The organism is Pseudomonas sp. MBLB4136 (assembly GCF_051904765.1).
In the GTDB taxonomy this organism is placed as follows: domain Bacteria; phylum Pseudomonadota; class Gammaproteobacteria; order Pseudomonadales; family Pseudomonadaceae; genus Aquipseudomonas.
In genome coordinates, this window is the sequence record NZ_CP196713.1 from 3,723,754 (window position 1) to 3,780,005 (window position 56,252).

Here is a 56,252-nt window from a genome sequence, read left to right on the forward strand (position 1 = left end):
TCCAACAGTTCCCCGATTGGGTCGGCCTGCCGCGCCAGGACGTGCAGCTGCGCCAGGCCCCCCTCTACAAACGCCTGCAACAGGGCCCGGTGTCCTACGCCGATGCGGTGAGCCAGGCGTCGCCGGCGGTGGCCAACCTCTACACCACCAAGTTCGCCAACAAGCCGAGCCACCCGCTGTTCGAGGACCCACAGTTCCGCCGCTTCTTCGGCGACAACCTGCCCAAGCAGCGGCGCATGGAGTCGAGCCTGGGCTCGGCGGTGATCATGAGCCCGGAAGGTTACCTGCTGACCAACAACCACGTGGTCAGTGGCGCCGACCAGATCGTGGTGGCCCTGAAGGACGGCCGCGAGACCCTGGCACGGATCATCGGCAGCGACCCGGAGACCGACCTGGCGGTACTGAAGATCGACCTGGGCGGCCTGCCAGCCATCACCCTGGGCCGTTCGGACGACATCAAGATCGGCGACGTCAGCCTGGCCATCGGCAACCCCTTCGGCGTCGGCCAGACGGTGACCATGGGCATCATCAGCGCCACCGGGCGCAACCAGCTGGGCCTCAACACCTACGAGGACTTCATCCAGACCGACGCGGCGATCAACCCCGGCAACTCCGGCGGCGCGCTGATCGACGCCCAGGGCAACCTGGTCGGCATCAATACCGCGATCTTCTCCAAATCCGGCGGTTCCCAGGGCATCGGCTTCGCCATTCCGGTCAAGCTGGCCCTGGAGGTGATGCAGGCGATCATCGAGCACGGCCAGGTGATTCGCGGCTGGCTGGGCATCGAAGTGCAGCCGCTGACCCCCGAACTGGCCGAGTCCTTCGGCCTGGCCGGCCACCCCGGCATCGTCGTCGCCGGCATCTACCGCGGCGGCCCGGCGCAGAAGGCCGGGCTGCAGCCGGGCGACCTGATCCTCAGCATCGACGGCGAGCCGGCCAGCGACGGCCGCCGCTCGATGAACCAGGTGGCCCGCGCCAAGCCCGGCGAGTCCGTGCACATCGAGGTCATCCGCAACGCCGAGCTGTTGCGCCTGACCGCGCAGATCGGCGTTCGCCCGCCAGCCAACGGCAACTGAGGGTCGGCGTAGCGCGGCCATGAAAAAGCCGGAGCCGCCTGCGCGGTTCCGGCTTTTTCCATTCCAGCGGCGCTAGAGCGCGCCGAGCGCCTCCAGCAGCGCCTGATTCTGTTCCGGTGCGCCGATGGTGATGCGCAGGAACTGGGCGATCCGCGCCTGCTTGAAATGCCGCACGATCACCCCCTGCTCGCGCAGCCGCGCCGCCAGCTCGGCGGCATCGCGCTGCGGGTGGCGGGCGAAGACGAAGTTGGCGGCCGAGGGCAGCACCTCGAATCCCAGCTGTTGCAGCCCGGCCACCACCGCCTCGCGACTGTCGATCACCGCCGCGCAGGTCTGCTCAAAATACGGGCGATCCTCGAAGGCGGCCGCCGCGCCGACAATCGCCAGGCGGTCCAGCGGGTAGGAATTGAAGCTGTTCTTGATCCGCTCCAGCGCCTCGATCAGCTCGGCATGACCGACCGCCAGACCGACCCGCAGGCCGGCCAGGGAGCGCGACTTGGACAGGGTCTGGGTGACCAGCAGGTTGGGATAGCGGTCGACCAGGGCGATCGCCGTCTGGCCGCCGAAGTCGATATAGGCCTCGTCCACCAGCACCACCGAGTCCGGGTTGGCCTGCAGCAGGCGCTCGATCGCCTCCAGGGCCAGCAAGCAGCCGGTCGGCGCATTGGGATTGGGGAAGATGATGCCGCCGTTGGGCCGCGCATAATCCTCGACGCGGATCTGGAATTGCTCATCCAGCTCGATTGCCTCGTAAGCGATGCCGTAGAGCCCGCAATAGACCGGGTAGAAGCTGTAGGTGATGTCCGGGAACAGCAACGGCTTGCCATGCTGGAACAGGCCGTGGAAGGCGTGGGCCAGGACCTCGTCGGAACCGTTGCCGACGAACACCTGATTGGCCTGCACGCCGTAGTAGTCCGCCACCGCCTGCTTCAGGCGCTCGCCATTGGGGTCGGGATACAGGCGCAGGCTGTCGTTCAGCTCGGCCTGCATCGCCGCGATGGCCTTGGGCGACGGGCCGTAGGGATTCTCGTTGGTATTGAGCTTGACCAGCTTGGCCAGCTTGGGCTGCTCGCCCGGCACGTAGGGCACCAGGCCCTTGACGAAGGGGCTCCAGAACTTGCTCATCTGCCCTTCTCTCCTCGAATTGGTAGGGTGCGCCATGCGCACCGAAAAATCGAAAGGTGCGCACGGCGCACCCTACATTCACGGCTTGATGCGGTACTCGGCGCTGCGGGCATGGGCGGTCAGCGACTCGCCACGAGCCAGCACCGAGGCGGTCTTGCCCAGCTCCGACGCGCCCTCGGCCGAGCAGAAGATGATCGACGAACGCTTCTGGAAGTCATACACCCCCAGCGGCGAGGAGAAGCGCGCGGTACCGGAAGTCGGCAGCACGTGATTCGGCCCGGCGCAGTAGTCGCCCAGGGCCTCGGCGGTGTAGCGCCCCATGAAGATGGCGCCGGCGTGGCGGATCTGCGGCAGCCACTGCTCGGGATCGGCCACCGACAGCTCCAGGTGCTCCGGGGCGATGCGGTTGGCCACTTCGATGGCCTGGGCCATGTCGGCTACCTGGATCAGCGCACCGCGCCCCTCGATGGAGGTGCGGATGATCGCGCTGCGCTCCATCTGTGGCAGCAGCTTGGCGATACTCGCGGCCACCCGGTCGAGGAAGGCGGCATCCGGGCTGACCAGGATCGACTGGGCGTCCTCGTCGTGCTCGGCCTGGGAAAACAGGTCCATGGCGATCCAGTCCGGGTCGGTCTGGCCATCGCAGACCACCAGGATCTCCGAGGGCCCGGCGATCATGTCGATGCCGACCTTGCCGAACACGTGGCGCTTGGCGGTGGCCACATAGATGTTGCCCGGGCCGACGATCTTGTCCACCGGCGGCACGCTCTCGGTGCCATAGGCCAGGGCCGCCACGGCCTGGGCGCCGCCGATGGTGAAGACCCGGTCGACCCCGGCGATGCAGGCGGCCGCCAGGACCAGTTCGTTGATCTCGCCGCGCGGAGTCGGCACCACCATCACTACTTCCGGCACCCCGGCAACCTTGGCCGGGATGGCGTTCATCAGCACCGACGAGGGGTAGGACGCCTTGCCGCCCGGCACATAGAGGCCGGCGCGGTCCAGCGGGGTGACCTGCTGGCCGAGCACGGTGCCGTCGACCTCGGTGTAGCGCCAGGACTCCTGTTTCTGCCGCTCGTGATAGCCGCGCACCCGCTCGGCGGCCTTCTCCAGCGCCTCGCGCTGGGCCGCGCTGATGCGGGTCAGGGCCAGCTCCAGGCGCTCGCGCGGCAGGATCAGGTCGGCCATGCCGGCGACCTCCAGGCCATCGAAACGCTGGGTGTATTCGACCAAGGCGGCATCGCCGCGCGAACGCACCGCGTCGATGATCTCCAGCACGCGCTGGTTGACGCCATCGTCCGACACGCTTTCCCAGCTCAGCAGATGATCCAGGTGACGGGCGAAGTCCTGGTCAGCGGCATTGAGTCGACGGATGGCGGTGGGACTGGTCATAGCGGGCCTCATGATTGGCGAATGCTCGGGCGTCGCTAGGCTACCAAGCCCACCGTATGGACGCCCGAGAAAAATGGCTATGACACGGATAGGCGGACGCGGCCGATTGCCGCGTCAAAGGTATCAGTTGGGGTGTCGCGACTCGACCGCGTCGCGCAGGGTATCGATCAGCGCCTGGATGCGCGCGTGCTGCATCTTCATCGAAGCCTTGTTGACGATCAGCCGCGAGCTGATGGTGGCGATCAGCTCCTGGGCCTCCAGGCCGTTGGCTCGCAGGGTGTTGCCGGTATCGACCACGTCGATGATCTTGTCGGCCAGGCCGACCAGCGGCGCCAGCTCCATGGAGCCATACAGCTTGATCACCTCGACCTGGCGACCCTGTTCGGCGTAATAGCGCTTGGCCACGTTGACGAACTTGGTGGCCACCCGCAGGCGCCCCTTGGGCTCCGGCGCGCCGACCGCGCCGGCGGTCATCAGCTTGCACTTGGCGATGCGCAGGTCCAGGGGCTCGTAGAGGCCCTGGGCACCGTACTCCATCAGCACGTCCTTGCCGGCCACGCCGAGGTCGGCGGCGCCATGCTCGACATAGGTCGGCACGTCGGTCGCACGGACGATCAGCAGGCGCACATCGTCCTGGGTGGTGGGGATGATCAGCTTGCGGCTCTTATCCGGATTCTCGGTCGGCACGATGCCGGCTTCGGCGAGCAACGGCAGGGTGTCGTCGAGAATGCGACCCTTGGACAGTGCGATGGTGAGCATGACGCAAAATTCCTTTGGAACTGAAGCAGGCCGGCCCTGGCGGGCCGGCGGCGGACAGCGCTGCGCGCAGTGGCGAATCAACCCGGTACGCGGCGGATCTTCGCACCCAGCAACTGCAGCTTCTCTTCGATGCACTCGTAGCCACGGTCGATGTGGTAGATGCGATCGATCAGCGTATCGCCCTCGGCGACCAGCGCGGCAAGCACCAGGCTGGCCGAAGCGCGCAGGTCGGTGGCCATCACCGGGGCGCCCTTGAGCTTCTCGCTGCCGGTGACAATGGCGGTGTTGCCTTCGACCAGGATCTGCGCGCCCATGCGCAGCATTTCATGCACGTGCATGAAACGGTTCTCAAACACCGTCTCGATGACGGTGCCGGTACCTTCGGCGACCGCGTTGAGGGCGATGAACTGCGCCTGCATGTCGGTGGGGAACGCCGGATAGGGAGCGGTACGCAGGGTCACGGCCTTCGGCCGCTTGCCCTTCATGTCCAGCTCGATCCAGTCGGCACCGCTGGTGATTTCCGCACCGGCCTCCTGCAGCTTGGACAACACCGCTTCCAGGGTAGTCGGGTCGACGTCCTTGACCTTGACCCGGCCGCCGGTGATGGCGGCGGCCACCAGGTAGGTGCCGGTCTCGATGCGATCGGGCATCACGCTGAAACGCGCACCATGCAGGCGCTCGACGCCGTCGATGGTGATGGTGTCGGTGCCCGCGCCCTCGATCTTGGCGCCCATGGCGATCAGGCAGTTGGCCAGGTCGACCACTTCCGGCTCGCGCGCGGCGTTTTCCAGCACGCTGCGACCCTTGGCCAGGGTGGCCGCCATCATGATGTTCTCGGTACCGGTGACGCTGACCGTGTCGAAGAAGAAGCGCGCGCCACGCAGGCCGCCTTCCGGCGCCTTGGCCTTGATGTAGCCGCCCTCCACATCGATCTGCGCGCCCATGGCCTCGAGGCCGCGGATGTGCAGGTCGACCGGACGCGAACCGATGGCGCAGCCGCCAGGCAGCGCCACTTCGGCCTCGCCGAAGCGAGCGACCATCGGCCCCAACACCAGGATCGAGGCGCGCATGGTCTTGACCAGCTCGTAGGGGGCGACCAGGGTCTTGATCGCCCGCGCGTCGACTTCCACGCTGAGCTTCTCGTCGATGATCGGCTCGATGCCCATGCGCCCGAACAGCTCGATCATGGTGGTGATGTCGTGCAGGTGCGGCAGATTGCAGATCGTCACCGGCGCGTCGCCGAGCAGGGTCGCGGCAAGAATGGGCAGGGCGGAGTTCTTCGCCCCGGAAATGCGGATTTCGCCATCGAGGCGCACGCCGCCGGTAATAATCAACTTATCCATAACTATCTCGTCGCCTCAGGAGCGCGTGGCCCAGTCGGCACGGCTGAAGAATTTCATGCTCACCGCGTGGATGCTGCCATCGGCGATCCAGGGATTCAGGTGGGCGTAGATCTGCTGCTGACGCTTGACCGGGCTCAGCGCGGCCAGCTCGTCACTAATCAGATTCAGCTGGAAGTTACAGCCTTCGCCTTCAACTTCCACCTGGGTGTTCGGCAGTTTAGCCTCCAGGAGGCTCTTCACTTCTAAGGCCTGCATGCTCAACCTCGATCGGCTTTATTGAATTACGACAGCAGAGCCTAGGCCTGCGGGCCGAGCATCATACAAAAAATGCCCCCTGCCCGCTAACCCCCACGCGACGGCGGGGCGGCCGCAGCCTGCGCCAGCGGCCCGGATCACTCCTGCAGCGGCAACAGCTCCTGCAGCCCGCAGACACTGGCGATTTCGCGCATATCCTGGGGCAGACCGCGCAGCTCCAGGCTCTTGCCCGCCGCCCGGGCATCGCGCATGAGCGCCAGGAGCAGGGCCAGCCCGACGCTGCTGGATTTTTCCACCGCCGAGCAGTCGAGCACACAGGCCTCGGCGCGCGTGGCACCAAGCAACTGCCCGCCGCGCTCGCGCAAGGCCGGGCCAGTGCGGAAGTCGAGCACGCCGCTCAGGCGAAATTCACCCGCATCGGCTTCCGAGATGCTCGCCCGACTCACGACGCCTCCTTGCCCTGACGAGCTTTCGCCACGGTCTCGGTCCAGGTGTCGATCACCTTGTTCAGGTCATTGCCGTTGTTCTGCATGGACTGGGCGAACTGGTCGCGAAACAGCTTGCCGACGTTGATCCCGTTGATGATCACGTTACGCATCTTCCAGGTGCCCGCCTCGCTGACCATGGTGTAGGACAGCGGGTAGACCGCCCCCTTGCCATCCTTGATCTCCATGTCCACCGCGGTACGCTGAGGGTTCTGCTTGCCGCTGGCCGGCAGCACGCGGATGTCTTGGTTGTTGTACTCGAGCAGGGCGTTGCCATAGAACTGCATCAGGCTGCGCTTGAAGTTTTCCTGGAAACGGGTCATCTGCTCGGGGGTTGCCTGGCGCGAGTAGCGCACGGTCATGACCCCGCGGGAAATGCCGTCGACGTCCACCACCGGGCCGAGGATGTTGTTCAGCGCGGTGTAGAAGGCATCCGGGTTGTCGCGGTACTCCTCCTTGTTGGCCTTCAGGTCGGCCAGCAGGGTCTCGGTGGTCTGGCGCACCACGTCGTGGGCGCTGGGCGCGGCCACGGCGAACAGCGGCAAGGCCGCCAGCAGCAGGATCAGGCCGTTACGCAGCATCTTGATCATATTCACAGCTCCGATTAATTGGACTAGTCTTTATTGACCGAGTTGAGCAAGAACTTGCCGATCAGGTCCTCCAGCACCAGCGACGACTGGGTGTCGTAGATGGTGCTACCGTCGCTGAGCAACTCCTCCTCGCCACCCACGCTGATGCCGACATACTTTTCGCCGAGCAGGCCAGCGGTGAGGATCGATGCGGTCGAGTCCGCGGGCAGGTTGTCCACGTCCTTATCCAGCGCCATGGTCACCCGCCCGGTGTAGCTGTCGCGATCCAGGTCAATGGCCGTCACCTTGCCGATGGTCACCCCGGCCATGGTCACCTTGGCCCGTACGGTTAGACCGGCGATATTGTTGAAGTGCGCATAAACCTTGTAAGTATGGTCGCCGCTGCCCAGCGCCAGGCCGCTGACCCGCAGCGCCAGCAGCAGAAGCGCCAACAGCCCGGCGAGCAGGAACAGGCCGACACCCATTTCCAGTGTGCGGTTTTGCATCAGAAGTCTCCAAACATCAAAGCGGTCAGAATAAAATCAAGGCCCAACACCGCCAGCGAGGCGTAGACCACCGTGCGCGTCGTGGCGCGACTGATGCCTTCCGAAGTCGGCTCGCAGTCATAGCCCTGGAAAACGGCGATCCAGGTGACGACGAAGGCGAAAACGATGCTCTTGATCACGCCGTTGAGCACGTCCTCGCGAAAGGCCACGCTGTTCTGCATGTTCGCCCAGAACGACCCCTCGTAGACACCGAGCCAGTCGACGGCGACCATCGCCCCGCCCCAGATCCCGACCACGCTGAAGATCATCGCCAACAGCGGCATGGAGATGAAGCCGGCCCACAGCCGGGGCGCCACGATGTACTTGAGCGGATCGACACCGATCATCGCCAGGCTGGACAGCTGCTCGGTGGACTTCATGTTGCCGATCTCCGCGGTCAGCGCCGAGCCGGCACGACCGGCGAACAGCAGGGCAGTGACCACCGGCCCCAGCTCGCGCAACAGGGTCAGCGCAACCATCTGCCCAACCGCCTGCTCCGAGCCGTAGCGCGCCAGGATGTTGAACCCCTGCAGCGACAGCACCATGCCGATAAAGATGCCGGACACCACGATGATCGCCAGGGACATCACCCCGACCGAATACAGCTGCTTGATCAGCAGCTGCAGCGAATTGCCCGAGGTGCCGCGACCGAAGATCGCCCGCACCAGAAAAATACTCGAGCGCCCGAGCGTGGCCAGCACATCGAGGCCGGCGCGACCGAACAGGCGGATGCGCTCGAGCGGAGATGTCTTGCGCATCAGCGCCCCCCCAGTAGGTCGTCGCGGTAGCTCACCGCCGGATAGTGGAACGGCACCGGCCCATCCGGGGTTCCCTGCATGAACTGGCGCACACGCGGATTGTCCGACTCCATCAATTCAGCCGGCGTGCCCTGACCCAGCACCTGGGTATCGCCCACCACGTAGAGGTAGTCGGCGATGCTGGCGGTTTCCGCCAGGTCATGGGACACCAGGATACTGGTAATACCCAGCGCATCGTTGAGCAGGCGGATCAGCCGTACCAGCACGCCCATGGCGATCGGGTCCTGACCGACGAACGGCTCGTCGTACATCAGAATCTGCGGATCGAGGGCGATTGCCCGGGCCAGCGCGACGCGCCGCTTCATGCCGCCGGACAGCTCGTCCGGCATCAGTTCGTAGGCTCCGCGCAGGCCGACGGCCTGCAGCTTCATCAATACGATGTCGCGAATCATTTCCTCGGGCAGCCGGGTATGCACGCGCAGCGGAAAGGCCACGTTCTCGAACACATCGAGATCGGTGAACAGCGCCCCGCTCTGGAACAGCACGCCCATCTGCTTGCGCATGTCGAACAGCTCAGCGCGCGCGAGCCTGGGCAGGTTCAGCCCGTTGACCCACACCTCGCCCTGATGCGGCTTGAGTTCCGCGGCGATCAGGCGCAGCAACGTGGTCTTGCCACAGCCGGAAGGCCCCATGATCGCGGTGACCTTGCCGCGCGGAATGTAAATATCGACGTCTTTGAAAATATCCCGGTCGCCCCGCCGAAAGCTCACGCCTTTCAGCTCGACCGCGTACTGACTCTCGGCGCTCATCTGGACTCCTTGTGAACAGCCTCCCTGGTAGACGCGCTGCCTCACTAGAAGGACACCACGCCGGTCGGACGGGCCGAAACAGCCGCGCACTATACCACCGGCCATTTGACTCGCCCAAGATGCACGCTGCGCGGCGCAACCACACTGCGACGCCGACCACAGGATTCATGGGTGAGCCTGCGGCACATTCCCGGTATAATCGCCGCCTTTTTCCTCGGCCTGCCACGACAACGCTATGAATCAACCCAATGAGCTGATCAAGTCTGCGCAGCGGACCATCCGCCTCGAGCTCGAGGCGGTTGAAGAGTTGCTGCACCGCATCGACGGCGACTTCGTCCGCGCCTGCGAACTCATCCTGGCCAGCAAGGGCCGGGTGGTGGTGGTCGGCATGGGCAAGTCCGGCCACGTTGGCAGCAAGATCGCCGCGACCCTGGCCAGCACCGGCACCACCGCATTCTTCGTGCACCCGGCCGAGGCCAGCCATGGCGACATGGGCATGATCACCCGCGACGACGTGGTCCTGGCCCTGTCCAACTCCGGCTCGACCGCGGAAATCGTGACCCTGCTGCCGCTGATCAAGCGCCTCGGCATCACCTTGATCAGCATGACCGGCAACCCCGACTCGCCGCTGGCCAAGGCCGCCGAGGTCAACCTGGACGCCCGGGTCCCCAAGGAAGCCTGCCCGCTGAACCTGGCGCCGACCTCCTCGACCACCGCCTCCCTGGTGCTTGGCGACGCCCTGGCCATCGCCCTGCTGGAAGCCCGCGGTTTCACCGCCGAAGACTTCGCCTTCTCCCACCCGGGCGGCGCCCTCGGCCGCCGCCTGCTGCTCAAGGTGGAGAACGTCATGCACGCCGGCGCCAGCCTGCCCCAGGTGCAGCGCGGCACCTCGCTGCGCGACGCCCTGCTGGAGATGACCCAGAAGGGCCTCGGCATGACCGTGGTGGTGGAGGCCGATGGCCGCCTCGCCGGCATCTTCACCGACGGCGACCTGCGCCGCACCCTGGATCGCGGCCTCGACGTACGCCAGGCGCGAATCGACGAGGTGATGACCGCGCACGGCAAGACCGCCCGCGCCGAAATGCTCGCCGCCGAGGCCCTGAAGATCATGGAAGACCACAAGATCAACGCCCTGGTGGTGGTCGACGACTCCGATCGACCGATCGGCGCCCTGAACATGCATGACCTGCTACGCGCCGGAGTGATGTGACATGACCCCAGACCTGCAGCGACGCGCGCAAGCGATCAAACTGGCGATCTTCGATGTCGACGGCGTACTCACCGACGGCAAGCTGTACTTCCTGACCGACGGCAGCGAGTTCAAGACCTTCAACACCCTCGACGGCCACGGCATCAAGATGCTCATCGCCTCCGGCGTGCGCACCGCCATCATCAGCGGGCGCAAGACCCCGGTCGTGGAACGTCGCGCGCAGAACCTCGGCATCCAGCACCTGTACCAGGGCCGCGAGGACAAACTGGTGGTGCTCGACGAGCTTCTCGGCGAACTCGGCCTAAGCTATGAACAGGTCGCCTTCCTCGGCGACGACCTGCCGGACCTGCCGGTGATACGCCGAGTCGGCCTGGGCATGGCCGTCGCCAGCGCCGACAGTTTCGTCCGCCAGCACGCCCACGGGGTGACCCTGGCACGCGGCGGCGAAGGCGCGGCCCGCGAATTCTGCGAGCTGATCATGCGCGCCCAGGGCAGCCTCGAGGCCGCCCAGGCCGCCTACCTCTAGAGCCCATTATGCTGCGTAAACTGCTGACACCCGTTCTGTTCACCCTCGCCGCCGCCCTGCTCGCGGCGGTCGGTTACTGGAACATCAACCCCAACAGCTTCTCGGACAGACCGGCAGCGGTGGGCACGGAGAACGCCATCGACTTCTATGTGGTCAATGCCAGCACCGTGCAGTACCAGGCCGACGGCAAGCTGCACTACGAGATGACCGCCAGCAAGCTGGAACACGTCAAGGCCAGCGACATCACGCTTCTGACCGAGCCGAACATGCAGCTGTACCGCGGCAGCGAATACCCGTGGAAGATCCGCGGCGCACGCGGCGAAGTGGCGCCCGAAGGCAAGGAAGTCGAACTGATCGACAAGGTGCGCGTCGAGCGCACCGACGCCAAGGGCCGCCCCACCATCCTCACCACCAGCCGCCTGACGCTGTTCCCGGAGAAGGAATATGCGCAGACCCAGCAAGCCGTTAGAATCGACGCGGCCAATGGGGTGACCACGGCACAAGGAATGAAAGCGTACTTGAATGACGGCAGGATGCTCCTGCTGTCCAACGTAAGAGGCCAGCATGAGGTTCGTTAAAACCCTCCCCCTTCTGCTCAGTTTGAGCGCCGCGCTCGGAAGCGCCTGCGCCTGGGCGCTGCCATCCGACCGTGATCAGCCCATTCGCGTGCAAGCCGACAGCGCCGAACTGGACGACCGGCAAGGCGTGGCCGTCTATCGCGGCGACGTCATCATCACCCAGGGCACCCTGAAGATCACCGGCGACACGGTGACCATCACCCAGAATGCCCAGGGCGACATCGAGATCTTCACCTCGGTCGGCAAGCCCGCCTATTACGAGCAGAAGCCGGCCGCCGACAAGCAGGTCGTCAAGGCCTACGGCCTGACCATCCAGTACTTCGCCGCCAGCGAGCGCATCGTGCTGATCGACCAGGCCAAGGTGATCCAGGAAGGCAACACCTTCGAAGGCGAGAAGATCGTCTATGACACCCGTCGGCAGATCGTCAACGCCGGTCGCGCCACCGGCACCAAGGTGTCCACGCCGCGCCCACGCATCGACATGGTGATCCAGCCGAAGAACAAACCAGCCGACCAGCAGGCGCAGTAGCGATGGCCACTCTGAAAGCCCAACACCTGGCCAAGAGCTACAAAGGTCGCCAGGTCGTCCGCGACGTCAGCCTGAGCATCGACAGCGGGCAGATCGTCGGCCTGCTCGGCCCCAACGGTGCCGGCAAGACCACCTGCTTCTACATGATCGTAGGCCTGGTGCGTGCCGATCAGGGCCGCGTGCTGATCGACGACCACGACGTCAGCCATCAACCCATGCATGGCCGTGCGCGCGCCGGCATCGGCTACCTGCCCCAGGAGGCCTCGATCTTCCGCAAACTCAGCGTGGCCGACAACATCATGGCCGTCCTCGAGACGCGCAAGGACCTGGATCGCGGGGCACGCCGGGATGAGCTGGAGAACCTGCTGCAGGAGTTCCACATCAGCCACATCCGCGACAACCTCGGCATGAGCCTGTCCGGCGGCGAACGGCGGCGCGTGGAGATTGCCCGGGCGCTGGCCACCGCCCCGAAATTCATTCTGCTCGACGAACCCTTCGCCGGGGTCGACCCGATCTCGGTCGGCGACATCAAGCAGATCATCCATCACCTCAAGGCCAAGGGGATCGGCGTACTGATCACCGATCACAACGTCCGCGAGACCCTGGACATCTGCGAGACGGCCTACATCGTCAGCGATGGCCAGCTGATCGCCGAAGGCGATGCCGCCGCCATTCTGGCCAACCAAATGGTCAAAGAGGTTTACCTGGGCCACGAATTCCGTCTCTAGCGGCGGCTTTTCTCCACCGCACTGCAGCTAATGCTAGGCAAAACACTCGGAAGCGGGCATATAATTTGCTTCCTTGCGGCGCTTCGGCGCCCTGTAGTGGATTGCGCACAGACGCCGGTATAAAAGGTCTGCAATGAAACCATCGCTAGTCCTGAAGATGGGCCAGCAGCTGACGATGACCCCGCAGCTGCAACAGGCCATTCGCCTACTTCAACTGTCCACCCTGGATCTGCAACAGGAGATCCAGGAGGCCTTGGAGTCCAACCCGATGCTCGAGCGCCAGGAAGACGGCGACGACTTCGACAACTCCGATCCCCTGGCCGATGGCGCCGACAACCCCTCCCCTGCCAGCAAGCAGGAAGAGCCCTACCAGGAAACCAGCTACCAGGAAACGTCGCAGACGGTGGACAACCTGGAGGACGGCGAATGGAACGAGCGCATCCCCAACGAGCTGCCGGTCGACACCGCCTGGGAAGACGTCTATCAGACCAGCGCCAGCAGCCTGCCGAGCAATGACGACGACGAGTGGGACTTCACCACCCGCACCTCCAGCGGCGAGAGCCTGCAGAGCCACCTGCTCTGGCAGCTCAATCTGGCGCCGATGTCCGACAAGGACCGACTGATCGCCGTCACCCTGATCGACTGCATCAACGAACAGGGCTACCTGGAAGAGAGCCTGGAGGAAGTGGTCGAGGCCTTCGACCCGGAGCTGGACATCGAGCTCGACGAGGTCGAGGCGGTGCTACACCGCATCCAGCAGTTCGAGCCCGCCGGCATAGCCGCCCGCGACCTGCGCGAATGTTTGCTGCTGCAGCTGCGCCAGTTGCCGCCCAAGTCACCCTGGCTGGCCGAAGCCCAACGCCTGGCCGGCGACTACCTCGACCTGCTCGGCAGCCGCGACTACAGCCAGCTGATGCGACGCATGAAACTCAAGGAAGACGAGCTGCGCCAGGTCATCGAGCTGATCCAGAGCCTCAATCCGCGTCCCGGCTCGCAGATCCAGTCCGGCGAGCCGGAGTACGTGGTGCCGGACGTCATCGTGCGCAAGCACAACGAACGCTGGCTGGTCGAGCTCAACCAGGAAGCCATGCCCCGCCTGCGGGTCAATCCGCAGTACGCCGGCTTCGTCAAACGTGCCGACTCCAGCGCCGACAACACCTTCATGCGCAATCAGCTGCAGGAGGCGCGCTGGTTCATCAAGAGCCTGCAGAGCCGCAACGAAACCCTGATGAAGGTCGCCACCCAGATCGTCGAGCACCAACGCGGCTTCCTCGACTACGGCGACGAGGCGATGAAGCCACTGGTGCTGCACGACATTGCCGAAGCGGTCGGCATGCATGAATCGACCATCTCGCGGGTCACCACGCAGAAATTCATGCACACCCCGCGCGGCATCTACGAGCTGAAGTATTTCTTCTCCAGCCACGTCAGCACCGCCGAGGGCGGCGAGTGCTCGTCGACGGCGATCCGCGCGATCATCAAGAAACTGGTGGCCGCGGAAAATGCAAAAAAGCCGTTGAGTGACAGCAAGATCGCTGGTTTACTGGAGGCACAGGGCATTCAAGTGGCCCGCCGCACGGTCGCCAAATACCGTGAATCCCTCGGTATAGCGCCCTCCAGTGAGCGCAAGCGGTTGATGTAAGGCGGCACTCAACGGAAGACAGGTCAACACACAACGCAGCACAGCTCGCAATACTCCCTGCAGCGACCAGAGCGGTCGCGCCGGATAGCGACATGCCGGGTTCGGTGGGTCCGAGTCTTCCACGCCAAGGTGTTCCCGCGGCAGGCAGCACTGCCTGTCTCTTACACACGGCAACAAGGAGAAAGCGGTATGCAAGTCAACATCAGTGGACATCAGCTGGATGTGACCGACGCCCTACGCGACTACATCGACGAGAAACTCAATCGATTGGAGCGCCACTTCGACAAGATCACCAATGTGCAGGTCACCATGGAGGTCGAAAAGCTCAAGCAGAAGATCGAAGCGACCCTGCACATAGCCGGCGGCGAAGTGGTCGCCAACGCCGAACATGACGACATGTACGCAGCGATCGACCTGCTCACCGACAAACTCGACCGACAACTCATCAAGCACAAGGAAAAGCAGCTCGAACGCCAGCAGGGCGCCATGGCCCGCTGACCTCGCTCACCTCCCATGATCCGACTTGAAAACATCCTGACCCCCGGCCGTTCCCTGGTGAACGTGCCGGGCGGCAGTAAGAAACGCGTACTCGAACAGATTGCCAACCTGGTGGCGCGCGAGCTGCCCGACCTGGCCGGGCAGGACATCTTCGAGAGCCTGATCGCCCGCGAAAAACTCGGCTCCACCGGATTCGGCAACGGCATCGCCATTCCGCACTGCCGCCTGGCGGGCTGCAATGCGCCGATCAGCGCCCTGCTGCGCCTGGATGCGCCGGTGGATTTCGACGCCATCGACGGCGCCCCCGTCGACCTGCTGTTCGTCCTGCTGGTGCCCGAGGCCGCGACCGACGAGCACCTGGAACTGCTGCGCCAGATCGCCAGCATGCTCGACCGCGGCGACGTGCGCGAACGCCTGCGCCAGGCGCAAAGCAACGACTCCCTGTATCAGGTCGTGGTGGACGTTCAAAGCAGCCGTTAGGACTTTTCCCCATGCGCTTGATCATCGTCAGCGGTCGCTCCGGTTCCGGCAAAAGCACCGCCCTCGATGTCCTCGAGGACAACGGCTTCTACTGCATAGACAACCTCCCCGCCGGCCTGCTCCCCGAACTGGCCGAGCGCGCCCTGCTGCACACCGAGTTGCTGCATCCCCAGGTGGCGGTATCGATCGATGCGCGCAATCTGCCCAGCCAGCTCAAGCGTTTCCCCGAACTGCTCGACGACGTGCGTGCGCGCCACATCCAGTGCAACGTGCTCTACCTGGACGCCGACGAGGAAACCCTGCTCAAGCGTTTCTCCGAGACCCGTCGACGGCACCCGCTGACCAACGAGAGCCGCTCCCTGGCCGAGGCCATCGCCGACGAGTCCCTGCTGCTCGGGCCGATCATCGACCTGGCCGACCTGAAGATCGACACCACCCACCTCAACCTCTATCAGCTGCGCGACATGCTCAAGCTGCGCCTGCTCAACCAGCCCGAACCCGGCACCGCCTTCCTGGTCGAATCATTCGGTTTCAAGCGCGGCATGCCAGTGGATGCCGACCTGGTGTTCGACGTGCGCTGCCTGCCCAACCCCTACTGGAAGCCGGAGCTGCGCGACCACTCCGGGCTCGACCAGCCGGTGGTCGAGTACCTGTCGGCGCAAGCCGATGTCGAGGAGATGTACCAGGACATCCTCACCTACCTGAACAAATGGCTGCCACGCTTCGCCGCCAGCAATCGCGCCTATGTCACGGTGGCGATCGGCTGCACCGGCGGCCACCACCGCTCGGTGTACCTGGCCAACCGCCTGGGCGCGACCCTGAAACCCATCCTGAAGAACGTCCAGGTTCGCCACCGCGACCTCAGCTAAGGAACTTCCGCGATGCCCTCCTGCGAAATCACCATCATCAACAAGCTGGGCCTGCACGCGCGCGCAGCGGCCAAGTTTGTCGGCGTGGCTGGGCGCTACCCCTGCAAGGTCAAGGTCGGCCGCGCCCCGGAAAGCCTGGTGGACGGCAAGAGCATCATGGCGGTGATGATGCTGGCCGCCGGCAAGGGCACGCCGATCCACCTGCACACCGAAGGCGAACAGGACCACGACGCCCTGGAGGCGCTGGTCGCGCTGATCAACAACTACTTCGACGAAGGCGAGTAGCCAACCGCCCAACGCAAGAGGGGCTGTCCGTTGCAGCGGACAGCCCCTCTTGCGTTGCGAACGTGCGGCGACGCTTCAGCTGCCGGCCACGGTCATGCGCTCGATCAGCACCGAGCCGGTGCGGATATTGCTGCGCAGCTCCAGATCGTTACCCACCGCGACTATCTGCTTGAACATGTCGCGCAGGTTGCCGGCGATGGTCACTTCCTGCACCGGGAACTGGATCTCCCCGTTCTCCACCCAATAGCCGCCGGCGCCACGCGAGTAGTCGCCGGTGACCATGTTCAGGCCATGGCCCATCAACTCGGTAACCAACAGGCCGCGCCCCATCCGCTTGAGCAGCGCCTGCTGGTCCTCGTCGCCGTGGCTGACGAACAGGTTGTGCACGCCACCGGCATTGGCCGTGCTGGGCATGCCCAGCTTGCGCCCGGAGTACGTACCGAGCACGTAGGACAGCAGCTCGCCGCCTTCGACGAAGGACTTCGCGTAGGTCGCCAAACCGTCACCGTCGAACGCCGCGCTGCCCAGCGCACGGGGGATGTGCGGGCGTTCGTCGAGCTTGAGCCAGCCCGGGAACAGTTGCTGACCCAGGGCGCCCTCGAGGAAGGACGACTTGCGGTAGAGGTTGCCGCCGGAGATCGCCGAAAGGAAATGACCGAACAGGCCGGTCGCCGACTCGGCGGAAAATAGCACCGGCACCTCGCAGGTCGGTACCGGGCGCGCGCCCAGGCGGCTGACCGCACGCTGCGCGGCGCGCCGGCCGATGTCCGCGGCATCGGCGAGCAGCTCGCCCTGACGGTTGACGTCATACCAGTAGTCGCGCTGCATCTGCCCGCCGTCTTCGGCGATCATCACGCAGCTCAGGCTGTGGCGGGTACTGGCATAGCCGCCGACGAAGCCGTGACTGTTGCCGTACACGCGGCAACCCTGGTGGGTATTGAGGGTGGTACCGTCGGCATTCTTGATCCGCTTGTCGGTGGCGAAGGCCGCCGCCTCGCAGCTCAGGGCCTGCTCGATGGCCTGCTCGGGGCTGATCGCCCAGGCATGGTAGAGGTCCAGTTGCGGCAACTCACGGGCCATCAGCGCCGCATCGGCCAACCCGGCGCACTCGTCTTCCGAGGCATGCCTGGCGATCGCCAGGGCCGCCGCCACGGTTTCGCGAATGGCCGCCTCGCCGCTGGCCGAGGTACTGGCCGAGCCCTTCCGCTGACCGACATAGAGGGTGATGCCGAAGCCCTGGTCGCGGTTGAACTCGACCGTCTCCACTTCGCCCTGGCGCACGCTGGTGGACAAACCCTGCTCCACCGACACGGCGACCTCGCAAGCGCTGGCGCCCTGCTTCTTCGCCTCGGCGATGATCTGCTCGACCTGGGCCTGCAACTGCGGCACGGCGGCGGGGCCAACCACTTCTACTGCATTCATAAACACTCCTAAGCGATGGGCGGCAAGCCAGGTCCGGCGAGGACCGAACGCTTGCAGCCGGAAACTTGCTGCTATCATGGCGGCGTTTTCCACTGGACCACCGCCATGCCTGAATACCTTGACGACTTCTCCGGCGAGAAGAGCAAATCCCAGGTCAAACGCGAGCTGCATGCGTTGCAAGACCTCGGGCAGCGCCTGACCACCTTAAAGCCCGAGCTGCTGAACAAGCTACCCCTGACCGATGCCCTGCGCCGGGCCCTGGCCGAAGCGCCGAAGCACACGGCCAACGTGGCGAAGAAGCGCCACGTGCAGTTCATCGGCAAGCTGATGCGCGAGCAGGACATCGACGCCATCACCACCCTGCTCGACCAGCTCGACGCCTCCACGCGCCAGTACAACGAGCGCTTCCATAACCTGGAGCGCTGGCGCGACCGCCTGATCGGTGGCACCGACGAGACCCTGGAGGCCTTCGTCGGCGACTATCCGCAGGCCGACCGCCAGCATCTGCGCCAGCTCATCCGCCTGGCCCAGCACGAAGCGGCGCAGAACAAGGCGCCGGCCGCCTCGCGGAAAATCTTCAAGTACATCCGCGAACTGGACGAAGCCCAGCGCGGGCTGCGTTAATCCCCCGATAGCGGCTGGGCGGGCCGAGTGCAGCCCAGCCAAAAATCATCAGGCCCCAGTACCACCGACGGTGATGGCATCGATCTTCAGGGTCGGCTGGCCGACGCCCACCGGCACCGACTGGCCATCCTTGCCGCAGGTGCCGACGCCGCTGTCCAGGGCCAGGTCGTTGCCGACCATCGACACCCGGCTCATGGCCTCCGGACCGTTGCCGATCAGGGTGGCGCCCTTGACCGGTGCGGTGATCTTGCCGTCCTCGATCAGGTAGGCCTCGCTGGTGGAGAAGACGAACTTGCCGCTGGTGATGTCGACCTGACCACCGCCGAGGTTGGCGCAGTAGATACCCTTCTTCACCGAACGGATGATCTCCTCCGGGTCGCTCTCGCCGGCCAGCATGTAGGTGTTGGTCATGCGCGGCATCGGCAGATGGGCATAAGACTCGCGCCGGCCGTTACCGGTGCAGGCCACGCCCATCAGGCGGGCATTCAGCTTGTCCTGCATGTAGCCCTTGAGCACGCCGTTCTCGATCAGCGTGGTGCATTCGGTGGCCGTGCCTTCGTCGTCCATGCTCAGGGAGCCGCGGCGCTCGGCCAGGGTGCCGTCGTCGACTATGGTGCACAGGCTCGAGGCGACCTTCTCGCCCATGCGGCCGCTGTAGGCGGAGCTGCCCTTGCGGTTGAAGTCGCCCTCCAGGCCGTGGCCGACCGCCTCGTGCAGCAGCACCCCGGACCAGCCCGCGCCCATCACCACCGGCATGCTACCGGCCGGCGCGGCGATCGCCTCGAGGTTGACCAGGGCCTGGCGCAAGGCCTCGCGGGCGTAGCCCATGGCGCGGTCCTCGTTGAGGAAGTAGCGGTAGTCGGTGCGCCCACCGCCACCGTGGCCGCCGCGCTCGCGGCGGCCGTTCTGCTCGACGATGACGCTGACGTTGAAGCGCACCAGCGGCCGCACGTCGGCGCCCAGGCTGCCATCGTTGGCGGCGACCAGCACCCGGTCCCAGACCCCGGCCAGGCTCACGGTGACCTGCTTGATGCGTGGATCGAGGGCACGGGTGGCCTGGTCGATGCGCTTGAGCAGCTCGACCTTCTGCGCCCGGTCGATCACGTCCAGCGGGTTGTCCGGGGCATATAGGGCACTGACCAGCGGGCTGCTGAAGGCCTGCACGCGACCGTGCTGGCCGGCCCGGGCAATCGAGCGGGCCGCCCCGGCGGCCTGGCTCAGCGCCTCGGCGGTGATCGCGTTGCTGTAGGCGAAGCCGGTCTTCTCGCCGGACTGGGCGCGCACGCCGACGCCCTGGTCGAGGTTGAAGCTGCCCTCCTTGACGATGCCGTCCTCCAGCACCCAGGTCTCGGAGACCTGGCTCTGGAAGTACAGATCGGCGGCGTCGATCCCCGGGCCGGCCAGTTCGCCCAGCACCCCGGGCAAATGGTCGAGGGTCAGGCCGCCCGGACTCAACAGGTGCTCGCTGACGGACAACAACATCTCGTTCATAACTACTCCAAACCGGGCAGCCGCGGGTCGGCCGCTGCAAAAAAACGTTTGTGCCGGGCTACCGGCATGCGCCGGCGGATCGCCGCCTGCTCGGCGGCATCGCGCGGCGCCAGCAGCATGGCCTCACCGCTTGCCTGCTCGGCGAGAATGCGCCCCCAGGGATCGACGATGGCCGAGTGCCCGTGGGTCTCGCGGCCACCCGGATGAGTGCCGCCCTGGCCTGCCGCCAGCACGTAGCACTGGGTCTCGATGGCGCGGGCGCGGATCAGCACCTGCCAGTGCGCGGCACCGGTAACGGCGGTGAAGGCCGCGGGCACGCTGATCAGCTCGGCGCCCGCCTCACGCAGGGCGCCATACAGCTCAGGGAAACGCAGGTCGTAACAGACCGTCAATCCCAACCGCCCAACGGGCGTGTCGGCCACCACCACCCGGGCGCCGTGGGCGTAGTCGTCGGACTCGCGATAGCGGCCGCGGCTGTCGTCCACATCCACATCGAACAGGTGCAGCTTGTCGTAGCGCGCGACCCGTTCGCCCTGCTCGTCGATCAGCAGCGAACAGGCATGGGCCTTGGCCTCGGGCTGACCGTCCGGGGGCAGGGGAATGGTGCCGGCGACTATCCATAACCTGAGGTCGCGGGCGACCTGTTTCAACCAGGGCAGGATCGGCCCCTCGCCCAGCGCCTCGCTGCGCCCGAGGGCCACCAGGTTGGGGTGGCCGATGGCGGCGAAGTTCTCCGGCAGCACTGCGAGCCGGGCGCCGGCCTGCGCCGCCCGCTCCAGCAGCGCTCTGGCACTGTTCAGGTTGGCCTGGACATCGGCCTGGCTGACCAGCTGAATCACGGCAAGGCTCATGGCTATCCACCTCGAGGGCTCTGTCTGCCCCCAGCTTACAGATCATCGCCGCCGACCGTGTAGCCGGCTCGGGATCATTGCGGTTTTTCGAACGGCTTGTCGAAGGTGATCTTCGGGTCCGCCAGGTCGCCCTCGACGTCGTACTGCACGCTGGCGAAACGCGCCACCCGGTCGCCGAGCAGCTTGTCCACCACGAACAGTGCGCCACCTATGGCCGGCGCGCCGACTATCAGCGCCGCCAGGGGCAGGTTGTTGGTCACCGGCAGGGTGACCAGCAGCTTGGCGTCGATCTGCTGATTGACCATGTTCAGGGTGCCATTGAGCTCCAGGTTGCTCGACGGGCCGGTCAGGGTGATCGGCGTGCGGGTGACGAACACCCCGTCGCTGGCCACCAGCAGGCCCTTGACCCGGTCGTAGCTCAGGCCCTTGCCGAGCAGGTCGGAGAAGTCCAGGCGCAGGCGCCGGCCGATGGAGTTGAAGTTGAGCAAACCGAACACCCGCAGCGCCGACGCCGACCCTTGCACCTCGGAGAACTGCCCGCTGCGCAGCGACGCGTCCATGCTGCCGGAGAAGCGCTTGAGGCTGGCCCAGGCCGGCGAGCCCGGCCAGCGGCCGTCCACGTCCAGGCGGAAGCTTTCGCTGCTGGCGGTTGGCGCATAGCCCCAGGCCAGCAGCACCGGTGCCAGGTCCTTGCCCTGCAGGCGCCCCTTGTACCAGCTGCTGGTGGCGCCCGGCGCGCCCTGCCAGCCGCCGCTGCCCTCCAGCTGCAGGCCCTTGAGCTCCAGGCGCAGGTCGTTGAAGCGCAGCCCCTCGCTGCTCGGCCGCGCCTTCAGCGACCAGGCGCCCAGCAGTTCCTTGCCCTGCAGCACCCGGGCGATCTGCACGTCCAGGGCTGGGATCGTCCGCGGATCGACCTGCTGCAGGGGGTCGGGCTTGTCCGGCACCTCGGTGGTCTTCGGCTCAGCCGGCGGCAGGCGCAGGTAATCGAGGTTGACCGCGATGGGCGCAGCGCTTGCGTCCGGCAGGTTCACCCGTCCCTTGAGGGTCTGGCTGTCCAGGCTCAGGGCCCAGGCGCTGCCGGCGCGGCGCAGGTGCACGGCGAGATTGTCCAGGGTGCTGCCGAAGCCGCGGAAGCGGGCGATCTTCAACTGCGCATCCTTGAACAGGGCCTGGGCATCGTCGCGGGGCATGTCCGCATAGGGCTGCAGGCTGGCCTGCCATGCCGCCCAGTCCAGCTCGGACAGCCGGCCGCGCACGCGCAGGCCCTTGGCCGCCGGCAGCAATGCCGGACCATCACCCAGGCGCAGCTCGCCGCGGCCCTGGCTCGAGCGCCCCGGCGCAGCGGCGAAGGACAGGCTGGCCAACTTGGCATAATCGAACCAGTAGCGCCGCTCGGCGCCGCCCAGGGTCATGCGCCAACTGGCCTCGCGTGGCTGCTCGGCCGCTTTGCCGAAGGGCGCCGGCAGGTCGATGGCCAGCCCCTCGAGAGTGGAGTCGACCCGCAACTGGCTGTCGAGGCCATCCAGGCTCAGGTCCAGGCGATACGGCACGCTGCCATCGAGCGGCAGCTCGGTGGTGACGCCCAGCCAGGCGGACAGCTCGTTCAACGGTACCTTGCCGCGTGCCTCGATGCGGCTGCGCGGCCGTCCGCCGCTGCCTTCGGCGACGACCTTGCCACGCAGCGCATGCCCCAGGGCACGGGCGCGAACATCCGCGGCACTAAGGCCGCTGGCGGTGTCGTAGCGAAAGGCCCCGCGCAGCTGGCTGAGCTGCAACTGCGGATTGGCCAGCTGGAGCCGCGCGCCCTCGGTGGCGAAGTCGACCACCACGGCCGCCGGCAACCCCTCTTGCAGCGGCAGGTCGAGCTTGAGCCGGCCGTCCAGTGGTCCCTCGCCCTGCCAGCCGGCGAAGGTTTCGGCCGTGCCCAGGGGCGTATCCTGGAGAATCTTCAGGGCGTCGCCCACGCTGCTGTGCAGCTGTGCGTCGAGCCGCAGGCGCGACACCTGGCCCTGATCGACATGGGCAATCTCGGCCAGCGCCCCGCTCACCCGGCTATCGAGCAGGCGCCCGTCGGCCAGGCGCACCCGCACGCCGCTGTCCTCGATCAGCACCTCGCCACGGCCTTCGCGCAGGGCCGGCCAGCCCGGCTGGAAGGCCAGCTCGGCGTCGCGCACGGCGAAAAACAGGCTGAGGCTGCGCGCCGCATCCGCCGCACCCTTGTTCAGCGAGCCCTGGTACTGGAAGTAGCCCTGCTCGACCGCGCCGCCGCGAATGGCGTTCTTCAACCAACTGGCCAGCTGCCGGCTGAGCCCCGGCGCACGGGTCGGCAGGTACTTCTCGGTGTAGCGGGCATCGCCCTGGCGCAGGCCGACACGCAGGTCCATGTAGTCTTCGGCCTGGGGGTCGCGCAGCAGGCGGATGAGGAAATCGCCGGCGATCTCCCCCTCCTCGCCGGTCACCTGCAGGTAGGGACTGCGCAGGGTGAAGGCCTGCTCGTCCAGGCTCCAGGTCAGGCGCGCCCTGGCCCGGCTGTAGTGCCAGGGCTCGGGAAACAGGGTGTCCAGGTGCAGGACGAAATCCCGCGTGTCCAGGCGCAACTCGCCCTGGCCCAGGTCGCCGCTGATGCTGCCACTGATGTTCTCCGCCGCAGGCGAAGCCTCGTGGGCGGCGAAGCCGATGCGCTCCAGGTTGGCGGCGAACTGCAGGCGCTTGTCACCCTCGCTGCGCGGCCGGTAGTCCAGCTGGACATTGTGCACCGCGCCGTGGGGCTGCAGCTGCTCGAGCAGCTGCATGGCCTGCTCCGGCAACGGCGCGAGGGCGGCGACCAGGGGCACCAGCGGCGCCAGATCCAGGCGGTCCGCCGACACCAGCCACTGTTCCTCGGCCTCGGCACTGTCCTGCAGGTAGCTCAACGCCAGCCGCGCCTCGCCCCAGCGCTCGTCGCTGCGGCTCAGCGCCAGGTCGTCCAGCAAAACCTGGAAACCCTGCGCGGTGCGATTCATGTAGGCATTCAGGGTCAGGTCCTGCAGGCGCACCGGGTCGCGCTCGGCGTAGCCGGCCCGCACCTGCGGCGCATGCAGGCGCGCGACCGCCCGTTGCACCTTGCCCTCGGCCCAGGACAACCAGACCTCGCCGCCGGCCTGCAGCTCGTCGATCCGCCACTGCGCCGCCAGGCTGGGCGGCAGCCAGCGCGCCCAGTCGCTCTGCGGCAGGCTCAGGTACAGCTCGAGCCGGGCCTCGCGCCAGCGCTCTGCCTGCAGGCGCGAACGCAGCTGCAAGGCCAGCGGCTGGCCATCAGGCAGCAGCAGGCGGCCGTCCAGGCGCTGGCGCGTGGGGCCGCTGCGCAGGGTCAGGTTGACGTAGGTCAGGGTGCGCAGCGGATGGCCGCGGGCCTCCAGGGTCAGCTGGCTGTTGAGCAGCGACAGGCGCTCGACCGCCTGCAGGTGGCCAAGCAGCTGTTGCACATCGCCGCCCGCGCCTGCGCCCTCGGCGGCCAGGCCCTTGAGCGACCAGCCGCCCTGTTCGTCCTCGCGGACGCTGAGGTGCAGCCCCTCCAGCTCCAGCGAAGCCACGCGCAACTGGCGCGCCAGGAGGCTGGCCAGCAGGTCCGGGCGCAGGCGCACCTGGTCCAGGTGCAGCGCCTCGGCACCGTCGCCGAGGCGCAGATCGTGGGCGATCAGCAGCGGCGCGAAACCCTGCCAGCGGCCTTCCAGGCGGCCGATCTGCAGCTGCAGGCCGAGCGCCGCACGCGCCTGATCCTCCGCCTCCAGGCGATACTCGGCGACCCAGGGCACCAGCTCGCGGCCAAGGCTGACAAACAGCGCCGCCAACACCAGCAGCAAGGCGCAACAGGCCAGCGTCCAGCGCAAGACGGCGGCGACCCCGCGGGCCAATCGATCCATTCAGCTCGATCCCTGAACAGCGCGCGTCATGTCACAACAGCACCACATCGTATTGCTCCTGGGAGTACATGGTCTCGACCTGAAACTTGATGGTACGACCGATGAAGCTCTCCAGGTCGGCGACGTTGCCCGACTCCTCGTCGAGCAGGCGATCGACCACCTTCTGGTTGGCCAGTACCCGGTAGCCTTCGGGCTGGTAGGCACGCGCCTCGCGGAGGATCTCGCGGAAGATCTCGTAGCAGATGGTTTCCGCGGTCTTCAGCTTGCCGCGGCCCTGGCAGCTCTCGCAGGGCTCGCAGAGCACCTGCTCGAGGCTCTCGCGGGTGCGTTTGCGGGTCATCTGCACCAGGCCCAGCTCGGTGATGCCGATGATGTTGGTCTTGGCATGGTCGCGCTCCAGCTGCTTCTCCAGGGTGCGCAGCACCTGGCGCTGGTGCTCTTCATCTTCCATGTCGATGAAATCGATGATGATGATCCCGCCGAGGTTGCGAAGGCGCAGCTGGCGGGCGATGGCCGTAGCGGCCTCGAGGTTGGTCTTGAAGATGGTCTCTTCGAGGGTGCGATGGCCGACGAAGGCCCCGGTGTTGACGTCGATGGTGGTCATCGCCTCGGCCGGGTCGATGATCAGGTAGCCGCCGGACTTCAGCGGCACCTTGCGCTCCAGAGCCCGCTGCACCTCATCCTCGACGCCGTACAGGTCGAAGATCGGTCGTTCGCCCGGGTAGTGCTCCAGGCGGTCGGCGATCTCCGGCATCAGCTCGCCGACGAACTGGGCGATCTTCTGGAAGGTCTCCCGCGAGTCGATGCGGATCTTCTCGGTGCGCAGGCTGACCAGGTCGCGCAGGGTGCGCAGCGCCAGGGACAGGTCCTCGTAGATCACCGAGGGCGCCGGGGCGCTCTGCATCTGCGCGGCGATCTGGTCCCACAGGCGGCGCAGGTAGCGGATGTCGATGAGGATCTCGTCGGCGCCGGCGCCGTCGGCGGCGGTGCGCAGGATGAATCCGCCGGTTTCCTCGATGCCCTCGGCACTGACGCAGTCGGCGACCACCTGCTTGAGGCGCTCGCGCTCGCCCTCATCCTCGATTTTCAGGGAAATGCCGACGTGGCTGGTACGCGGCATGTACACCAGGTAGCGCGAGGGAATCGACAGCTGGGTGGTCAGGCGTGCGCCCTTGCTGCCGATCGGGTCCTTGGTGACCTGCACCACCAGGCTCTGGCCCTCGTGAACCAAAGCGCTGATGGTTTCCACCGCCTGGCCCTCGCGGGTGGAGATCTCCGAGGCGTGGATGAAGGCCGCGCGCTCCAGGCCGATGTCGACGAACGCCGCCTGCATGCCCGGTAGCACGCGCACCACCTTGCCCTTGTAGATGTTGCCGACAATGCCGCGGCGCTGCGTGCGCTCGACATGCACCTCCTGCAGAACGCCGTTTTCCACCACCGCCACGCGCGATTCCATTGGCGTGATATTGATCAGAATCTCTTCACTCATCGGTCCATCTCTTCTGCAAGGGGGCTTTGCGCCGCTGCGCCGTGCCCTTCAGGGCAGCGCGGCGGCAGGCCGCGACCGCCGCTGGCTAACTGTGCGCCGGCAGCGTCTGCCAGCAGGGAATGTGGAAATCGGCGAGCAGTTCGGCGGTTTCACACAGGGGCAGGCCGACCACCGCCGAATAGCTGCCCTGCAACTGCCTGACGAACACCGCCGCCAGACCCTGGATACCATAGCTGCCGGCCTTGTCCCGCGGCTCGCCGCTGGCCCAGTAGGCGGCGATTTCGGCGTCGTTCAAGGGGCGGAAACTGACCCGGCTGACCACCACCCTGGCCGCCGTCCGTGCGCTCGAGGCCAGGGCCACCGCAGTCAGCACCTGGTGTTCACGCCCGGACAACGCCGCCAGGGTGCCCAGGGCCTCGGCGCGATCCGCCGGCTTGCCGAGGATGCGACCATCGAGCACCACGGCGGTATCGGCGCCGAGCACCACGGCGTCGGCGGCCTGCTCCAGGGTAGCCAGGGCGGCCGACGCCTTGGCGCGCGCCAGGCGTTCGACGTAGGCGCCGGGCGCCTCGTCCGCCAAGGGACTTTCATCGATGGGAACGATGTGGGTGGTGAAGGGCACGCCGATCTGCGTCAACAGCTCGCGTCGACGCGGCGATCCCGACGCCAGGTAAAGCGTGGCCATCAAGACCTCTCCCTGTCGGGTACTGGTTGAGCAGCGCCCGGGTTAATTGACGCCGAGACGCCGATGCACGCCGCGCAGCAGGGCAAAGACCCACGGCCACAACAGCGCACTGACCAAGGCCGGCAGGACGAACGCCAGGGTCGGCGGGCGACTGCCGGTCAGGGCATTGAGCCACAAGTGCAGCAACTGGGCCAGACCGAACACCACCAGCAGCACCATGCTCTGCTGCCACAGGGGGAACATGCGCAAGCGCTGGTGCAGGCTCAGCACCAGGAAGGTGATCAGGGTCAGAACCAGCGCATTGAGCCCCAGGTGCGTTCCGTTGAGCACGTCGGCCAGGAGGCCGATGAACCAGGCGGTGGCCATGCCGACTCGATGCGGCAAGGCCAGCACCCAGTAAGTCAGGAACAGCGCCAACCACAGCGGCCGGCCGATCTCCATGAACTTCGGCAGGGTCGCCACGCTGAGCAGCAGGGCCACCGCCAGGCTGAGCCAGATCGCCCAGACGTTGCGCGCACGCACGGCGATCATTGGCCGGCCTCCTGTTCCGTCGATGGTGTTGCCGGCTCGGGAGCCGTCGACGCCGCCCGCTGCTGTTCTTCCTGGGCGCGCCGATCGGCGGCTTCCTGGGCTTCGGCCGACTCGGTCGCGCGCTGCTCCGGGCTGCGCGGGTCGGTAAACACCAGCAACATGTAGCGACTGCGGTTGAGCTTGGCGGTCGGCACCGCGCGAACGATGGCGAAGGGCTGGCCGGAGTCGTGGATCACCTCGGTGACCGTGGCCACCGGGTAACCGGCGGGAAAGCGCTGCCCGAGGCCCGAGCTGACCAGCAGGTCGCCCTCCTTGATGTCGGCGGTGTCGGCCACATGGCGCAGCTCGAGGCGCTCCGGGTTGCCGGTGCCGCTGGCGATGGCGCGCAGACCGTTGCGGTTGACCTGCACCGGAATGCTGTGGGTGGTATCGGTAAGCAACAACACCCGCGAGGTGTAGGGCATGACTTCGACCACCTGGCCCATCAGGCCGCGTGCATCGAGCACCGGCTGGCCGAGCAGCACGCCATCCTTCTCGCCCTTGTCGATCAGGATGCGGTGGGTGAAGGGGTTCGGGTCGATGCCGATCAACTCGGTGGCGAGCACCTCGTCGTCGACCAGCGCCGCGGAGTTGAGCAGCTCGCGCAGGCGCACGTTCTGCTCGGTCAGGGCGGCGAGCTTCTGCAGACGCCGCTGCATCATCAACTGCTCGGCCTTGAGCATCTCGTTCTCGGCCGCCAGTTCGCTGCGCGAACTCAGCTCCTCGGTCGCGCTCTCCCAGAGGGTCACGGGCAGGCGCCCGAGCCAGTAGACCGGCTCGACTATCACCCCCAGCTGGCTGCGCAGCGGCTGCAACACGGTGAAGCGCGCATCCACCACCATCAGCGCGGCCGACAGCACGGCCAGCACCAGCAGGCGCATGCCGAGCGAAGGTCCTTTGGCGAATAGCGGTTTGATGGGCGGCTCCTCAAGACGTCAGGCGACAATAAAAAGCTGCAAGCGGGTGGAGACCCGGCTTGCAGCTCGAGACTTGGGGCGAACGCCTTATTCCGTGGACAGCAGGTCCATGGTGTGGCGATCCATCATCTCCAGGGCCTTGCCGCCGCCACGCGCCACGCAGGTCAGCGGGTCCTCGGCGACGATCACCGGCAGGCCGGTTTCCTGGGCCAGCAGCTTGTCCAGGTCGCGCAGCAGCGCGCCGCCACCGGTCAGCACCAGGCCGCGCTCGGCGATGTCCGAGGCCAGTTCCGGCGGCGACTGCTCGAGAGCGCTCTTGACCGCCTGGACGATGGTCGCCAGGGACTCCTGCAGCGCTTCCAGCACTTCGTTGGAATTCAGGGTGAAGCTGCGCGGCACGCCTTCGGCGAGGTTGCGCCCACGCACGTCGACTTCCCGGATCTCGCCGCCGGCATAGGCGGTGCCGATTTCCTGCTTGATCCGCTCGGCGGTGGATTCGCCGATCAGGCTGCCGTAGTTACGGCGCACGTAGGTGATGATGGCCTCGTCGAAACGGTCGCCACCGACCCGCACGGACTCGGCATAGACCACGCCATTGAGGGAGATCAGCGCGATTTCCGTGGTGCCGCCGCCGATATCGACGACCATCGAGCCACGGGCCTCTTCCACCGGCAGACCGGCGCCGATGGCCGCGGCCATCGGTTCTTCGATCAGGAACACTTCACGGGCGCCGGCACCGAGGGCCGACTCGCGGATCGCGCGGCGCTCGACCTGGGTCGACTTGCACGGCACGCAGATCAGCACCCGTGGCGACGGCTGCAGGAAGCTGTTCTCGTGCACCTTGTTGATGAAGTACTGGAGCATCTTCTCGCAGACGCTGAAGTCGGCGATCACCCCGTCCTTCATCGGACGGATGGCGGAAATATTGCCTGGGGTACGGCCGAGCATGCGCTTGGCTTCGGTGCCGACGGCGACGACACTCTTCTGGTTGCCATGGGTGCGGATCGCGACCACGGACGGCTCGTTCAGCACGATGCCACGTTCGCGGACATAGATGAGGGTATTGGCAGTGCCCAGGTCGATCGACAGATCGCTGGAAAACATGCCACGCAGTTTCTTGAACATGGGAGAGGGACCCTAGGCAACGCGTGGGTAAAAAAGTGCGGCAAACTCTAACAACGACAGGGATTTTGAGCAAGGCGCCAATATGTTAGATTGCCTGTTTTTCCGGGCTCCAGAGCCCGACATCGCGGCCTTTGACCGCCAGCTCACGGCATCCGTTCCCTGCAGCGTTTCACCTGCACGACGACCCGCTCACATTTCCACTGGCTGCCCTCGTATTGGAGAATCCCAATGGCGCTTGAACGCTCCGACGTGGAAAAAATCGCCCACCTGGCCCGCCTGGGCCTGAGTGAAGACGATATTCCGCGCACCACTGAGACCCTCAACAGCATCCTCGGCCTGGTCGACCAGATGCAGGCGGTGGACACCACCGGCATCGAGCCCCTGGCCCACCCCCTGGAAGCCACCCAGCGCCTGCGCGCCGACCTGGTGCGCGAAGAAAACCAGCGCGACGCCTACCAGGCCATCGCCCCGGCCGTGGAAAATGGCCTGTACCTGGTTCCCAAAGTCATCGAGTAACGGAATGAGCCAAGCCATGCACCAACTGACCCTGGCCGAGATCGCCCGCGGACTCGCCGACAAGCAATTTTCCGCCGAGGAACTGACCCGCGACCTGCTGGCGCGCATTCAGCAACTCGACCCGCAGCTCAACAGCTTCATCAGCGTCACCGAGGAGCTGGCCCTGACCCAGGCCAAGGCCGCCGATGCGCGCCGCGCCAATGGCGAGAGCGGCGCCCTGCTCGGCGCTCCAATCGGCCACAAGGACCTGTTCTGCACCCAGGGCGTGCTGACCAGCTGCGCCTCGAAGATCCTCAGCGGGTTCAAGGCGCCCTATGACGCCACCGTGGTGGAGAAGCTGGCCGCCGCCGGTGCCGTGACCCTGGGCAAGCTGAACATGGACGAATTCGCCATGGGCTCGGCCAACGAGTCCAGCCACTACGGCGCGGTAAAGAACCCCTGGGACCTGAGCCGCGTACCGGGCGGCTCCTCCGGCGGCTCCGCTGCAGCGGTAGCCGCGCGCCTGCTGCCGGCCGCCACCGGCACCGACACCGGCGGCTCGATCCGCCAGCCGGCGGCGCTGACCAACCTCACCGGGATCAAGCCGACCTACGGCCGCGTCTCGCGCTGGGGCATGATCGCCTACGCCTCCAGCCTCGATCAGGGCGGCCCGCTGGCGCGCACCGCCGAGGACTGCGCACTGATGCTGCAGGCCATGGCCGGTTTCGACCCGAAGGACTCCACCAGCGTCGACCAGCCGGTGGACGACTACCTGGCGAGCCTCAACCAGCCGCTGGCCGGCCTGCGCATCGGTCTGCCCAAGGAGTACTTCGGCAGCGGCCTGGATGCACGCATCGGCGAGCAGGTCATGGCGGTGGTCGAGGAGCTGAAGAAGCTCGGCGCCACGGTCAAGGAGATCAGCCTGCCGAACATGCAGCATGCGATCCCGGCCTACTACGTCATCGCCCCGGCGGAAGCCAGCTCCAACCTGTCGCGCTTCGACGGCGTGCGCTTCGGCTACCGCTGCGAGAACCCGGTCAACCTCGAGGACCTGTACAAGCGCTCCCGTGGCGAGGGCTTCGGTGCCGAGGTCAAGCGGCGCATCATGGTCGGCACCTACGCGCTGTCGGCCGGCTACTACGACGCCTACTACCTCAAGGCGCAGAAGATCCGCCGGCTGATCAAGAACGACTTCGTGGCGGCCTTCGACGAAGTCGACCTGATCCTCGGCCCGACCACGCCGAACCCGGCCTGGAAGCTCGGCGAGAAGAACAACGACCCGGTCGCCGCCTACCTGGAAGACATCTACACCATCACCGCCAACCTGGCCGGCATCCCCGGTCTGTCCATGCCCGCCGGCTTCGTCGACGGCCTGCCGGTGGGTGTGCAGCTGCTCGCCCCGTACTTCCAGGAAGCGCGCCTGCTCAACGTGGCGCACCAGTATCAACAAATCACTGATTGGCACACCCGCGCGCCAGCCGGATTCTGAGGACGACTCACATGCAATGGGAAACCGTGATCGGGCTGGAAATCCACGCACAGCTCGCCACCCGCTCGAAGATCTTCTCCGCCAGCGCCACCAGTTTCGGCGCCGAGCCCAACACCCAGGCCAGCCTGGTCGACCTCGGCATGCCCGGCACTCTGCCGGTGCTCAACGAGGAAGCCGTGCGCATGGCCTGCAAGTTCGGCCTGGCGATCGACGCCGAGATCGCGCCGACGAACGTCTTCGCCCGCAAGAACTACTTCTACCCCGACCTGCCCAAGGGCTACCAGACCAGCCAGATGGACCACCCCATCGTCGGCAAGGGCTTTCTCGACATCACCCTGGAAGACGGCACGGTCAAGCGCATCGGCATCACTCGCGCGCACCTGGAAGAGGACGCCGGCAAGAGCCTGCACGAAGACTTCCACGGCATGAGCGGCATCGACCTCAACCGCGCCGGCACGCCGCTGCTGGAGATCGTCTCCGAGCCGGATATCCGCAGCGCCAAGGAAGCGGTGGCCTACGTCAAGGCCATCCACGCCCTGGTGCGCTACCTGGGCATCTGCGACGGCAACATGGCCGAAGGCTCGCTGCGCTGCGACTGCAACGTCTCGGTGCGCCCAAAAGGCCAGGCCGAGTTCGGCACCCGCGCCGAGATCAAGAACGTCAACTCCTTCCGTTTCATCGAGAAGGCGATCAACCACGAGGTGCAGCGCCAGATCGAGCTGATCGAGGACGGCGGCACGGTGGTTCAGGAAACCCGCCTGTACGATCCGAACAAGGACCAGACGCGCTCGATGCGCAGCAAGGAAGAGGCCAACGACTACCGCTACTTCCCCTGTCCCGACCTGTTGCCGGTGGTGATCGAGCAGAGCTTCCTCGAGGAGATCCGCGCCGGCCTGCCGGAGCTGCCGGTGCAGAAGCGCGAGCGTTTCGAGCGCGAGTTCGGCCTGTCCGCCTACGACGCCAGCGTGCTGGCGGCCAGCCGCGAACTGGCCGACTACTTCGAGCAGGTGCAGCAGGCCTGTGGCGACGCCAAGCTGGCGGCCAACTGGGTGATGGGCGAGCTGTCCAGCCTGCTCAACAAGGACAACCTGGAAATCGAGCAGTCGCCGGTATCCGCCGAGCAACTGGGCGGGATGATCCTGCGCATCAAGGACAACACCATCAGCGGCAAGATCGCCAAGATGGTGTTCGAGGCCATGGCGGCTGGCGAAGGCGCCACGGCTGACGAGGTGATCGAGAAGAAGGGCCTCAAGCAGGTCACCGACACCAAAGCCATCGAGGCCATGCTCGACGAGGTGCTGGCGGCCAACGCCGAACAGGTCGAACAGTACCGCGCCAGCGACGAAGCCAAACGCGGCAAGATGTTCGGCTTCTTCGTCGGCCAGGCGATGAAGGCCTCCAAGGGCAAGGCCAACCCCGGCCAGGTGAACCAATTGCTGAAGAAGAAGCTCGAAGGCTAAGCCGGGCCGCACGGCCCAAGCAGCACAACAGGGATGTCCGCAACATGCGACGCCGGGGCTTGCCCCGGCGTTTATCCATCCGGAGAGACAACCTATGCATCGTTTCACTCTGCTTTTGGCGCTGTTCGCCCTGCTGGCCGGCTGCGCCGGCCAACGCGTCGCCGACGGCGGCTACAGCGCCGAAGGCAAGGCGTCCTATTACGGTGCCCGCCACCATGGCAAGAAAACCGCCAGCGGCGAGCGCTTCGACCAGCACGCCCTGACCGCGGCCCACCGCAGCCTGCCGTTCGGCAGCCGGGTGCGGGTGACCAACCTGCGCAACGACAAGACCGTGGTGGTGCGCATCAACGACCGCGGCCCCTATGCCCGCGGGCGGATCATCGACCTGTCGAAGAAGGCCGCCGAGCGGCTCGACATGCTCCGCGCCGGCGTGGTGCCGGTACGCGTGCAGCAACTGGCCGACTGAGGCGCCCGGCCTTTACAAGCGGTTACCAATAGCCACCGCGCCCCACTGGTCCAACGTGCGCGGATCGCTACACTGGCCGCACCTTTCTGGAGCCCCTCGTTATGACCCTGATGACCTTCGTTTACCTGATCGCCGGCCTGCTGCTGCTGGTGGCCGGCGCCGAAGTGCTGGTACGCGGCGCCGCCCGCCTGGCGGCGCGCTTCGGCATCCCGCCGCTGATCATCGGCCTGACCGTGGTGGCATTCGGCACCAGCGCGCCAGAGACCGCGGTCAGCGTGCAGGCCGCTTTCAACGGCAGCGGCGACCTGGCCATCGGCAACGTGATCGGCAGCAATATCGCCAACGTCCTGCTGATCCTCGGCATGACCGCCCTGGTCGCGCCGCTGATCGTTTCGCGGCAGTTGATCCGCCTGGATGTGCCCCTGATGATCGGCGCCGGCCTGCTGGCCTACGCCCTGGCCTGGGACGGCGCACTGGACCGGCTCGACGGCGCCCTGCTGTTCGCCGGGGTGCTGGCCTACACCGCCTTCCTGATCGTCAGCAGCCGCAAGGACAAGGCCGCCGAGAACGACGAGTTCGCCGCGGAGTACGGCTTGAAGGCGTCAGCCAGAACCAATGCCTGGCTGCTCGACCTGGGCCTGCTGATCGGCGGCCTGGTGCTGCTGGTGCTCGGCTCCAACCTCCTGGTCGAAGGCGCGGTCAGCCTGGCCCGCGCCCTGGGCCTGTCGGAACTGGTGATCGGCCTGACCGTGGTGGCCGTCGGCACCTCGCTGCCGGAGCTGGCCACCTCGCTGCTGGCCGCGCTCAAGGGCGAGCGCGACATTGCCGTGGGCAATATCGTCGGCAGCTGCCTGTTCAACCTGCTCTGCGTGCTGGGCCTGGCCGCGCTGGTGTCGCCCCAGTCGATCACGGTGGCGGCCAATGCCCTGGCCTTCGACTTCCCGGTGATGATCGCCGTCAGCATCGCCTGCCTGCCGATCTTCTTCTCCGGTTACCGCATCAGCCGCTGGGAGGGCCTGCTGTTTCTCGCCTACTACGCCGCCTACACCCTTTACCTGGTGCTCGCGGCCAGCGGCCGGCCGTTCGCCGAGACCTTCGCCGACGCCATGCTCGGCTACGCCCTGCCGCTGACCGTGGTGACTCTGCTGGTGGTCGGCGCGCGCGCCTGGCAGCAGCAGCGCGCCGCCTGAGCGACCCGCAGCCTCAGGCCCAGCCGCCCCACTGCAGCAGCAGCAGGCCGAGGTTGATGGTCACCACCCCGGCCAGGGTGGTGATGACGATGATCACCGCCGCCAGCTGATGATTGCCGCCCGCCGCCCGTGCCATGACGAAACTGGCCGCGGCGGTGGGACTGGCGAAATAGAAGAACAGGATGCCCAGGTCGGCCCCGCGAAAGCCCCACAGCCAGGCGCCCAGGGTCGCCAGCAGGGGCAGCCAGACCATCTTCATCGCGCTGGAACTCAGGGCGATGCCACTGCTCTCGCGCAAGGAGGCCAGCGACAGGGTGCCGCCGATGCAGATCAGCGCCAGGGGCAGGGTCATCTGCGCGAAATAGCCGCCGGAGGTCAGCAGCCAGTCCGGCAGCTCCACCTGCCAGTAGGCCACCGGAATGGCCAGCAGCACGCCGATGATCAGCGGGTTGCTGAGGATGCTGCGCACGATGGTCCAGGGATCGGCCTTGGCATTGGGGCTGTAGATCGCCAGGACGATTGCCGACAGCGCGTTGTAGCTGAGGATCACCACGCCGGCCAGGACGCTGCCCACCGCCAGGCCGTAGTCGCCGTACAGGCTGGTGGCCAGGGCCAGGCCGACGATGCCGTTGTTGCCGCGAAAGGCGCCCTGGGTATAGACGCCGCGATCCGCCTCGGGACAGCGCAGGATGGCCCAGCCCCAGGCGATCAGGAAGGTCGCCAGGGTCGCCAGCACGAAATAGCCGATCAGCGCCGGCTGCAGTGCGGTGCCCAGGTCGGCCTTGATGATGCCGAGAAACAGCAGGGTCGGCATGGTGCCGCGAAACACCAGGGCCGAGGCGGTGTTGATGAACGCGGCATCGATCCAGCCCAGGCGCTTGAGCGCCACGCCGAGAAACAGCATGGAGAACACCGGGGCGGTGATGACGAGGGTTTGCTGGATGGCGGCGAGCATGACGGCCCCTGGGCAGGCACTTACTTAGGGGCCTAATGATAACAAGCAAAGTCCCTCTAGCAGGCGGCTTGCGCGCAGAAATTATCCGCCCGCCGTTGCCTCCCGAGTCCGGCGCGGGGCAGCCGGACTCGCGCCGTCCAGGCGCAGCTCAGCGCCGCACCGGGCGCTTCTGCAGCTTGCGTTGCAGGGTGCGCCGGTGCATGCCCAGGGCCCGCGCGGTCGCGGAGATATTGCCTTCGTTCTCGGCCAGCACCCGCTGGATGTGCTCCCACTGCAGGCGGTCGACCGACATCGGGTTGTCCGGCACCAGGCTGTCGAGGTCGGCATGCTGGGTCAGCAAGGCGGCCAGCACATCGTCGGCATCGGCCGGCTTGCACAGGTAGTTGCAGGCGCCGCGCTTGATCGCCTCGACCGCCGTGGCGATGCTCGAATAGCCGGTGAGGATCACCACGCGCATCTCGGCGTCCAGCTCCAGCAGCTTGGGCAGCAGCACCAGGCCGGAGTCGCCCTCCATCTTCAGGTCCACCACGGCGTAGTCCGGCAGATCCTGCTCGGCCAGGGCCAGCCCCTCCTCGGCCGAGCCAGCGGTGGAGACCCGCAGGCCGCGGCTGCTCATGGCCCGCGCCATGACCCGGGTGAAGGTCGGGTCGTCATCGACCAGTAGCAGGTGGGGTTGTTCTTCGCCGTCGAACAGCGGCTCGTCACTCATGGTTCACTCCTTGCTGGCCGGCATCAGCCACGGCCGTAGGCACGCGGCAACTTGAGCTCGGTGAGCGTGCCGCCTTCTTCATGGTTATACAACTTTACCGTGCCGCCGGCACGGGTGACGCTGGCCTGGCTGAGAAACAGGCCGAGGCCGAAGCCCTTGCCCTTGGTGGTGAAGAAGGGCCGGCCGAGCTGCTCGGCAATCGCCAGGGGCACGCCGTCGCCATGATCGCGGATGCTCAGGCGCAGCCACTGGTGGTCCCAGTCGAGGCGGATGTCCAGCTTGTCCGGGCAGGCGTCGGCGGCGTTGTTCAGCAGGTTGAGCAGGGCCTGGGTCAGGTCGGCCGGCGGCATCAGTCGCGGCGGCGTGCCGCGGCCGACGCACTGGTAGCGGTAGCTGGCCTCGGGGCGCATCAGGTGCCAGCGCTTGAGCGCGGTTTCCAGCCATTCGACGCAGGACTGCTCGACCACCGCCTGGCGGCGATCGGCCTCGGCGGCGCGCACCAGTTGCTGCAGGGTGTCCTTGCACAACTTGACCTGCTCCTGCAGCACGCCCAGGTCTTCCTGCAACAACGGCTCGCGGTGCTCGCGCAACAGCTCCTTGATCAGCACGCTCATGGTCGCCAGCGGCGTGCCCAGCTCATGGGCGGCGCCGGCGGCCTGGGTGGCCACGGCGAGCAGCTGCTGATCGCGCAGGCCCTCCTCGCGACGCTCGGCGCGCAGCTCCTCCTGGCGGCGCAGCTCCTCGGCCATCTTGGCGACGAAGAAGGTGATCAGGCCGGCGGCCAGGGCGAAACTCAGCCACATGCCGTAGATCAGCAGGCTCTCCCGGGGCCCGGCCGGCAACTCCAGCGGATGGGACCACACCAGCAACAGGGTATAGCCGGCCAGGGCCAACCCGGACAGGACGATGGTGAACATCCAGGGCAGGGTCGCCGCGGCGATGGTCAGCGGCACCAGGTAGTAGGAGACGAAGGGGTTGGTCGAGCCGCCCGTGTAATACAGCAGCACGCTGTGGATGATCAGGTCGCAGCCCAGCTGCACGGCATACTCCTGCTCGGTGACCGGCCAGGGGCCACGCAGGCGCAGGGCGGTGAGCAGGCACAGGACCAGCGAGACGCAGAGGGTGACGCTGAGCTCCAGCCAGGGCAGCGGCAGCAGCCCGGAGTTGTAGGCCAGGCCGACCGAGCCGGCCTGGGCGGCCAGGACCAGGATACGGATCAGGGTCAGGCGCCAGAGATTTTGTCGACTGGCCGACAACAACTGCACGGGTGCGAGCATAAGCTCTCCAAATAGCCTCGGTTTGCGAGCCGAGCGAGTATAACCAAGGCTCCGCCCGGCCTCGTGCGGCAACTGGCCGCAGCACGCCGCTCGGGCCGGGAACCGCGCTTAACCCGCGCAGTCGAAGAGCTACGTCTAACCTCAGGAACCCGTCGCGCAGTCCCTGCGCCCAGTCCTTACAAGGAGTTGCCATGCAATCGCTACCCCGCCTCGCCAGCGCCCTCGCCTTCAGCGCCGCCGCCCTGCTCAGCCTCACGGCCCAGGCCGATGAGGCGCGCTACAACCAGATCGCCCTGCGCGCGGAAGTCAGCCAGGAAATCGCCCACGACCTGATGCACGTCACCCTCTACAGCGAGGCGCAGCACAGCGACCCGGCCACGCTGGCGGCACAGATCACCGGCACCCTCAACGAAGCCGTGAAGCAGGCACGCGCCGCCAAGGGCATCAGCGTCGCCCTCGGCAGCCGCCACAGCTATCCGGTGTACGACGACAAGAACCAGCAGATAACCGCCTGGCGCGAGCGCGCCGAGCTGCGCCTGGAAAGCGCCGACTTCGCCGCCCTGTCGAAGCTCACCGGGGAGATGCTGAAAACCCTGAAGATGGCGGGCATGGACTTCAGCATCGCTGCGCCGACGCGCAAGAGCCATGAAGATGCCCTGCTCAAGGATGCCGTGGCCGCCTTCCGCGCGCGGGCCCAGCTGGTCACCGAGGCCCTCGGCGGCAGTGGCTACAAGCTGGTCAACCTGAACCTCAACAGCGGTGGTTTCCAGCCGCCGATGCCGATGCGCATGGCCAAGGGCATGGCGATGATGGAAGCAGCAGTCACCCCGGAGATCGAGGCCGGCACCAGCCAGGTGACGGTCAACGCCGACGGCGTCATCGAAGTGCAGATGCCCTGAGCGCGCCCCCTGTCTGGTCGCCCCGGTCAAGTAGACCTGCTCGGGTAGACCTGGCCGGGCCAACTTGACCACACCGCCATAACCCGAAGATGGCGGCACCTTGCCAGCAAATCCGCCAGAAGTTTCATCAATGCGACAAGTCCTTACAGCACACCTACAGTTGCTGAGCTCTGTCCAAGATGACACTTGCCTCGGGCATATGCCCTGCCTAGCTTCTTGCCAGGCCCCCACAAGGGGCCCCTCACGATGACAACCACAATAAACATGAGGTCAATATGCGTAAAAACGCCGTCATCCAGGCCATGGTCGTCGCCGGGCTGCTCGCCAGCACGCCCCTCGCCCACGCCGCCAGCAGCCTGGTCTATTGCTCCGAAGGCAGCCCCGCCGGTTTCGATCCAGGCCTTTACACCACCGGCACCGACTTCGACGCCGCCGCGGAAACCATGTTCAACCGCCTGACCCAGTTCGAGCGCGGCGGCACCGCAGTGGTGCCTGGCCTGGCCGAGAAGTGGGACGTCTCCGAAGACGGCCTGGTCTACACCTTCCACCTGCGTCCCGGCGTCAAGTTCCACAGCACCGAGTACTTCAAGCCGAGCCGCGAGTTCAATGCCGACGACGTGCTGTTCACCTTCCAGCGCATGCTCGACACGGAGCATCCGTTCCGCAAGGCCTACCCGTCCGAGTTCCCCTACTTCACCGACATGGGTATGGACGCCAACATCGCCAAGCTGGAGAAGATCGACGAGCACACCGTGCGCTTCACCCTCAACGAGGTTGACGCCGCCTTCATCCAGAACATGGCCATGAGCTTCGCCTCGATTCACTCGGCCGAGTATGCCGACCAGCTGCTCAAGGCCGGCAAGGCCGACGATATCAACCAGAAGCCGATCGGCACCGGCCCCTTCGTCTTCAAGCGCTACCAGAAGGACGCGCAGATCCGCTTCACCGGCAACAAGGACTACTGGAAGCCGGACGACGTCAAGATCGACAACCTGATCTTCGCCATCAACACCGATGCCTCGGTGCGCATGCAGAAGCTCAAGGCCGGCGAATGCCACGTCACCCTCAATCCGCGCCCGGCCGATCTGGACTCGCTGGCCAAGGACCCGAACATCCTGATGCCCTCCCAGGCGGGCTTCAACGACGGCTATATCGCCTACAACGTCACCCATGCCCCGCTGGACAAGCTCGAAGTGCGCCAGGCCCTGGACATGGCGGTGAACAAGCAGGCGATCATCGACGCCGTGTACCAGAGCGCCGGCCAGCTGGCGGTCAACGGCATGCCGCCGACCCAGTGGTCCTACGACGAGACCATCAAGGATGCCGGCTATAACCCGGACAAGGCCAAGGAGCTGCTCAAGGCCGCCGGAGTCAAGGAAGGCACCGAGATCACCCTGTGGGCCATGCCGGTGCAGCGTCCCTACAACCCCAACGCCAAGCTGATGGCCGAGATGCTCCAGGCCGACTGGGCCAAGGTCGGCGTCAACGCCAAGATCGTCACCTACGAGTGGGGCGAGTACCTCAAGCGCGCCAAGGCCGGCGAGCACGACACCATGCTGATCGGCTGGAGCGGGGACAACGGTGACCCGGACAACTGGCTGGGCACCCTCTACGGCTGCGATGCAGTGGACGGCAACAACTTCTCCAAATGGTGCTTCGAGGAGTACGACAAACTGGTCAAGGCGGCCAAGCGCACCACCGACGTCGCCGAGCGGACCAAGCTGTACAAGCAGGCCCAGCACGTCCTCAAGGCCCAGGTGCCGATCACCCCGATCGCCCACTCCACGGTGTACCAGCCGATGCGCAAGGAAGTGCAGGACTTCAGGATCAGTCCATTCGGCCTCAACTCCTTCTACGGAGTCAGTGTCAGCAAGTAGTCCCACTGTGAATGCCCGAGCCGGTTACCCACCGGCCCGGGTTCCGTGCCACGGCGGCCTACCCGGCTGCCGATCCGCACCATCGACCCTCGGGGACACCCTGATGCCGAACTATTCACCCCTATTGCTCCGCCTGCTGCTGAGCGGCGCCCTCGCCGCCGGCCAGGTCCACGCCGCCAGCGACAGCCTGGTGGTGTGCAGCGAAGCCAGTCCGGAAGGCTTCGATATCGTCCAGTACACCGCCGCCACCACCGCCGACGCGGCGGCGGAAACCATTCTCGAGCGCCTGGTGCAGTTCGCCCCCGGCAGTACCGAGGTCGTGCCGGCCCTGGCAGAGCGCTGGGACATCGCCGCTGACGGCCTGAGCTACACCTTCCAGTTGCGCCAGGGGGTCAGGTTCCATCGCACCGCCTGGTTCACCCCGAGTCGCGAGCTCAACGCCGACGACGTGCTGTGGAGCTTCCAGCGCCAGCTCGACCCACAGCATGCCTGGCACGGCCGCTCGCTGCGCGGCTTTCCCTATGCCGAAGCCATGGGCATGGCGGAGCTGATCGAGCGCATCGAGAAACTCGACGAGCACCGCGTGCGCTTCGTCCTCAGGCGTCCCGAGGCGCCCTTCCTGGCCAACCTGGCCATGGCCTTCGCCTCGATCTATTCCGCCGAGTACGCCGGGCAATTGCTCGCCGACGGCAACAGCGAACAACTCAACAGCCTGCCGATCGGCACCGGCCCCTTCGTCTTCGAGCGCTACGCCAAGGACGCCCAGGTGCGCTACCGGGCCAACCCCGACTACTGGGGAGGCGCCCCGCGCATCGGCAAGCTGATCTTCGCCATCACCCCCGAACCCAACGTGCGCCAGCAGAAACTCAAGGCCGGCGACTGCCAGATCGCCCTCTATCCGCGCCCCGTGGATATTCCGGCGCTCAAGGCCGATCCGACCCTGCAGGTCCTCGAGCTCGACTCGCTGCTGACCGCCTACATCGGCATCAACACCCGCCACCCGCCGCTGGATGACGTGCGCGTGCGCCAGGCCTTGAACCTGGCCTTCGACAAGGCCGCCTACCTGCGCGCGCAGTATGGCGAGGGCGGCGCCAGCCCGGCGCTCGCCCCCTACCCGCCGACGCTCTGGGGCCATGACCCACAGCTGCAAGGCTGGCCCCGCGACGTCGAACGGGCGCGAAAACTGCTGGCCGAGGCCGGCCACGCCGACGGTTTCAAACTGTCGATCTGGACCCGTCCCGGCGGCGGGCCGACCAACCCCAACCCGGGCATCGGCGCGCAGATGCTGCAGGCCGACCTGGCGGCCATCGGCATCGACGCCGACATCCGTGTGTTCGAGTGGGGCGAACTGATCAAGCGGGCGAAGAACGGCGAACACGACCTGGTGTTCATGGGCTGGGCCGGCGATAACGGCGACCCGGACAACTTCCTCACCCCCAACCTGTCCTGCGCCGCGGCCGAGTCCGGGGAGAACCAGGCCGGCTGGTGCCACGCCGAGTTCGACCGGCTGATCACCGAGGCCCGCCAGGTGGCCGACCAGCGCCAGCGCGCCGCGCTGTACCGCCAGGCCCTGGCGATCTTCCATGAACAGGCGCCCTGGATTGCCCTGGCCCACCCCAAGCAGTTCAGCGCCCTGCGCAAGGATGTACGGGGCTTCGTCCTGAGCCCCATGGGCTCGAACAACTACGCCCGGGTGAGCCGGCCATGAGCTCCAACCCCGTCGCCCGGCTGCGATCCGCGGATTGGCCGAGTCGCTGCGCACCGGCTGTCCCGGAGCGCATCCGCGCAGCGCGAGATTGCGTCCCCCCCTACAACAACAGCGCCGGGCCATGCGACCCGGCGTGCCGATCCAACCGTTGGAGTGCCGATATCCCATGCTTGCCTTTATCGCCAGACGCCTGGGGCTGCTGATCCCCACCTTCTTCGGCGTCACCTTGCTGACCTTCGCCCTGATCCGCCTGATTCCCGGCGATCCGGTGGAAGTGATGATGGGTGAACGCCGGGTCGACCCGCAAATGCACGCCCAGGCCATGGAGCGCCTGGGGCTGAACAAGCCGCTGTACGCCCAGTACCTGGACTACATCGGCGACCTGGCCCAGGGCGACCTGGGCGAGTCGCTGCGCACCCGCGAAAGCGTGTGGCACGAGTTCCTCACCCTGTTTCCCGCCACCCTCGAGCTGTCCATCGCCGCGCTGCTGTTCGCCGGCACCCTGGGCCTGGTCGCCGGGGTGATCGCCGCGCTGAAACGCGGCTCGCTGTTCGACCACGGGGTGATGGGCATCGCCCTGGCCGGCTACTCCATGCCGATCTTCTGGTGGGGCCTGCTGCTGATCATGTTCTTCTCCGTGGGCCTGGGCTGGACCCCGGTGTCCGGGCGCATCGACCTGCTCTACGACATCCCCCCGGTGACCGGCTTCATGCTGATCGACACCCTGCTGTCGGAGGAGGAAGGCGCCTTCGTCGATGCCCTGCAGCACCTGATCCTGCCGGCCGTGGTGCTCGGCACCATCCCCCTGGCGGTGATCGCCCGCATGACCCGCTCGGCGATGCTCGAGGTGCTGCGCGAGGACTACGTGCGCACCGCCCGCGCCAAGGGCCTGTCGCCGGCCCGGGTGGTGTTCGTCCACGGCCTGCGCAACGCGCTGATCCCGGTGCTGACGGTGTTCGGCCTGCAGGTCGGTGCCCTGCTCGCCGGCGCCGTGCTGACCGAGACCATCTTCTCCTGGCCGGGCATCGGCAAGTGGCTGATCGAGTCGATCGGTGCGCGCGACTACCCGGTGGTGCAGAACGGCATCCTGCTGATCGCCTGCCTGGTGATCCTGGTCAACTTCGTGGTGGACATCCTCTACGGCCTGGCCAACCCACGCATTCGCCATCAGCGCTGAGGAGGGCCGGACATGAATGCTTCCACCGATATGCCGGTCATCGACCAGAGCCTGCTCTACCCCTCGCCGCTCAAGGAGTTCTGGCAGGCCTTCGCCCACAACAAGGGCGCAGTGGCCGGCCTGCTGTTCATGCTGCTGATCGTGTTCTGCGCGCTGTTCGCCCCCTGGGTGGCGCCGCACGACCCCAGCGAGCAGTACCGCGACTTCCTCCTGACCCCGCCGGTGTGGCTGGAAGGCGGCCAGGCGCAGTTCCTCCTCGGCACCGACGAACTGGGCCGCGACCTGCTCTCACGACTGATCCATGGCGCCCGCCTGTCGCTGCTGATCGGCCTGTCCTCGGTGCTGATGTCGCTGATCCCGGGCATCCTCCTGGGCCTGGTCGCCGGTTTCTTCCCGCGCCTGCTGGGCCCCTCGATCATGCGCCTGATGGACGTGATGCTGGCCCTGCCCTCGCTGCTGCTGGCGGTGGCCATCGTCGCCATCCTCGGCCCGGGGCTGATCAACACGGTGATCGCCATTGCCATCGTCTCGCTGCCGTCCTACGTGCGTCTGACCCGCGCGGCGGTGATGGGCGAGCTGAACCGCGACTACGTCACCGCCTCGCGCCTGGCCGGCGCCGGCCTGATGCGGCTGATGTTCGTCACCGTGCTGCCCAACTGCATGGCACCGCTGATCGTCCAGGCCACCCTGAGCTTCTCCTCGGCGATCCTCGATGCCGCCGCCCTGGGTTTCCTCGGCCTCGGCGTGCAACCGCCGACCCCGGAGTGGGGCACCATGCTGGCCTCGGCGCGCGACTACATCGAGCGCGCCTGGTGGGTGGTCTCGCTACCCGGCCTGACCATCCTGCTCAGCGTGCTGGCAATCAACCTGATGGGCGACGGCCTGCGCGACGCCCTCGACCCGAAACTAAAAAAAGCCGTGTAAGGAGGCCCGCATGTACCACCACCCATTGGTGCGCACGGCGCACCCTACCCCGACCGCGGCACCAACAATCCGTAGGGTGCGCCGCGCGCACCACAGCCAAACGGAGCGTCGTCCATGAGCCTGCTGGATATCAAGAACCTCAGCGTGCGCTTCGGCGACGCCGATGCCGTACCGGTGGTCGATGGCCTGGACATCAGTGTCGACAAGGGCGAGGTGCTGGCCATCGTCGGCGAGTCCGGCTCCGGCAAGTCGGTGACCATGATGGCGCTGATGGGCCTGATCGAGGCCCCCGGCCGGGTCAGCGCCGACAGCCTGCAGTTCGACGGCACCGACATGCTGCGCCTGAAGGGCAAGCAGCGCCGACACATCGTCGGCAAGGACCTGTCGATGGTCTTCCAGGACCCGATGACCGCGCTCAACCCCAGCTTCACCGTGGGCTTCCAGATCGAGGAGGTGCTGCGCCAGCACCTGGGCCTGAAGGGCAAGGCCGCGCGCCAGCGCGCCCTGGAACTGCTGGAGCGGGTCGAGATCCCCGGCGCCGCCAGCCGCCTGGATGCCTACCCGCACCAGCTCTCCGGCGGCATGAGCCAGCGCGTGGCGATCGCCATGGCGATCGCCGCCGAGCCCAAGCTGCTGATCGCCGACGAACCGACCACGGCCCTGGACGTGACCATCCAGGCGCAGATCATGGAGCTGCTGCTGGGCCTGCAGCGCGAGCAGGACATGGCCCTGGTGCTGATCACCCACGACCTGGCGGTGGTCGCCGAGACTGCCCAGCGCGTCTGCGTGATGTACGCAGGCCAGGCGGTGGAGGTCGGCGCTGTGCCGCAGCTGTTCGACGCCCCCACCCACCCCTACACCGAGGCGCTGCTCAAGGCGATTCCCGAGCACGCCCTCGGCGCCCGGCGCCTGTCGACCCTGCCCGGCATCGTCCCCGGCCGCTACGACCGTCCCAGCGGCTGCCTGCTGTCGCCGCGCTGCCCCTATGCCCAGGCCCGCTGCCGCGAGCAGCGGCCGGCGCTGGCGCCCCATGAGCGCGGCGCGGTGCGCTGCTTCTTCCCCCTCAACCTGACCTCGGAGGTGGCGTGATGAGTGCCGTAGCCAGCCCACAAGCCAGCGGCGACCCGGTGCTCAGTGCCCGCGAGCTGACCCGCCACTACAGCGTGTCGCGCGGCCTGTTCCAGCCGGCGGCCAGCGTCCAGGCGCTCAACGGCGTGTCCTTCGAGTTGCAGGCCGGCAAGACGCTGGCCGTGGTCGGCGAGTCCGGTTGCGGCAAGTCGACCCTGGCCCGCGCCCTGACCCTGATCGAGGAGCCCAGCTCAGGCAGCCTGCAGATCGCCGGCCAGGAGGTCGCCGGCGCCAGCAAGGCGCAGCGCGCGCAGCTGCGCCGCGACGTGCAGATGGTGTTCCAGAACCCCTACGCCTCGCTCAACCCGCGGCAGAAGATCGGCGACCAGCTCGGCGAACCGCTGCTGATCAACACCCAGCTGTCGCGGGTCGAGCGGCGCGAGCGGGTGCAGGCGATGATGCAGCAGGTCGGCCTGCGCCCCGAGCACTACCAGCGCTACCCGCACATGTTCTCCGGCGGCCAGCGCCAGCGCATCGCCCTGGCCCGGGCGATGATGCTGCAGCCCAGGGTGCTGGTGGCCGACGAGCCGACCTCGGCGCTGGACGTGTCCATCCAGGCCCAGGTGCTCAACCTGTTCATGGACCTGCAGGAGGAGTTCAACACCGGCTACGTGTTCATCTCGCACAACCTCTCGGTGGTGCGCCACGTCGCCGACGACGTGCTGGTGATGTACCTCGGCCGCCCGGCGGAAATGGGCCCCGGCGAACAGATCTACGCCCGTCCGCTGCACCCCTATACCCAGGCCCTGCTCTCCGCCACCCCGGCCATCCACCCCGACCCGCTCAAGCCGAAGATCAAGATCGCCGGCGAACTGCCCAATCCCCTCGATCCGCCGCCGGGCTGCGCCTTCCACAAGCGCTGCCCCTACGCCGACGAGCGCTGTCGCCGCGAGCTGCCGCCGTTGCGCCTGATCGAGGCGCGCCAGGTGGCCTGTCACCATGCCGAGACGATCAACGCCTGAGGGGCCCGCGGCGCTTGGTTGAGGACAGCGTTCGCCGGGCACGGGCCCGGCGAACGGCATCCCTAGCGCCCGAAAAAGCGGTAGAAGGTGCGCAGCTCGGCCTGGGCGTCGGTGACGCTGACCGGGGTGAAGCGCAGCTTGTGATGGGGCGGGCACTGGGCCAGGCGATCCTGATCGAGCGGATGCAGCCAGCCGAGCAACGGATAGCCGCCCATGGTCTGGTGGTCGGTCTGGAGGATGATCGGCTGGCCATCGGCCGGCACCTGGATCGCCCCGCGCGTCACCCCCAGCGACCACTGCCGCCGTGGCGGCTCGAGGGCTTCGCCGAGCAGGCGCGCGCCCATTCGGTCGGACTGCGGGCTGAGCTGCCAGGTCTGCGCGAAGAACGCCTGCAGCTGCGGCTCCTCGAAGCGGCCGGCGTCGCCACCGGTGATCACCCGCAGCAGCGGCGTGGCGCGGTAGTCCGGGCGGTACGCCCAGGGCACGCTGAGACCGCGGTCGAAGCGGGCCACGCCGCACGCCAGCAGCTCGCCGGCCCGCAGCGGCTCGCCGCCGCCGCGCAAACCGCCCAGCCCTTCGCGCGTCTGAGTGCTGACGCTGCCCAGCACGGCCGGCGCCTGAAAGCCGCCGGCCACCGCCAGGTAGGCGCGCTGGCCACTGTGGGCGTAGTCCAGTTGCAGGCGCTGGCCGGCGCCAATGGCGAAGCGCGACCAGGGCGGCAGCGGCCGGCCATCGAGGCTCGCCGAGACCTCGGCGCCGGTCAGCGCCAGCCAGGTATCCAGTTCGCTCGCCAGCTCGACATGCCCCAGGGCGATCTCCAGCAGCGGCGTGCCCCAGGGGTTGTCCAGCAGGCGGTTGGCCCAGGCCGCGGCCTGGCGGTCCAGGGGCCCGGCCGGCGATACGCCGAGGTGCTGCCAGCCGTGACGGCCGCCGTCCTGCAATAGGCTCAGGGGACCCGGCTTGATCACCCGCAGCCAGCTCACAGGGGACCGCCCTCGGCGCGAAAGGTCTGCTCGTCGATCGCCACGAAACGCACCCGGTCGCCCAGGCTCAATGGACAGGGCGGCACGCGAGCGGCATCGAACAGGCGCCAGGGGCACAGGCCGAGCAGGTGCCAGCCGCCGGGCGAGGCCTGGGGATAGACCGCGGTCTGGCGCTCGGCGATGGCGAGGCTGCCGGCCGAGACCCGGGTGCGCGGGGTGGCCCGGCGCGGCAGGACCAGGCGCTCGTGCAACTCGCCGAGGTAGGCGAACCCGGGGGCGAAGCCGATGGCGCCCACCCGGTACTCGCCAGCGCTGTGCAGCTCGATCACCTGGGCGACGCTCAGGCGGCACAGGCGCGCCACCTCGGCCAGGTCCTCGCCGGCGTACCAGACGGGAATCTCGTGCAGGCGCCCGGCCTCGCTGGCCAGCGGCTCGCCGAGCCACTGTTCCAGCATCGGGGTCAGGCGCGCGGTCAGCTGTTCGTGGTCGGTGCGGGTCAGGTCGTAGTGCAGCAGCAGGCTGGTCCAGCCGGGCACCAGGTCCCTGAGCAGCGGCCCCAGCTCGCTGCGGATGCGCGCGGCCAGCAGGGCCAGGCGTTGCGGCAGGCGGTCATCGGGTTGCTCGGCCAGCACCAGCAGCAGGGCCTCGGCGCCGGCCGGTTCGAGACGGATCACGCGGCGTCCAGCAGCGCCCGCAGGCGGCGCAATACGGCCAGGGATTCGGCGTTGTCGCCGTGCACGCAGAGGCTGTCGGCGCACAGCTGCAGCGGCCGGCCGTCGATATCGGCGAACGGCTCGCCGCGGGCGATGGCCAGGCCCTGGTCGAGGATGCGCTGGGGCTCCTTGTGCACCGCCTCGCTCAGGCGCCGCGGCGCCAACTGGCCGTCGGCCAGGTAGGCGCGGTCGGCGAACGCCTCGAACATCAGCGGCACATCGGCGGCGTCGGCGAATTCCAGCTCGCGGCGATTGTCGGCCAGGGCCAGCACCATCAGCGGCAGGCCCTTGCGATACAGGGCGCAGGCATCGAGCACTGCGGCGAGCAGGGCGTCGTCGCGCACCATATCGTTGTACAGCGCGCCGTGGGGTTTGACGTAGGCCACTTGGGTACCCGCTGCGCGGCAGAAGGCCTCCAGCGCGCCGAGCTGGTAGAGCACCAACGCGGTCACCTCATCCGGCGTGCAGGCCATGTGACGGCGGCCGAAGCCGGCCAGGTCCGGATAGGACGGGTGGGCGCCGATGCGCACCCCGTGCTGCACCGCCAGTTCGACGGTGCGCCGCATGGTCAGCGGATCGCCGGCGTGGAAGCCGCAGGCCAGGTTGGCCTGGTCGACCAGCGGCATGGCCAGCGCGTCGTCGCCCATGGTCCAGGCGCCGAAACTCTCGCCCATGTCGCAGTTCAGCAGTATTCGTCTGTTCATGGGCACAAGCTTAGAGCCGTGCCGCCCAAGGGAAAAGCCCGGCCGTGCAGGATCGGCGCGGCAGCGCCACGCCGAGGGCGCTCAATAGACGTCGCGCCGGTAGCGGCCGGCCTCGCGCAACGCCTCCAGCCCGCCGGCGCCGAGGATGTCGTGGAGCACCCGATCGACGCCGCCGGCCATTCCGTCCAGGCTGCCGCAAACGTAGATCGCCGCGCCCTGGGCCAGCCAGCGGCGCAGTTCCTCCGCGGCCTCGCGCAGGCGATCCTGCACATAGAGTTTCTGCGCCTGGTCGCGGGAGAAGGCCGGGTCGAGGCGCGCCAGTTCGCCACTGGCCAGCCAGCCCTGCAGCTCGTCGCGACAGTAGAAGTCATGGGCCGCGTGGCGCTCGCCGAACAGCAGCCAGTTGCGCCTGTGGCCGGCCGCGATGCGCGCCTTGAGCAGGCTGCGCAGCCCCGCCAGGCCGGTGCCGTTGCCGATCAGGATCAGCGGCCGGTCATCGACCGGGGCGTGGAAGGCGCTGTTGCGTCGCACCCGCGCCAGCAGGCGCTGGCCGGGCCGCAAGGCTTCGCTGAGCCAGCCGCAGGCCAGGCCCAGAGCGCCGTCGTCGCGGCGCTGCTGGCGCACGATCAGCTCCAGGCCGGCGTCGCTCGGCAACGAGGCGATGGAGTAGGCCCGGGTTGCCAGATCGACGGCGTTGCACGGCAGGACATCGAGCAGGTCGCCCGCCTGCCAGTCGACGCCGGCCGGCGGCTGCAGGCGGATCAGGAAGGTCGCCGCGCCGCTGCTGCCGGGGTTGAGGCACTCGCGCTCCAGCAATGTCCATTCGGCGAAGGGTTGCGCCGGCAACGACTCGGATGCGCCGGTCAGCTCGCCGAGCCGGCGCTGCCAGTGTCCCAGGGCGCGGATGTCGGCACCGTCCACCTGCACCGGTTCGAACAGCGCCTGCCCGCCCCGCTCCGCCAGCCAGTCGTGCAGGCGCTCGGCGAAGCCGCAGAACTGGCGGTACTGGCGGTCCCCCAGGGCGAGCAAGGCGTAGCGCAGGCCATCCAGCGCCAGCGGCTGGCCGAGCAACGCGCGCTCGAAGCCGCGGGCGCTGTCCGGTGCCTCGCCGTCGCCGAAGGTGCTGACCACGAACAGCGCCTGGCGCGTCTCGCGCAGCGCCTGCTCAGTCAGCGCGCCCAGGGGCTGCACATGCACCGGAAAACCGGCGGCCTGCAGCCGCCTGGCAGCCTGCCAGGCCAGCTGTTCGGCGAAGCCGCTCTGGCTGGCGAAGCCGACCAGCCAGGCATCCGCGCTATCCGCCGCCGGTGCCACCGCACCACGGGCCAGGATCGCCCCACGCCGCTTGCGCCGCCGGTCGAGATAGAGCAGCCAGCCGGTGATGGCGAACAGCGGCATGACGCCGCTGGCCAAAGCCATGAGGACGCGCCCGGCCAAGCCGAAGTACTCGCCGCTGTGCAGCGCATAGACACTGGTCAGGAGGCGGGCACCGAAGGACTTGTCGGCATAGCGCTCGTGGTGACTGACGCGACCGCTGAGCGGGTCGAGCCCGAGCTGGTTGTAGGCGCGCGGATGCGCGGCATCGCGCAGCAGATAGAGCACGCTCGCCGGTTGCCCCGGCCGCTCCGGTAGACGCAGGTTCCAGCTGGCCAGCTGCGGACCGGCGGCGTCCCTGAGCCCACTCCACAGCGCCTGATAGTCGACCTCCGGCGCCGCCAGGGGCGCTGCGGCGCGCCGGCCCGGCCGGTCCCGCTGCGCGCCCGGGGCGTCGCCAAGCAGGCCGGTCACGCCGTCGCGATACCAGTCGTAGGACCAGAACAGGCCGGTCAGCGCCGCCAGCAGGTAGAACATCAGGCACCAGGTGCCAAGGACCGCATGCAGGTCCCAGTTGAACGCGCGCCCCTTCTTGCCGCGGTCGAGGAGCAGCCAGGCGCGCCAGTTGGATGCCTGGCGCGGCCAGCGCAGGTACAGCCCGGACAGGCAGAAGAACAGCAACGCCAGGGTGCTGGCGGCGGTGACCTGCTTGCCGCTGTCGCCCATGGCGAGGAAACGGTGCAGCTGCAGCATCAGGGCGAAGAAGGCCTGGCCCGTGGGCGGCGCCAGCACTTCGCCGCTGTAGGGGTCGACATAGCGCATCGGCCCGCGGCGCTCCCCCGCTGCCGGGACGAAGCTGACCCGCGCGGCGCTATCGCTGCCCGGCTCCAGGGCCAGTCCGACGACCCGCATGCCCGTCGCGGCCTCGACGCGCTGGACCAGCTCGGCGGGCGTCAACACCGTCGGCCGCACCTCGAGCCGCAGTGTCTGTGGATTGAGCGCACGCAGCAGCTCATCCTGAAAGGAATAGGCGGCACCAGTCACGCCCATCAGGGCCAATACCAGACCGGCGCTGATACCCAGCAACCAGTGCAGCTGAAAGAGGATTTGCTTGAACACGGTTCGGACACCAGACAGGAGTGACGGGAGGCGGAAGACTCTAAGTGAGAAACAATTGCATTTGCCAGTCTTTACCGGCTATTTACACAGCGCCGGCGCCCAGGCTTCGGCCTCGCGACGCAAGCCCACTGGCCAGCCGCACACCACTGGACAGGCGGGCCCAGCCGCCAGTCGGCAGAAGGCCGCCCGATTGGGCGGCCTTCTGCCAAGCGAACACAGCGGGCGACGGCCGAGCCGCCGCACCACTAATCAGAAAGAGACATTGGCGCCCAGGGCAAAGGCCAGCGGCGAGCCCGGCATGATGTTGTTGTTGCCATGGGCCGAGGCGTAGTACTCCTCGTTCAGCAGGTTCTCCACGTTCAACTGCAGGCGCAGCTGCGGGCTGACCTTGTAGTACACGGCCGCATCGACCCGGGTGAAGCTCGGCAGCACCACCTTGTTGTCCGCCGCGGCGAACACGTCGCTCTGGTAGATCAGGCCCAGACCGGCGCCCCATTGCGGGTCGAAATCGTAGCGGTTCCACAACGAGAAGGAGTCGCGCGGTACTTGGGCGATCTCGTTGCCGTCGTAGTCCGGGGTCTGGATCTCGCTGTTCTGGTAGGCATAGCCGCCGGTGACCTGCCAGGCATCGGTCAGCTGGCCGGTGAGCTCCAGTTCGACGCCGCGCACCCGCTGGCCGTCGACCAGGATCGAGCGGCTCGAGTTGCTCGGGTCGGTCGTCGCCACATTGCTGCGCTGCAGGTGGTACAGGGCCGCGGTCGCCGCCAGGCGCGGACTGATGTCCCACTTCACGCCGATCTCGCGGTTGGTGAACTCCTCCGGCTCCAGCGCGCTGTTGCTGGCGCTGAGGGAGGCCAGTTGCTCGCCGGCGCGCGGCACGTAGGCGATCGAGTAGCTGGTGTAGACGGACAGGTTGTCCAGCGGCTTGTAGATCAGCCCGGCGCGCGGCGAGTACAGGTCGTCGGAACTGGACAGCCGGGTGTGGCCGCCGCCCTTGTAGTCGTCCACGTCCACCTTGAAGTTGTCGTAGCGCACGCCGAGCAGCAGCTCCCACTGCGAGGTCAGCTGAATCTGGTCCTGCAGGTAGAGCGCGGCGTTCCGGGCGACACTGCGGTTGTCGGCGTCGGTGGCGCTGTGGCGGAACACCACCGGCCCCTGATAGATGCTGTCCTGCGGCGTCACCAGGGTGTTCTTCTGGGTGGCGGCGGCATTGAAGAAGCCGGTCTCGCGGAAATTCTCGGTGTCCTGGCGGCTCAGCTCGGCGCCGACCAGCAGGGTGTGGTCGAAGCCCAGGGCGTGGCCGGCGATCGTCAGGTCGGTCTGGTTGATCAGGTTGGTGCGGTCGGTGGCGTTGTTGTAGGCGCCGAGCTGAACCTGGTTGGTGGTGGCGTTGTAGGCCGCGGACGGGTAGACGTTCTGATAGAACTTCGCGTAGTCGGCATAGCGGGTCTGGTTGGTCAGCAGCACGCCGTTGGCGAACTCGTGAGTGATGCGGCCGTTCAGCGCATCCACCTCGGCCGTGGAGAAGCTGTCCTCGGGGCTGCCGAAGTGCCTGGACTCGTTGACCTTCAGCGGCTCGCCGCGGCTGCTTCCGGCCTTGGTGAAGGACGGCAGGCCACGGTCGACGGTGCGATCGTCCTCGAAGTGCTCGTAGCCGACCTCGATCAGGGTGGCGTCGCTCAGGGCGAAGCTCGCGGTCGGGTTGATCGCCCAGCGCTCCAGCTCGCCATGGTCGCGGAAGCTGTTGGAATCCTCGAACAGCGCGGTCAGGCGCAGCGCCAGGCGCTCGTTGACCGCCTGGTTGAAGTCGCCGGTCATGCGCCGGTTCTCCCAGGAACCGTAGCTCAAGCCGACTTCGCGGCCGTCGGTCCAGTTGGCCTGCTTGGTCACCCGGTTGATCAGGCCACCGCTGCCGCCGCGGCCGAAGATCATGCCATTGGGGCCCTTCAGCACCTCCACCCGCTCCACGTTGTACAGGTCGCGCAGGTACTGCACGTCATCGCGCATGCCGTCGACGAAGAAGTCGGCGGTGGTGGCATTGCCACGCAGGATCGGCGCATCGCGATGGCCCTCGCCCTGGGCCATCTGCACGCCCGGCACGTAGCGCACCACGTCCGCCATGCCCTTCATGGACTGATCGCGGATCTGCTCGTCGGTCACCACGCTGACGGCCTGCGGCACGTTGCGCAGCGGCGTGTCGGTCTTGGTGGCCGTGCGGGTCCGCTCGACCTTGTAGGCATTGCGCTTGTGCACCACCTGCATGGGTTCCAGCGTGACGCTGTCGGCCTCCGCCGCACTGAGCGGCTGTGCCGAGCCCAAGACCAGAGTGGCGGATGCCACCGCACAAACCAGCAGACGACGCTGCGGCAGACTGCCCATACCCTTGCCACACTTGCGCATGCGAATCACTCCCAAATAGAAAGAGACGCGATTCTATTCAATAATCATTATCAATCAAGAATTATTTCGCCGACTGCGGAACTTTTTGCGTGGGCCGCCGGCGGCCGCCACCCGGCCCGGGCCCTGAAACGCAAAAACCCGCCGGAAGGCGGGTTTTCGGGGAGCGCGAAGGCTTACAGGTAGAAGGCTTTCAGCGGCGGGAAGCCGTTGAACTCCACCGCGCTGTAGCTGGTGGTGTAGGCGCCGGTGGACAGCCAGTACATGCGATCACCGATGGCCAGGTTCAGCGGCAGGCCGTACTTGTAGTGCTCGTACATGATGTCGGCGCTGTCGCAGGTCGGGCCGGCGATCACCACCTCTTCCATCTCGCCCTGCTTCTCGGTCCAGATGGGGAACTTGATGGCCTCGTCCATGGTTTCGATCAGGCCGCTGAACTTGCCCACGTCGGTGTATACCCAGCGCTCCACGGCGGTACGCGACTTGCGCGAGACCAGCACCACTTCGCTGACCAGGATGCCCGAGTTGGAGATCAGCGAGCGCCCCGGCTCGAGGATGATTTCCGGCAGGTCGTCGCCGAAGTCGTCCTTGAGGAAGCGGATGATTTCCTCGGCGTAGGTTTCCAGGCTGTTGGTGCGGGTGATGTAGTTGGCCGGGAAGCCGCCGCCCATGTTGATCATCTTGAGGACGATGCCGTCTTCTTCCTTGAGGCGCTCGAAGATCACCTTGACCTTGGCGATGGCCGCGTCCCACACGCCGATGTCGCGCTGCTGCGAACCGACGTGGAAGGACACGCCGTAGGGGTCCAGGCCCAGCTGGCGGGCGAGGATCAGCAGGTCCATGGCCATGTCGGTCTGGCAGCCGAACTTGCGCGACAGCGGCCAGTCGGCCGAGGTCGAACCCTCGGTGAGGATGCGCACGTAGACCTTGGAGCCCGGCGCCGCCTTGGCGATGTTGCGCAGGTCGGCTTCCGAGTCGGTGGCGAACATGCGCACGCCCTTCTCGTAGAAGTAGCGGATGTCGCGGGACTTCTTGATGGTGTTGCCGTAGCTGATGCGCTCGGGGCCGACGCCGCAGCTCATGACCTTGTCCAGCTCGTAGATCGAGGCGATGTCGAAGTTCGAGCCCTTGTTCTTCAGCAGCTCGATGATCTCGACCGCCGGATTGGCCTTCACCGCGTAGTAGATCTTGGCGAACTCGAAACCGGCCCGCAGGTCGTCGTAGGCCTGGCTGATGATCTGGGTGTCGATCACCACGAAGGGGGTTTCCTGCTTGTCGGCGAAGGCCTTCATCTTCTGGAAGGTTTCGCGCGGATAATAGTCTTCAACCTTAATCGACATGCGGGGGGCTCCAAATGGCAAAACAAACAAAGGTGGTAAGGGGTGCCTCACTAAGTAATAGCAAAGCGCGAACGCCTGATCAGTTTCCCCACTTTGGTTCGCCTACTTCCCAAGGCATGTCGCCGAGTATCGCGCACGATCTCTCGTCGTCAGTACTTGAGCCGGATGGATCGTTGCCAGCATGGACGTTCGGCCGCGAACTTTAGGACCAGGGGGAACTGAGATCAATAAAAAATGCCTCGCGCCGAGCCTTTTTGTCGGTTCAGAGCCCGGTCGTTGCGGATATGAAACAAAACATGACGGAATGCTGCACAAGCACTGCCCGGGTCGCGTTTTTCCAGGCGGAGCACAGGGCGCCGCGCGGCTCGGCGTTTACCGGTATAATCGCCGCCTTTTTTGACAGACCGACAATCAGTCGACGGGTTCCCCCAGCATGAGTATCCAGGCCGCCGAAGTCGCCAAGAGGCGCACATTCGCCATCATCTCCCACCCGGACGCCGGTAAGACCACCATCACCGAGAAGCTCCTGCTGATGGGCAAGGCGATCGCCGTGGCCGGCACGGTCAAGTCGCGCAAATCCGACCGCCATGCCACCAGCGACTGGATGGAAATGGAGAAGCAGCGCGGCATCTCCATCACCACCTCGGTGATGCAGTTCCCCTACCGCGAGCACATGATCAACCTGCTCGATACCCCCGGCCACGAGGACTTCTCCGAAGACACCTACCGCACCCTGACCGCGGTGGACAGTGCGCTGATGGTGCTCGACGGCGGCAAGGGTGTGGAGCCGCGGACCATCGCCCTGATGGACGTGTGCCGCCTGCGCGACACGCCGATCGTCAGCTTCGTCAACAAGCTCGACCGCGACATCCGCGACCCGATCGAGCTGCTCGACGAGATCGAGGCGGTGCTGAAGATCAAGGCGGCGCCCATCACCTGGCCGATCGGCTGCTACCGCGACTTCAAGGGCGTGTACCACCTGGTCGGCGACTACATCATCGTCTACACCCCGGGCCACGGCCACGAGCGCACCGAGACCAAGATCATCCAGCACCTGGACTCCGACGAGGCCCGCGCCCACCTGGGCGACGAGTACGAGCGCTTCATCGAGCAGCTGGAACTGGTGCAGGGCGCCTGCCATGAATTCGACCAGGACGAATTCCTCGCCGGCCAGCTGACCCCGGTGTTCTTCGGCACCGCCCTGGGCAACTTCGGCGTCGACCATGTGCTCGACGCGGTGGTCGACTGGGCGCCCAAGCCCCTGGCCCGCGCCGCCCACGAGCGGGTGGTGGAGCCGGTGGAGGAGAAGTTCTCCGGCTTCGTGTTCAAGATCCAGGCGAACATGGACCCCAAGCATCGCGACCGCATCGCCTTCATGCGCATCTGCTCGGGCAAGTACGAGAAGGGCATGAAGCTGCGCCACGCGCGCCTG

At 66.9% G+C, this 56,252-nt stretch carries 53 protein-coding genes (2 of these 53 only partly in view); 25 read left to right on the forward strand and 28 right to left on the reverse strand.

Features of this window, described 5'->3' with window-relative positions; all coding sequences use genetic code 11:
• A protein-coding gene (gene algW / locus ACSX1D_RS16940) for a Do family serine endopeptidase AlgW (protein ID WP_439859615.1) crosses the window boundary here: on the forward strand, nt 1–1,076 show its 3' portion. It extends 67 nt beyond the left edge of the window; the window shows 1,076 of its 1,143 coding nt (coding positions 68–1,143); its start codon lies off the left edge, out of view; it ends in the stop codon at nt 1,074–1,076.
• Nucleotides 1,077–1,148: 72 nt separating this feature from the next.
• Here the strand turns inward: algW and hisC are convergent, their stop codons facing one another.
• From hisC to ACSX1D_RS16990, 10 genes are all read right to left on the reverse strand, one after another.
• The gene (gene hisC, locus ACSX1D_RS16945) at nt 1,149–2,201 is read right to left on the reverse strand and encodes a histidinol-phosphate transaminase (RefSeq protein WP_439859616.1); all 1,053 of its coding nucleotides are present in this window, start codon (nt 2,199–2,201) and stop codon (nt 1,149–1,151) included.
• Nucleotides 2,202–2,279: 78 nt separating this feature from the next.
• Nucleotides 2,280–3,590 (reverse strand): histidinol dehydrogenase, encoded by a 1,311-nt coding sequence (gene hisD / locus ACSX1D_RS16950; protein WP_439859617.1) that lies wholly within the window; start codon nt 3,588–3,590, stop codon nt 2,280–2,282.
• A gap of 123 nt (nt 3,591–3,713) precedes the next feature.
• On the reverse strand, nt 3,714–4,349 hold the full coding sequence (hisG, locus tag ACSX1D_RS16955; RefSeq protein ID WP_439859618.1) for an ATP phosphoribosyltransferase: 636 nt from the start codon (nt 4,347–4,349) through the stop codon (nt 3,714–3,716).
• Nucleotides 4,350–4,426: 77 nt separating this feature from the next.
• Complete coding sequence (gene murA, locus ACSX1D_RS16960) at nt 4,427–5,692, reverse strand: UDP-N-acetylglucosamine 1-carboxyvinyltransferase (protein WP_439859619.1); 1,266 nt, start codon at nt 5,690–5,692, stop codon at nt 4,427–4,429.
• A gap of 15 nt (nt 5,693–5,707) precedes the next feature.
• Entirely contained in the window at nt 5,708–5,947 is a 240-nt protein-coding gene (locus tag ACSX1D_RS16965) for a BolA family protein (RefSeq protein WP_255837337.1), read from the reverse strand.
• 137 nt (nt 5,948–6,084) lie between these two features.
• A complete protein-coding gene (locus ACSX1D_RS16970) occupies nt 6,085–6,393 on the reverse strand; it encodes an STAS domain-containing protein (protein ID WP_439859620.1) in 309 nt (102 codons plus the stop codon).
• Nucleotides 6,390–7,022: an MlaC/ttg2D family ABC transporter substrate-binding protein gene (locus ACSX1D_RS16975; RefSeq protein ID WP_439859621.1), complete on the reverse strand. Its 633-nt coding sequence runs from the start codon at nt 7,020–7,022 to the stop codon at nt 6,390–6,392. The genes ACSX1D_RS16970 and ACSX1D_RS16975 overlap by 4 nt, the downstream gene beginning before the upstream one ends.
• Before the next feature lie 23 nt (nt 7,023–7,045).
• Entirely contained in the window at nt 7,046–7,507 is a 462-nt protein-coding gene (mlaD, locus tag ACSX1D_RS16980) for an outer membrane lipid asymmetry maintenance protein MlaD (RefSeq protein ID WP_439859622.1), read from the reverse strand.
• A complete protein-coding gene (mlaE, locus tag ACSX1D_RS16985; RefSeq protein ID WP_439859623.1) occupies nt 7,507–8,304 on the reverse strand; it encodes a lipid asymmetry maintenance ABC transporter permease subunit MlaE in 798 nt (265 codons plus the stop codon). Before mlaE ends, mlaD begins: the two co-directional genes overlap by 1 nt.
• A complete protein-coding gene (locus ACSX1D_RS16990; protein WP_439859624.1) occupies nt 8,304–9,113 on the reverse strand; it encodes an ATP-binding cassette domain-containing protein in 810 nt (269 codons plus the stop codon). The genes mlaE and ACSX1D_RS16990 overlap by 1 nt, the downstream gene beginning before the upstream one ends.
• A 235-nt stretch (nt 9,114–9,348) precedes the next feature.
• Between ACSX1D_RS16990 and ACSX1D_RS16995 the strand changes: the two genes are divergently transcribed.
• From ACSX1D_RS16995 to ACSX1D_RS17040, 10 genes are all read left to right on the forward strand, one after another.
• The gene (locus ACSX1D_RS16995; protein ID WP_439859625.1) at nt 9,349–10,323 is read left to right on the forward strand and encodes a KpsF/GutQ family sugar-phosphate isomerase; all 975 of its coding nucleotides are present in this window, start codon (nt 9,349–9,351) and stop codon (nt 10,321–10,323) included.
• Between the two features lies 1 nt (nt 10,324).
• Nucleotides 10,325–10,849: a KdsC family phosphatase gene (locus ACSX1D_RS17000; RefSeq protein ID WP_439859626.1), complete on the forward strand. Its 525-nt coding sequence runs from the start codon at nt 10,325–10,327 to the stop codon at nt 10,847–10,849.
• Nucleotides 10,850–10,857: 8 nt separating this feature from the next.
• Nucleotides 10,858–11,427 (forward strand): LPS export ABC transporter periplasmic protein LptC, encoded by a 570-nt coding sequence (lptC, locus tag ACSX1D_RS17005; protein WP_439859627.1) that lies wholly within the window; start codon nt 10,858–10,860, stop codon nt 11,425–11,427.
• A complete protein-coding gene (gene lptA, locus ACSX1D_RS17010) occupies nt 11,414–11,956 on the forward strand; it encodes a lipopolysaccharide transport periplasmic protein LptA (protein ID WP_439859628.1) in 543 nt (180 codons plus the stop codon). Before lptC ends, lptA begins: the two co-directional genes overlap by 14 nt.
• A 2-nt stretch (nt 11,957–11,958) precedes the next feature.
• The gene (gene lptB / locus ACSX1D_RS17015) at nt 11,959–12,684 is read left to right on the forward strand and encodes an LPS export ABC transporter ATP-binding protein (protein ID WP_439859629.1); all 726 of its coding nucleotides are present in this window, start codon (nt 11,959–11,961) and stop codon (nt 12,682–12,684) included.
• 133 nt (nt 12,685–12,817) lie between these two features.
• Nucleotides 12,818–14,326 (forward strand): RNA polymerase factor sigma-54, encoded by a 1,509-nt coding sequence (locus ACSX1D_RS17020; RefSeq protein WP_439859630.1) that lies wholly within the window; start codon nt 12,818–12,820, stop codon nt 14,324–14,326.
• Between the two features lie 189 nt (nt 14,327–14,515).
• A complete protein-coding gene (hpf, locus tag ACSX1D_RS17025) occupies nt 14,516–14,824 on the forward strand; it encodes a ribosome hibernation-promoting factor, HPF/YfiA family (protein ID WP_255837325.1) in 309 nt (102 codons plus the stop codon).
• A gap of 15 nt (nt 14,825–14,839) precedes the next feature.
• Nucleotides 14,840–15,304, forward strand: coding sequence for a PTS IIA-like nitrogen regulatory protein PtsN (gene ptsN, locus ACSX1D_RS17030; protein WP_439859631.1), 465 nt, complete (start codon nt 14,840–14,842; stop codon nt 15,302–15,304).
• A gap of 11 nt (nt 15,305–15,315) precedes the next feature.
• Nucleotides 15,316–16,173 (forward strand): RNase adapter RapZ, encoded by an 858-nt coding sequence (gene rapZ, locus ACSX1D_RS17035; RefSeq protein WP_439859632.1) that lies wholly within the window; start codon nt 15,316–15,318, stop codon nt 16,171–16,173.
• 12 nt (nt 16,174–16,185) lie between these two features.
• Nucleotides 16,186–16,458, forward strand: coding sequence for an HPr family phosphocarrier protein (locus ACSX1D_RS17040; RefSeq protein ID WP_439859633.1), 273 nt, complete (start codon nt 16,186–16,188; stop codon nt 16,456–16,458).
• 75 nt (nt 16,459–16,533) lie between these two features.
• On the opposite strand, the gene pmbA is transcribed toward ACSX1D_RS17040, so the two are convergent.
• The gene (pmbA, locus tag ACSX1D_RS17045; RefSeq protein WP_439859634.1) at nt 16,534–17,880 is read right to left on the reverse strand and encodes a metalloprotease PmbA; all 1,347 of its coding nucleotides are present in this window, start codon (nt 17,878–17,880) and stop codon (nt 16,534–16,536) included.
• Nucleotides 17,881–17,985: 105 nt separating this feature from the next.
• Here pmbA and yjgA point away from each other — a divergent pair, with 105 nt between their 5' ends.
• Nucleotides 17,986–18,504: a ribosome biogenesis factor YjgA gene (gene yjgA, locus ACSX1D_RS17050; RefSeq protein WP_439859635.1), complete on the forward strand. Its 519-nt coding sequence runs from the start codon at nt 17,986–17,988 to the stop codon at nt 18,502–18,504.
• Between the two features lie 48 nt (nt 18,505–18,552).
• Here yjgA and tldD read toward each other — a convergent pair whose 3' ends face one another.
• The 8 genes from tldD to mreB all read right to left on the reverse strand — a co-directional run bounded on the left by tldD (nt 18,553) and on the right by mreB (nt 29,534).
• Nucleotides 18,553–19,995, reverse strand: a complete 1,443-nt coding sequence (gene tldD, locus ACSX1D_RS17055; RefSeq protein ID WP_439859636.1) for a metalloprotease TldD — start codon at nt 19,993–19,995, stop codon at nt 18,553–18,555.
• Between the two features lie 2 nt (nt 19,996–19,997).
• Complete coding sequence (locus tag ACSX1D_RS17060) at nt 19,998–20,846, reverse strand: carbon-nitrogen hydrolase family protein (protein ID WP_439859637.1); 849 nt, start codon at nt 20,844–20,846, stop codon at nt 19,998–20,000.
• A gap of 74 nt (nt 20,847–20,920) precedes the next feature.
• Nucleotides 20,921–24,748: a YhdP family protein gene (locus ACSX1D_RS17065; RefSeq protein WP_439859638.1), complete on the reverse strand. Its 3,828-nt coding sequence runs from the start codon at nt 24,746–24,748 to the stop codon at nt 20,921–20,923.
• A 31-nt stretch (nt 24,749–24,779) separates the two neighbouring features.
• Complete coding sequence (rng, locus tag ACSX1D_RS17070; protein ID WP_439859639.1) at nt 24,780–26,237, reverse strand: ribonuclease G; 1,458 nt, start codon at nt 26,235–26,237, stop codon at nt 24,780–24,782.
• Between the two features lie 85 nt (nt 26,238–26,322).
• On the reverse strand, nt 26,323–26,922 hold the full coding sequence (locus tag ACSX1D_RS17075; RefSeq protein WP_439859640.1) for a Maf family protein: 600 nt from the start codon (nt 26,920–26,922) through the stop codon (nt 26,323–26,325).
• Nucleotides 26,923–26,964: 42 nt separating this feature from the next.
• On the reverse strand, nt 26,965–27,453 hold the full coding sequence (mreD, locus tag ACSX1D_RS17080; RefSeq protein ID WP_439859641.1) for a rod shape-determining protein MreD: 489 nt from the start codon (nt 27,451–27,453) through the stop codon (nt 26,965–26,967).
• Nucleotides 27,450–28,361 carry a rod shape-determining protein MreC gene (mreC, locus tag ACSX1D_RS17085; RefSeq protein WP_439862355.1) on the reverse strand — a complete coding sequence of 304 codons (912 nt, stop codon included), beginning with the start codon at nt 28,359–28,361 and terminating at the stop codon, nt 27,450–27,452. Before mreC ends, mreD begins: the two co-directional genes overlap by 4 nt.
• A gap of 135 nt (nt 28,362–28,496) precedes the next feature.
• Nucleotides 28,497–29,534, reverse strand: coding sequence for a rod shape-determining protein MreB (gene mreB, locus ACSX1D_RS17090; protein WP_255837313.1), 1,038 nt, complete (start codon nt 29,532–29,534; stop codon nt 28,497–28,499).
• Nucleotides 29,535–29,762: 228 nt separating this feature from the next.
• Here mreB and gatC point away from each other — a divergent pair, with 228 nt between their 5' ends.
• The 5 genes from gatC (at nt 29,763) to ACSX1D_RS17115 (ending at nt 34,634) form a co-directional block, all read left to right on the forward strand.
• Nucleotides 29,763–30,050: an Asp-tRNA(Asn)/Glu-tRNA(Gln) amidotransferase subunit GatC gene (gene gatC, locus ACSX1D_RS17095; protein WP_439859642.1), complete on the forward strand. Its 288-nt coding sequence runs from the start codon at nt 29,763–29,765 to the stop codon at nt 30,048–30,050.
• A gap of 16 nt (nt 30,051–30,066) precedes the next feature.
• Nucleotides 30,067–31,518 carry an Asp-tRNA(Asn)/Glu-tRNA(Gln) amidotransferase subunit GatA gene (gatA, locus tag ACSX1D_RS17100; RefSeq protein ID WP_439859643.1) on the forward strand — a complete coding sequence of 484 codons (1,452 nt, stop codon included), beginning with the start codon at nt 30,067–30,069 and terminating at the stop codon, nt 31,516–31,518.
• Nucleotides 31,519–31,529: 11 nt separating this feature from the next.
• The gene (gene gatB / locus ACSX1D_RS17105; protein ID WP_439859644.1) at nt 31,530–32,978 is read left to right on the forward strand and encodes an Asp-tRNA(Asn)/Glu-tRNA(Gln) amidotransferase subunit GatB; all 1,449 of its coding nucleotides are present in this window, start codon (nt 31,530–31,532) and stop codon (nt 32,976–32,978) included.
• Between the two features lie 94 nt (nt 32,979–33,072).
• Nucleotides 33,073–33,444, forward strand: a complete 372-nt coding sequence (locus tag ACSX1D_RS17110) for a septal ring lytic transglycosylase RlpA family protein (RefSeq protein ID WP_439859645.1) — start codon at nt 33,073–33,075, stop codon at nt 33,442–33,444.
• Nucleotides 33,445–33,545: 101 nt separating this feature from the next.
• Nucleotides 33,546–34,634 carry a calcium/sodium antiporter gene (locus ACSX1D_RS17115; protein ID WP_439859646.1) on the forward strand — a complete coding sequence of 363 codons (1,089 nt, stop codon included), beginning with the start codon at nt 33,546–33,548 and terminating at the stop codon, nt 34,632–34,634.
• A 13-nt stretch (nt 34,635–34,647) separates the two neighbouring features.
• Here ACSX1D_RS17115 and ACSX1D_RS17120 read toward each other — a convergent pair whose 3' ends face one another.
• The 3 genes from ACSX1D_RS17120 to ACSX1D_RS17130 all read right to left on the reverse strand — a co-directional run bounded on the left by ACSX1D_RS17120 (nt 34,648) and on the right by ACSX1D_RS17130 (nt 37,575).
• Nucleotides 34,648–35,589, reverse strand: a complete 942-nt coding sequence (locus ACSX1D_RS17120) for an AEC family transporter (RefSeq protein WP_439859647.1) — start codon at nt 35,587–35,589, stop codon at nt 34,648–34,650.
• A gap of 148 nt (nt 35,590–35,737) precedes the next feature.
• Complete coding sequence (locus tag ACSX1D_RS17125) at nt 35,738–36,298, reverse strand: response regulator transcription factor (RefSeq protein ID WP_439859648.1); 561 nt, start codon at nt 36,296–36,298, stop codon at nt 35,738–35,740.
• A 23-nt stretch (nt 36,299–36,321) separates the two neighbouring features.
• Nucleotides 36,322–37,575, reverse strand: coding sequence for an ATP-binding protein (locus ACSX1D_RS17130; protein ID WP_439859649.1), 1,254 nt, complete (start codon nt 37,573–37,575; stop codon nt 36,322–36,324).
• 191 nt (nt 37,576–37,766) lie between these two features.
• Here ACSX1D_RS17130 and ACSX1D_RS17135 point away from each other — a divergent pair, with 191 nt between their 5' ends.
• The 7 genes from ACSX1D_RS17135 to ACSX1D_RS17165 all read left to right on the forward strand — a co-directional run bounded on the left by ACSX1D_RS17135 (nt 37,767) and on the right by ACSX1D_RS17165 (nt 46,250).
• Entirely contained in the window at nt 37,767–38,474 is a 708-nt protein-coding gene (locus ACSX1D_RS17135) for an SIMPL domain-containing protein (RefSeq protein WP_439859650.1), read from the forward strand.
• A gap of 275 nt (nt 38,475–38,749) precedes the next feature.
• On the forward strand, nt 38,750–40,351 hold the full coding sequence (locus ACSX1D_RS17140) for an ABC transporter substrate-binding protein (RefSeq protein WP_439859651.1): 1,602 nt from the start codon (nt 38,750–38,752) through the stop codon (nt 40,349–40,351).
• Nucleotides 40,352–40,454: 103 nt separating this feature from the next.
• A complete protein-coding gene (locus ACSX1D_RS17145; RefSeq protein WP_439859652.1) occupies nt 40,455–42,059 on the forward strand; it encodes an ABC transporter substrate-binding protein in 1,605 nt (534 codons plus the stop codon).
• Nucleotides 42,060–42,225: 166 nt separating this feature from the next.
• Nucleotides 42,226–43,236, forward strand: a complete 1,011-nt coding sequence (locus ACSX1D_RS17150) for an ABC transporter permease subunit (RefSeq protein WP_439859653.1) — start codon at nt 42,226–42,228, stop codon at nt 43,234–43,236.
• A 12-nt stretch (nt 43,237–43,248) separates the two neighbouring features.
• Entirely contained in the window at nt 43,249–44,160 is a 912-nt protein-coding gene (locus ACSX1D_RS17155) for an ABC transporter permease subunit (RefSeq protein ID WP_439859654.1), read from the forward strand.
• Between the two features lie 114 nt (nt 44,161–44,274).
• Nucleotides 44,275–45,249 (forward strand): ABC transporter ATP-binding protein, encoded by a 975-nt coding sequence (locus ACSX1D_RS17160; RefSeq protein WP_439859655.1) that lies wholly within the window; start codon nt 44,275–44,277, stop codon nt 45,247–45,249.
• Nucleotides 45,249–46,250 carry a peptide ABC transporter ATP-binding protein gene (locus tag ACSX1D_RS17165; RefSeq protein ID WP_439859656.1) on the forward strand — a complete coding sequence of 334 codons (1,002 nt, stop codon included), beginning with the start codon at nt 45,249–45,251 and terminating at the stop codon, nt 46,248–46,250. Before ACSX1D_RS17160 ends, ACSX1D_RS17165 begins: the two co-directional genes overlap by 1 nt.
• Before the next feature lie 62 nt (nt 46,251–46,312).
• Here ACSX1D_RS17165 and ACSX1D_RS17170 read toward each other — a convergent pair whose 3' ends face one another.
• From ACSX1D_RS17170 to ACSX1D_RS17195, 6 genes are all read right to left on the reverse strand, one after another.
• Entirely contained in the window at nt 46,313–47,233 is a 921-nt protein-coding gene (locus tag ACSX1D_RS17170; protein ID WP_439859657.1) for a biotin-dependent carboxyltransferase family protein, read from the reverse strand.
• Nucleotides 47,230–47,907: a 5-oxoprolinase subunit PxpB gene (pxpB, locus tag ACSX1D_RS17175; protein WP_439859658.1), complete on the reverse strand. Its 678-nt coding sequence runs from the start codon at nt 47,905–47,907 to the stop codon at nt 47,230–47,232. The genes ACSX1D_RS17170 and pxpB overlap by 4 nt, the downstream gene beginning before the upstream one ends.
• Nucleotides 47,904–48,650, reverse strand: coding sequence for a 5-oxoprolinase subunit PxpA (locus tag ACSX1D_RS17180; RefSeq protein ID WP_439859659.1), 747 nt, complete (start codon nt 48,648–48,650; stop codon nt 47,904–47,906). The genes pxpB and ACSX1D_RS17180 overlap by 4 nt, the downstream gene beginning before the upstream one ends.
• Nucleotides 48,651–48,731: 81 nt before the next feature.
• Complete coding sequence (locus tag ACSX1D_RS17185) at nt 48,732–51,083, reverse strand: PepSY domain-containing protein (RefSeq protein WP_439859660.1); 2,352 nt, start codon at nt 51,081–51,083, stop codon at nt 48,732–48,734.
• Nucleotides 51,084–51,332: 249 nt separating this feature from the next.
• The gene (locus tag ACSX1D_RS17190) at nt 51,333–53,483 is read right to left on the reverse strand and encodes a TonB-dependent receptor (protein ID WP_439859661.1); all 2,151 of its coding nucleotides are present in this window, start codon (nt 53,481–53,483) and stop codon (nt 51,333–51,335) included.
• Between the two features lie 173 nt (nt 53,484–53,656).
• Nucleotides 53,657–54,820, reverse strand: coding sequence for a type III PLP-dependent enzyme (locus ACSX1D_RS17195; protein ID WP_439859662.1), 1,164 nt, complete (start codon nt 54,818–54,820; stop codon nt 53,657–53,659).
• Between the two features lie 433 nt (nt 54,821–55,253).
• Here ACSX1D_RS17195 and ACSX1D_RS17200 point away from each other — a divergent pair, with 433 nt between their 5' ends.
• Nucleotides 55,254–56,252, forward strand: partial view of a peptide chain release factor 3 gene (locus tag ACSX1D_RS17200; protein ID WP_439859663.1) — the 5' portion only. The gene runs 585 nt beyond the window's last position; only the first 999 of its 1,584 coding nucleotides appear in the window; the start codon lies at nt 55,254–55,256; its stop codon lies off the right edge, out of view.

Excerpts from the sequence above, each read along its gene's own strand:
- hisC (WP_439859616.1), bottom strand. The coding sequence starts at position 2,201 with ATGAGCAAGTTCTGGAGCCCCTTCGTCAAGGGCCTGGTGCCCTACGTG.
- hisD (WP_439859617.1), bottom strand. The coding sequence starts at position 3,590 with ATGACCAGTCCCACCGCCATCCGTCGACTCAATGCCGCTGACCAGGAC.
- hisG (WP_439859618.1), bottom strand. The coding sequence starts at position 4,349 with ATGCTCACCATCGCACTGTCCAAGGGTCGCATTCTCGACGACACCCTG.
- murA (WP_439859619.1), bottom strand. The coding sequence starts at position 5,692 with ATGGATAAGTTGATTATTACCGGCGGCGTGCGCCTCGATGGCGAAATC.
- ACSX1D_RS16965 (WP_255837337.1), bottom strand. The coding sequence starts at position 5,947 with ATGCAGGCCTTAGAAGTGAAGAGCCTCCTGGAGGCTAAACTGCCGAAC.
- ACSX1D_RS16975 (WP_439859621.1), bottom strand. The coding sequence starts at position 7,022 with ATGATCAAGATGCTGCGTAACGGCCTGATCCTGCTGCTGGCGGCCTTG.
- mlaD (WP_439859622.1), bottom strand. The coding sequence starts at position 7,507 with ATGCAAAACCGCACACTGGAAATGGGTGTCGGCCTGTTCCTGCTCGCC.
- mlaE (WP_439859623.1), bottom strand. The coding sequence starts at position 8,304 with ATGCGCAAGACATCTCCGCTCGAGCGCATCCGCCTGTTCGGTCGCGCC.
- ACSX1D_RS16990 (WP_439859624.1), bottom strand. The coding sequence starts at position 9,113 with ATGAGCGCCGAGAGTCAGTACGCGGTCGAGCTGAAAGGCGTGAGCTTT.
- ACSX1D_RS16995 (WP_439859625.1), top strand. The coding sequence starts at position 9,349 with ATGAATCAACCCAATGAGCTGATCAAGTCTGCGCAGCGGACCATCCGC.
- ACSX1D_RS17000 (WP_439859626.1), top strand. The coding sequence starts at position 10,325 with ATGACCCCAGACCTGCAGCGACGCGCGCAAGCGATCAAACTGGCGATC.
- lptC (WP_439859627.1), top strand. The coding sequence starts at position 10,858 with ATGCTGCGTAAACTGCTGACACCCGTTCTGTTCACCCTCGCCGCCGCC.
- lptA (WP_439859628.1), top strand. The coding sequence starts at position 11,414 with ATGAGGTTCGTTAAAACCCTCCCCCTTCTGCTCAGTTTGAGCGCCGCG.
- lptB (WP_439859629.1), top strand. The coding sequence starts at position 11,959 with ATGGCCACTCTGAAAGCCCAACACCTGGCCAAGAGCTACAAAGGTCGC.
- ACSX1D_RS17020 (WP_439859630.1), top strand. The coding sequence starts at position 12,818 with ATGAAACCATCGCTAGTCCTGAAGATGGGCCAGCAGCTGACGATGACC.
- hpf (WP_255837325.1), top strand. The coding sequence starts at position 14,516 with ATGCAAGTCAACATCAGTGGACATCAGCTGGATGTGACCGACGCCCTA.
- ptsN (WP_439859631.1), top strand. The coding sequence starts at position 14,840 with ATGATCCGACTTGAAAACATCCTGACCCCCGGCCGTTCCCTGGTGAAC.
- rapZ (WP_439859632.1), top strand. The coding sequence starts at position 15,316 with ATGCGCTTGATCATCGTCAGCGGTCGCTCCGGTTCCGGCAAAAGCACC.
- ACSX1D_RS17040 (WP_439859633.1), top strand. The coding sequence starts at position 16,186 with ATGCCCTCCTGCGAAATCACCATCATCAACAAGCTGGGCCTGCACGCG.
- pmbA (WP_439859634.1), bottom strand. The coding sequence starts at position 17,880 with ATGAATGCAGTAGAAGTGGTTGGCCCCGCCGCCGTGCCGCAGTTGCAG.
- yjgA (WP_439859635.1), top strand. The coding sequence starts at position 17,986 with ATGCCTGAATACCTTGACGACTTCTCCGGCGAGAAGAGCAAATCCCAG.
- tldD (WP_439859636.1), bottom strand. The coding sequence starts at position 19,995 with ATGAACGAGATGTTGTTGTCCGTCAGCGAGCACCTGTTGAGTCCGGGC.
- ACSX1D_RS17060 (WP_439859637.1), bottom strand. The coding sequence starts at position 20,846 with ATGAGCCTTGCCGTGATTCAGCTGGTCAGCCAGGCCGATGTCCAGGCC.
- ACSX1D_RS17065 (WP_439859638.1), bottom strand. The coding sequence starts at position 24,748 with ATGGATCGATTGGCCCGCGGGGTCGCCGCCGTCTTGCGCTGGACGCTG.
- rng (WP_439859639.1), bottom strand. The coding sequence starts at position 26,237 with ATGAGTGAAGAGATTCTGATCAATATCACGCCAATGGAATCGCGCGTG.
- ACSX1D_RS17075 (WP_439859640.1), bottom strand. The coding sequence starts at position 26,922 with ATGGCCACGCTTTACCTGGCGTCGGGATCGCCGCGTCGACGCGAGCTG.
- mreD (WP_439859641.1), bottom strand. The coding sequence starts at position 27,453 with ATGATCGCCGTGCGTGCGCGCAACGTCTGGGCGATCTGGCTCAGCCTG.
- mreB (WP_255837313.1), bottom strand. The coding sequence starts at position 29,534 with ATGTTCAAGAAACTGCGTGGCATGTTTTCCAGCGATCTGTCGATCGAC.
- gatC (WP_439859642.1), top strand. The coding sequence starts at position 29,763 with ATGGCGCTTGAACGCTCCGACGTGGAAAAAATCGCCCACCTGGCCCGC.
- gatA (WP_439859643.1), top strand. The coding sequence starts at position 30,067 with ATGCACCAACTGACCCTGGCCGAGATCGCCCGCGGACTCGCCGACAAG.
- gatB (WP_439859644.1), top strand. The coding sequence starts at position 31,530 with ATGCAATGGGAAACCGTGATCGGGCTGGAAATCCACGCACAGCTCGCC.
- ACSX1D_RS17110 (WP_439859645.1), top strand. The coding sequence starts at position 33,073 with ATGCATCGTTTCACTCTGCTTTTGGCGCTGTTCGCCCTGCTGGCCGGC.
- ACSX1D_RS17115 (WP_439859646.1), top strand. The coding sequence starts at position 33,546 with ATGACCCTGATGACCTTCGTTTACCTGATCGCCGGCCTGCTGCTGCTG.
- ACSX1D_RS17120 (WP_439859647.1), bottom strand. The coding sequence starts at position 35,589 with ATGCTCGCCGCCATCCAGCAAACCCTCGTCATCACCGCCCCGGTGTTC.
- ACSX1D_RS17125 (WP_439859648.1), bottom strand. The coding sequence starts at position 36,298 with ATGAGTGACGAGCCGCTGTTCGACGGCGAAGAACAACCCCACCTGCTA.
- ACSX1D_RS17130 (WP_439859649.1), bottom strand. The coding sequence starts at position 37,575 with ATGCTCGCACCCGTGCAGTTGTTGTCGGCCAGTCGACAAAATCTCTGG.
- ACSX1D_RS17135 (WP_439859650.1), top strand. The coding sequence starts at position 37,767 with ATGCAATCGCTACCCCGCCTCGCCAGCGCCCTCGCCTTCAGCGCCGCC.
- ACSX1D_RS17140 (WP_439859651.1), top strand. The coding sequence starts at position 38,750 with ATGCGTAAAAACGCCGTCATCCAGGCCATGGTCGTCGCCGGGCTGCTC.
- ACSX1D_RS17145 (WP_439859652.1), top strand. The coding sequence starts at position 40,455 with ATGCCGAACTATTCACCCCTATTGCTCCGCCTGCTGCTGAGCGGCGCC.
- ACSX1D_RS17150 (WP_439859653.1), top strand. The coding sequence starts at position 42,226 with ATGCTTGCCTTTATCGCCAGACGCCTGGGGCTGCTGATCCCCACCTTC.
- ACSX1D_RS17155 (WP_439859654.1), top strand. The coding sequence starts at position 43,249 with ATGAATGCTTCCACCGATATGCCGGTCATCGACCAGAGCCTGCTCTAC.
- ACSX1D_RS17160 (WP_439859655.1), top strand. The coding sequence starts at position 44,275 with ATGAGCCTGCTGGATATCAAGAACCTCAGCGTGCGCTTCGGCGACGCC.
- ACSX1D_RS17165 (WP_439859656.1), top strand. The coding sequence starts at position 45,249 with ATGAGTGCCGTAGCCAGCCCACAAGCCAGCGGCGACCCGGTGCTCAGT.
- ACSX1D_RS17180 (WP_439859659.1), bottom strand. The coding sequence starts at position 48,650 with ATGAACAGACGAATACTGCTGAACTGCGACATGGGCGAGAGTTTCGGC.
- ACSX1D_RS17190 (WP_439859661.1), bottom strand. The coding sequence starts at position 53,483 with ATGCGCAAGTGTGGCAAGGGTATGGGCAGTCTGCCGCAGCGTCGTCTG.
- ACSX1D_RS17195 (WP_439859662.1), bottom strand. The coding sequence starts at position 54,820 with ATGTCGATTAAGGTTGAAGACTATTATCCGCGCGAAACCTTCCAGAAG.